The sequence below is a fragment of the Compostimonas suwonensis genome (assembly GCF_002797855.1).
Lineage (GTDB): Bacteria > Actinomycetota > Actinomycetes > Actinomycetales > Microbacteriaceae > Compostimonas > Compostimonas suwonensis.
In genome coordinates, this window is sequence record NZ_PGFB01000001.1 from 1 (window position 1) to 56,727 (window position 56,727).

Annotated in this window: 52 protein-coding genes and 1 tRNA gene (1 of these 53 only partly in view); 18 read left to right on the forward strand and 35 right to left on the reverse strand. The window is 69.6% G+C overall.

All coding sequences use genetic code 11. From position 1 onward, the window contains the following. Positions 1–390: 390 nt before the first annotated feature. The 15 genes from CLV54_RS00010 to CLV54_RS00085 form a co-directional block, all read right to left on the reverse strand. A tRNA-Tyr gene (locus CLV54_RS00010) sits at positions 391–472 on the reverse strand. A gap of 56 nt (positions 473–528) precedes the next feature. Next, positions 529–813, reverse strand: coding sequence for an LPXTG cell wall anchor domain-containing protein (locus CLV54_RS00015; RefSeq protein WP_157802729.1), 285 nt, complete (start codon positions 811–813; stop codon positions 529–531). 115 nt (positions 814–928) lie between these two features. Continuing rightward, a complete protein-coding gene (locus CLV54_RS00020) occupies positions 929–1,879 on the reverse strand; it encodes a phosphate ABC transporter ATP-binding protein (protein ID WP_100342930.1) in 951 nt (316 codons plus the stop codon). Between the two features lie 64 nt (positions 1,880–1,943). Then, on the reverse strand, positions 1,944–2,927 hold the full coding sequence (locus CLV54_RS00025; RefSeq protein ID WP_245861171.1) for a sortase: 984 nt from the start codon (positions 2,925–2,927) through the stop codon (positions 1,944–1,946). 5 nt (positions 2,928–2,932) lie between these two features. Next, on the reverse strand, positions 2,933–3,736 hold the full coding sequence (locus tag CLV54_RS17305; RefSeq protein ID WP_157802730.1) for a hypothetical protein: 804 nt from the start codon (positions 3,734–3,736) through the stop codon (positions 2,933–2,935). Further along, on the reverse strand, positions 3,733–4,845 hold the full coding sequence (locus tag CLV54_RS00040) for a COG1361 family protein (protein WP_157802731.1): 1,113 nt from the start codon (positions 4,843–4,845) through the stop codon (positions 3,733–3,735). Before CLV54_RS00040 ends, CLV54_RS17305 begins: the two co-directional genes overlap by 4 nt. A 143-nt stretch (positions 4,846–4,988) precedes the next feature. Further along, positions 4,989–6,032, reverse strand: a complete 1,044-nt coding sequence (locus tag CLV54_RS00045; protein ID WP_100342935.1) for a hypothetical protein — start codon at positions 6,030–6,032, stop codon at positions 4,989–4,991. Between the two features lie 39 nt (positions 6,033–6,071). After that, positions 6,072–7,163: a hypothetical protein gene (locus CLV54_RS00050; protein WP_157802732.1), complete on the reverse strand. Its 1,092-nt coding sequence runs from the start codon at positions 7,161–7,163 to the stop codon at positions 6,072–6,074. Between the two features lie 112 nt (positions 7,164–7,275). Then, complete coding sequence (locus tag CLV54_RS00055) at positions 7,276–9,804, reverse strand: type 2 periplasmic-binding domain-containing protein (protein ID WP_157802733.1); 2,529 nt, start codon at positions 9,802–9,804, stop codon at positions 7,276–7,278. A 119-nt stretch (positions 9,805–9,923) separates the two neighbouring features. Continuing rightward, positions 9,924–11,561, reverse strand: coding sequence for a phosphate ABC transporter substrate-binding protein PstS (gene pstS / locus CLV54_RS00060; RefSeq protein ID WP_100342938.1), 1,638 nt, complete (start codon positions 11,559–11,561; stop codon positions 9,924–9,926). Continuing rightward, positions 11,558–13,099 (reverse strand): phosphate ABC transporter permease PstA, encoded by a 1,542-nt coding sequence (gene pstA, locus CLV54_RS00065; protein ID WP_245861175.1) that lies wholly within the window; start codon positions 13,097–13,099, stop codon positions 11,558–11,560. The genes pstS and pstA overlap by 4 nt, the downstream gene beginning before the upstream one ends. Continuing rightward, positions 13,099–14,169 carry a phosphate ABC transporter permease subunit PstC gene (pstC, locus tag CLV54_RS00070; RefSeq protein ID WP_245861176.1) on the reverse strand — a complete coding sequence of 357 codons (1,071 nt, stop codon included), beginning with the start codon at positions 14,167–14,169 and terminating at the stop codon, positions 13,099–13,101. The genes pstA and pstC overlap by 1 nt, the downstream gene beginning before the upstream one ends. A gap of 219 nt (positions 14,170–14,388) precedes the next feature. After that, the gene (locus CLV54_RS00075; protein ID WP_157802734.1) at positions 14,389–16,206 is read right to left on the reverse strand and encodes a protein kinase domain-containing protein; all 1,818 of its coding nucleotides are present in this window, start codon (positions 16,204–16,206) and stop codon (positions 14,389–14,391) included. Beyond that, entirely contained in the window at positions 16,203–16,754 is a 552-nt protein-coding gene (locus CLV54_RS00080; RefSeq protein WP_157802735.1) for a hypothetical protein, read from the reverse strand. The genes CLV54_RS00075 and CLV54_RS00080 overlap by 4 nt, the downstream gene beginning before the upstream one ends. 201 nt (positions 16,755–16,955) lie before the next feature. Continuing rightward, positions 16,956–17,684: a lytic transglycosylase domain-containing protein gene (locus tag CLV54_RS00085; RefSeq protein WP_157802736.1), complete on the reverse strand. Its 729-nt coding sequence runs from the start codon at positions 17,682–17,684 to the stop codon at positions 16,956–16,958. Between the two features lie 64 nt (positions 17,685–17,748). On the opposite strand from CLV54_RS00085, the gene CLV54_RS00090 reads away from it, so the two are divergent. The 5 genes from CLV54_RS00090 to CLV54_RS00110 all read left to right on the forward strand — a co-directional run bounded on the left by CLV54_RS00090 (position 17,749) and on the right by CLV54_RS00110 (position 24,216). Beyond that, on the forward strand, positions 17,749–18,237 hold the full coding sequence (locus tag CLV54_RS00090; protein WP_100342941.1) for a YajQ family cyclic di-GMP-binding protein: 489 nt from the start codon (positions 17,749–17,751) through the stop codon (positions 18,235–18,237). A gap of 263 nt (positions 18,238–18,500) precedes the next feature. After that, positions 18,501–20,393: a hybrid sensor histidine kinase/response regulator transcription factor gene (locus CLV54_RS00095; RefSeq protein WP_100342942.1), complete on the forward strand. Its 1,893-nt coding sequence runs from the start codon at positions 18,501–18,503 to the stop codon at positions 20,391–20,393. A gap of 517 nt (positions 20,394–20,910) precedes the next feature. Then, on the forward strand, positions 20,911–21,624 hold the full coding sequence (locus CLV54_RS00100; RefSeq protein WP_100342943.1) for a haloacid dehalogenase type II: 714 nt from the start codon (positions 20,911–20,913) through the stop codon (positions 21,622–21,624). Positions 21,625–21,786: 162 nt separating this feature from the next. Further along, entirely contained in the window at positions 21,787–23,109 is a 1,323-nt protein-coding gene (locus tag CLV54_RS00105) for an MFS transporter (protein WP_211294396.1), read from the forward strand. A gap of 144 nt (positions 23,110–23,253) precedes the next feature. Continuing rightward, positions 23,254–24,216 carry a sugar phosphate isomerase/epimerase family protein gene (locus CLV54_RS00110; RefSeq protein ID WP_100343586.1) on the forward strand — a complete coding sequence of 321 codons (963 nt, stop codon included), beginning with the start codon at positions 23,254–23,256 and terminating at the stop codon, positions 24,214–24,216. A gap of 36 nt (positions 24,217–24,252) precedes the next feature. Here CLV54_RS00110 and CLV54_RS00115 read toward each other — a convergent pair whose 3' ends face one another. The 3 genes from CLV54_RS00115 to CLV54_RS00125 form a co-directional block, all read right to left on the reverse strand. Next, a complete protein-coding gene (locus CLV54_RS00115; protein WP_157802737.1) occupies positions 24,253–25,299 on the reverse strand; it encodes a lactonase family protein in 1,047 nt (348 codons plus the stop codon). A gap of 87 nt (positions 25,300–25,386) precedes the next feature. Further along, positions 25,387–26,181, reverse strand: coding sequence for a FadR/GntR family transcriptional regulator (locus CLV54_RS00120; protein WP_100342946.1), 795 nt, complete (start codon positions 26,179–26,181; stop codon positions 25,387–25,389). Positions 26,182–26,210: 29 nt separating this feature from the next. Then, positions 26,211–26,660: a VOC family protein gene (locus CLV54_RS00125; RefSeq protein WP_100342947.1), complete on the reverse strand. Its 450-nt coding sequence runs from the start codon at positions 26,658–26,660 to the stop codon at positions 26,211–26,213. Between the two features lie 149 nt (positions 26,661–26,809). Between CLV54_RS00125 and CLV54_RS00130 the strand changes: the two genes are divergently transcribed. The 6 genes from CLV54_RS00130 to dhaK all read left to right on the forward strand — a co-directional run bounded on the left by CLV54_RS00130 (position 26,810) and on the right by dhaK (position 32,393). After that, positions 26,810–27,907, forward strand: coding sequence for an isocitrate/isopropylmalate dehydrogenase family protein (locus CLV54_RS00130; RefSeq protein ID WP_100342948.1), 1,098 nt, complete (start codon positions 26,810–26,812; stop codon positions 27,905–27,907). A gap of 27 nt (positions 27,908–27,934) precedes the next feature. After that, positions 27,935–28,744, forward strand: a complete 810-nt coding sequence (locus CLV54_RS00135) for an SDR family NAD(P)-dependent oxidoreductase (protein ID WP_100342949.1) — start codon at positions 27,935–27,937, stop codon at positions 28,742–28,744. 187 nt (positions 28,745–28,931) lie between these two features. Beyond that, complete coding sequence (locus CLV54_RS00140) at positions 28,932–29,792, forward strand: class II fructose-bisphosphate aldolase (RefSeq protein ID WP_100342950.1); 861 nt, start codon at positions 28,932–28,934, stop codon at positions 29,790–29,792. A gap of 2 nt (positions 29,793–29,794) precedes the next feature. Then, positions 29,795–30,649 (forward strand): HAD-IA family hydrolase, encoded by an 855-nt coding sequence (locus CLV54_RS00145; RefSeq protein WP_100342951.1) that lies wholly within the window; start codon positions 29,795–29,797, stop codon positions 30,647–30,649. Further along, the gene (dhaL, locus tag CLV54_RS00150; protein ID WP_100342952.1) at positions 30,646–31,278 is read left to right on the forward strand and encodes a dihydroxyacetone kinase subunit DhaL; all 633 of its coding nucleotides are present in this window, start codon (positions 30,646–30,648) and stop codon (positions 31,276–31,278) included. Before CLV54_RS00145 ends, dhaL begins: the two co-directional genes overlap by 4 nt. 119 nt (positions 31,279–31,397) lie before the next feature. Continuing rightward, on the forward strand, positions 31,398–32,393 hold the full coding sequence (gene dhaK, locus CLV54_RS00155) for a dihydroxyacetone kinase subunit DhaK (RefSeq protein WP_100342953.1): 996 nt from the start codon (positions 31,398–31,400) through the stop codon (positions 32,391–32,393). 161 nt (positions 32,394–32,554) lie between these two features. On the opposite strand, the gene CLV54_RS00160 is transcribed toward dhaK, so the two are convergent. The 4 genes from CLV54_RS00160 to CLV54_RS00180 all read right to left on the reverse strand — a co-directional run bounded on the left by CLV54_RS00160 (position 32,555) and on the right by CLV54_RS00180 (position 37,076). Next, the gene (locus CLV54_RS00160) at positions 32,555–33,553 is read right to left on the reverse strand and encodes an alpha/beta hydrolase (RefSeq protein ID WP_100342954.1); all 999 of its coding nucleotides are present in this window, start codon (positions 33,551–33,553) and stop codon (positions 32,555–32,557) included. Positions 33,554–33,846: 293 nt separating this feature from the next. Next, a complete protein-coding gene (locus tag CLV54_RS00170) occupies positions 33,847–35,211 on the reverse strand; it encodes an FAD-dependent oxidoreductase (RefSeq protein WP_100342956.1) in 1,365 nt (454 codons plus the stop codon). A 51-nt stretch (positions 35,212–35,262) separates the two neighbouring features. Continuing rightward, entirely contained in the window at positions 35,263–36,339 is a 1,077-nt protein-coding gene (locus CLV54_RS00175; protein WP_100342957.1) for a polyprenyl synthetase family protein, read from the reverse strand. A gap of 23 nt (positions 36,340–36,362) precedes the next feature. Next, positions 36,363–37,076 carry a demethylmenaquinone methyltransferase gene (locus CLV54_RS00180; RefSeq protein WP_157802738.1) on the reverse strand — a complete coding sequence of 238 codons (714 nt, stop codon included), beginning with the start codon at positions 37,074–37,076 and terminating at the stop codon, positions 36,363–36,365. Positions 37,077–37,295: 219 nt separating this feature from the next. Between CLV54_RS00180 and CLV54_RS00185 the strand changes: the two genes are divergently transcribed. Further along, positions 37,296–38,585, forward strand: coding sequence for an isochorismate synthase (locus CLV54_RS00185; protein ID WP_245861178.1), 1,290 nt, complete (start codon positions 37,296–37,298; stop codon positions 38,583–38,585). 78 nt (positions 38,586–38,663) lie between these two features. Here CLV54_RS00185 and CLV54_RS00190 read toward each other — a convergent pair whose 3' ends face one another. From CLV54_RS00190 to CLV54_RS00200, 3 genes are read right to left on the reverse strand one after another with little or no spacing between them, the layout of a single operon-like run. Continuing rightward, positions 38,664–39,077 (reverse strand): hypothetical protein, encoded by a 414-nt coding sequence (locus tag CLV54_RS00190; protein WP_100342959.1) that lies wholly within the window; start codon positions 39,075–39,077, stop codon positions 38,664–38,666. A gap of 33 nt (positions 39,078–39,110) precedes the next feature. Beyond that, positions 39,111–40,883 carry a 2-succinyl-5-enolpyruvyl-6-hydroxy-3-cyclohexene-1-carboxylic-acid synthase gene (gene menD, locus CLV54_RS00195; protein WP_100342960.1) on the reverse strand — a complete coding sequence of 591 codons (1,773 nt, stop codon included), beginning with the start codon at positions 40,881–40,883 and terminating at the stop codon, positions 39,111–39,113. Continuing rightward, on the reverse strand, positions 40,876–41,250 hold the full coding sequence (locus CLV54_RS00200) for a PLD nuclease N-terminal domain-containing protein (protein WP_100342961.1): 375 nt from the start codon (positions 41,248–41,250) through the stop codon (positions 40,876–40,878). The genes menD and CLV54_RS00200 overlap by 8 nt, the downstream gene beginning before the upstream one ends. 77 nt (positions 41,251–41,327) lie before the next feature. On the opposite strand from CLV54_RS00200, the gene CLV54_RS00205 reads away from it, so the two are divergent. Continuing rightward, positions 41,328–41,621, forward strand: coding sequence for a DUF4229 domain-containing protein (locus tag CLV54_RS00205; RefSeq protein ID WP_100342962.1), 294 nt, complete (start codon positions 41,328–41,330; stop codon positions 41,619–41,621). A gap of 58 nt (positions 41,622–41,679) precedes the next feature. Here CLV54_RS00205 and CLV54_RS00210 read toward each other — a convergent pair whose 3' ends face one another. From CLV54_RS00210 to CLV54_RS00230, 5 genes are read right to left on the reverse strand one after another with little or no spacing between them, the layout of a single operon-like run. Then, positions 41,680–42,669, reverse strand: a complete 990-nt coding sequence (locus CLV54_RS00210) for a 1,4-dihydroxy-2-naphthoate polyprenyltransferase (protein WP_425430252.1) — start codon at positions 42,667–42,669, stop codon at positions 41,680–41,682. 10 nt (positions 42,670–42,679) lie between these two features. Further along, a complete protein-coding gene (locus CLV54_RS00215) occupies positions 42,680–43,876 on the reverse strand; it encodes an AMP-binding protein (protein ID WP_170061928.1) in 1,197 nt (398 codons plus the stop codon). A gap of 37 nt (positions 43,877–43,913) precedes the next feature. Further along, positions 43,914–44,828: a 1,4-dihydroxy-2-naphthoyl-CoA synthase gene (locus tag CLV54_RS00220; RefSeq protein ID WP_100342964.1), complete on the reverse strand. Its 915-nt coding sequence runs from the start codon at positions 44,826–44,828 to the stop codon at positions 43,914–43,916. 38 nt (positions 44,829–44,866) lie between these two features. Continuing rightward, complete coding sequence (locus CLV54_RS00225) at positions 44,867–45,520, reverse strand: DUF4232 domain-containing protein (RefSeq protein ID WP_100342965.1); 654 nt, start codon at positions 45,518–45,520, stop codon at positions 44,867–44,869. Positions 45,521–45,529: 9 nt separating this feature from the next. Then, on the reverse strand, positions 45,530–46,732 hold the full coding sequence (locus CLV54_RS00230; protein WP_100342966.1) for an ROK family transcriptional regulator: 1,203 nt from the start codon (positions 46,730–46,732) through the stop codon (positions 45,530–45,532). A gap of 176 nt (positions 46,733–46,908) precedes the next feature. Between CLV54_RS00230 and CLV54_RS00235 the strand changes: the two genes are divergently transcribed. The 3 genes from CLV54_RS00235 to CLV54_RS00245 all read left to right on the forward strand — a co-directional run bounded on the left by CLV54_RS00235 (position 46,909) and on the right by CLV54_RS00245 (position 49,502). Next, a complete protein-coding gene (locus tag CLV54_RS00235; RefSeq protein WP_100342967.1) occupies positions 46,909–47,409 on the forward strand; it encodes a hypothetical protein in 501 nt (166 codons plus the stop codon). Positions 47,410–47,494: 85 nt separating this feature from the next. Next, entirely contained in the window at positions 47,495–48,469 is a 975-nt protein-coding gene (locus CLV54_RS00240; protein ID WP_100342968.1) for an o-succinylbenzoate synthase, read from the forward strand. Between the two features lie 208 nt (positions 48,470–48,677). Next, positions 48,678–49,502 carry an alpha/beta fold hydrolase gene (locus tag CLV54_RS00245; RefSeq protein ID WP_100343589.1) on the forward strand — a complete coding sequence of 275 codons (825 nt, stop codon included), beginning with the start codon at positions 48,678–48,680 and terminating at the stop codon, positions 49,500–49,502. Positions 49,503–49,591: 89 nt separating this feature from the next. Here CLV54_RS00245 and ccsB read toward each other — a convergent pair whose 3' ends face one another. The 5 genes from ccsB to CLV54_RS00270 all read right to left on the reverse strand — a co-directional run bounded on the left by ccsB (position 49,592) and on the right by CLV54_RS00270 (position 54,310). Continuing rightward, positions 49,592–50,599: a c-type cytochrome biogenesis protein CcsB gene (gene ccsB, locus CLV54_RS00250; protein ID WP_100343590.1), complete on the reverse strand. Its 1,008-nt coding sequence runs from the start codon at positions 50,597–50,599 to the stop codon at positions 49,592–49,594. Between the two features lie 64 nt (positions 50,600–50,663). Continuing rightward, a complete protein-coding gene (gene resB, locus CLV54_RS00255) occupies positions 50,664–52,331 on the reverse strand; it encodes a cytochrome c biogenesis protein ResB (RefSeq protein WP_100342969.1) in 1,668 nt (555 codons plus the stop codon). Further along, a complete protein-coding gene (locus CLV54_RS00260) occupies positions 52,315–53,070 on the reverse strand; it encodes a cytochrome c biogenesis CcdA family protein (protein WP_100342970.1) in 756 nt (251 codons plus the stop codon). Before CLV54_RS00260 ends, resB begins: the two co-directional genes overlap by 17 nt. Next, positions 53,067–53,678 carry a TlpA family protein disulfide reductase gene (locus CLV54_RS00265; RefSeq protein ID WP_100342971.1) on the reverse strand — a complete coding sequence of 204 codons (612 nt, stop codon included), beginning with the start codon at positions 53,676–53,678 and terminating at the stop codon, positions 53,067–53,069. Before CLV54_RS00265 ends, CLV54_RS00260 begins: the two co-directional genes overlap by 4 nt. Continuing rightward, positions 53,675–54,310, reverse strand: coding sequence for a histidine phosphatase family protein (locus CLV54_RS00270; protein WP_100342972.1), 636 nt, complete (start codon positions 54,308–54,310; stop codon positions 53,675–53,677). Before CLV54_RS00270 ends, CLV54_RS00265 begins: the two co-directional genes overlap by 4 nt. 65 nt (positions 54,311–54,375) lie before the next feature. Between CLV54_RS00270 and aspS the strand changes: the two genes are divergently transcribed. Together aspS and CLV54_RS00280 are read left to right on the forward strand one after the other, a co-directional pair. After that, the gene (aspS, locus tag CLV54_RS00275; RefSeq protein WP_100342973.1) at positions 54,376–55,704 is read left to right on the forward strand and encodes an aspartate--tRNA(Asn) ligase; all 1,329 of its coding nucleotides are present in this window, start codon (positions 54,376–54,378) and stop codon (positions 55,702–55,704) included. A gap of 130 nt (positions 55,705–55,834) precedes the next feature. Beyond that, a protein-coding gene (locus tag CLV54_RS00280) for a formylglycine-generating enzyme family protein (protein WP_100342974.1) crosses the window boundary here: on the forward strand, positions 55,835–56,727 show its 5' portion. 136 nt of this gene lie beyond the right edge of the window; 893 of the gene's 1,029 nt are visible here — the first part of the coding sequence; the start codon lies at positions 55,835–55,837; its stop codon lies off the right edge, out of view.

The following is a 56,727-nucleotide window of genomic DNA, read 5'->3' on the forward strand; positions in this document are numbered from 1 at the left end:
CGCCCCTGGACCTCGAACGACGACCGGAGAGCAGGGTTGACGGCCTGGCTCGATCACTACAACCTAGACAGACACCACCTCGGCATCAGAGGCAAAACCCCCATCGACCGAATCAACAACGGTCGAGGTCAGTACATCTAGGCTCGGCGCGGCGCGGGCCCGTCGGTTCGCGATCGCGCAGCTTCAGGCGACACTCCGATGCGGCAGTGGGGACATGCCGCGCACGCTCAGAATCTGCGCCCTCGCGCATCTCGCTCTGAACAACCGGACGACCTGAGCAACAGGACGACCTGAGCAACAGGACGACGAGCAAGAGCCCGGCCGATGGCCGGGCTCTTCGTGTTATGTCTCGCTACTCACCCGAGACACGTGTCTCGACTCATCACAACGTGGCGAGTGAGGGATTCGAACCCCCGAATGCGATGCAGTCTGATTTACAGTCAGATCCCTTTGGCCGCTTGGGTAACTCGCCATGCTGCTCCGACCACCTGCTGTGAGCTGATCGGAGGCGCTCAACAAGGATACTCATCAGAGGCCGTCTGGTGAAATTGGGCCCTCTCCGCCTCCGTCGCCGCTCTTCGGGGGTCGCGAGGCGCGGCGCATCCGCATGACCTGCCCCACGATCACGACGATGATCCCGAGGAAGACGAGCACTCCGGCGGCGATGAGCCAGGGGGTCGCGTCAGCGCCCGTCTGCGCCAACTGGACGGCCGAACCGGGGGTCAGCGACCCTGCGAACGCCGGCGCACTCCCCGCGCCCACGAGAGCGAACCCGGCCACCGCCGCCGCACCGATCCCGAGCATCCGTCTCATGGCACCCTCCCCGCTTTCCTGCCGGCAGTCTACATCGCGAAACGACCCAGACTCGGGGTGCGGCGTCGTCCGCACCCCGAGTCTGGGTCGTTTCGAAAAGGTGGGAAAGCAGGGATCAGCCGAAGCGGCCGTTGACGTAGTCGAAGGTGCGCGAGTCGATGGGGCTCGAGAACATCGCCTCGGTGTCGCCGTGCTCGACGATCGCACCCGGGGTGCCCTGCGAGGCGAGGAAGAACGCGCACTGCGTGGAGACACGCTGCGCCTGCTGCATGTTGTGCGTGACGATGACGATCGTGACCTCGTGAACGAGCTCGAGCATCGTCTCCTCGATGACGCGTGTCGAGGTCGGGTCGAGGGCAGAGCAGGGCTCGTCCATGAGCAGCACACGGGGCTGCACGGCGAGGGATCGGGCGATGCAGAGTCGCTGCTGCTGACCGCCCGAGAGGCCGCCGCCGGGAGCGCGCAGGCGGTCCTTGACCTCTTTCCAGAGACCGGCCTTGATGAGGCTCGTCTCGACGAGGTAGTCGCGGCGGTCGCGGTCGGCCTTGGTGCCGGTGAGCTTGAGCCCCGCGATGACGTTGTCGTAGATCGACATCGCCGGGAAGGGGTTCGGCTTCTGGAAGACCATGCCGATGCTCTTGCGTGCGTCGGTGAGCTTGCGGCTCGCGTCGTAGATGTCGTCGCCGTCGAGCAGCACCTCGCCGGCGAGGCTCGCCGAGGGGATGAGCTCGTGCATCCGGTTGAGGATGCGCAGGAAGGTCGACTTGCCGCAGCCCGAGGGCCCGATGAGCGAGGTGATGACGCCGGCGGGCATCGTGAGCGACACCCGGTCGAGCACCTGGTGGTCGCCGAACCAGGCCGTGACGTTGCGGGCGTCGAGCGCGGCGAGCGGCGCCGGAGGCGCGTAGGGCTGGGGCTCGCTCTCACGGTAGCTGTGGCCCGGCCCCTGAGCACCGGGGGCAGGGGGGCCGCCCTTCGGAGGCTTGGGGGCCTTCGGCGGCTTCGGCGGACGGGGCGCCTTCGGGAGGACCTCGGTGAGGGAGGCGTCGCTCGGTGTCTCGGACATACGCGCTCCTTTCTTAAGACGAATCGGGGGTGACGGGTCGGAGAGGGGTCGGAGCCTGAACGGATCAGAGGAGGTTGGGCAGCAGCCGCGTGACCTGGTCGGCGACCCACAGTCCGCTGAGCACGAAGACCGGCACGAAGACGATCCAGATCTTGCGAGCGCCGAAACGCCGGTACGACCACACGGCGGCGACCTCGGCGGCGATGAGCAGCTGGAGCGCGAAGGCGAGCGCCCACACGGTGCTCGTGTCGGTCGCCATCGCCAGGTTGCTCGGAGGCAGCGCCACGAAGGTCGTCTGGCGGCGCCCGGCGGGCTCCGCCGGGGTCACGAGCCGGGCGTCCACGTACTCGACGCCGGTCGGGATGTAAGCCGGGCCGCGCGCCGTCTGCAGCATGAGCCTGCCCTCGCCCGCCTTGGGGCTCGGCAGGGTGGGATCGCCCGCGTATCGCAGGCCGACGACCTCGTAGACGTGCTCGCCCTGGCCGGTCGTGACCTGGAAGGTCTCACCGGGCGCGAGTTCGGCGAGCCTCGAGAAGGGTCCGCCGTAGGCTGCCGCGCGCCCCATGATGACGCTCATGCCGGCCTGACCGGGCAGCACCGTGTCGCGCCGGTGACCCGGGCCTGCGGTGAGCGTGCCCGACGAGGTCCCCTCGACGACGATCTCGCGCAGTCCGATCGAGGGGATGTCGATGAGCGCGACCGGCGCACCGTCGGCGACGAGGGTGTCGTGCACCGTGCCCTCGCTGACCGGTGCCGTGGCGTCGGCGAGCTCGATGCGGAAGGTGTTGAAGAGGTTCTGCTGGGCGACGGCGTGCTGCAGGTGGCTGAGCACGAGCAGGTTGACGCTGAAGCCGAGCAGCAGGATCGCGATCATCGCCACGAAGCCGCGCACGAGGATCATCGTGGGGCTGAGCGGCGCCGGCGGCAGCATCGAGCTCGGCAGCCGCCTGGGCGGACGCGGAGGCCGCGGCGGCTTCGGGGTGCGCGGCGGCCGCCCCGGCGGGCTCGCCGGGGGCAGTTCGGTGACGCTTTCGCGCCGCTCGTCCATCAGGGTCACTCGGCGGCCTGCGGCACAGGGGCGCCCTGCGGCGAGAGGATGCGCACGATGACGACCGCCGCTGCCGCGATCAGCACGATGATCACCAGGAACCACGGGAAGATGGGCACGAAGGCGTTACGGGTGACCGGCTCGAGGGTCACCCCGCCGACGCTTCCTGGCGGGGTGAAGGTCGCGTTCGCGTTGACGAAGATCCACTGCCCGATGTGCGGCAGCTCCGTCTGCACGGTACGGGTCTCTCCGGGCGCGATGTCGGCGACCGCGAGCGCGTCGTGGTCGGCCAGCTCGTTGCCGAAGACCCCGTTGGCCCAGAAGTGGGCGGAGCCGGTGATCGTCTCGTTCGTGACGTTGCGCACCGTGAACTCGAGGGTGAGGGTGCCGTCGAAGGGGTTGAACGAGGGGTGATACGTGCTCTTCAGCCCGCTCAGGAAGAGAGCGCCGCCGATGCTGACCTCGTCACCGGTCGCTGCGGGGCCCCCCGAGCCGGAGCCGCCGGAGCCCGCACCCCCGGAGCCGCTTCCCCCGCCATTGCCGCCGCCGTTGCCGCCTCCGCCGTTGTTCGAGCCCCCCGGAGCGGGCGGCCCCGACGGGTTGGGCGTGTTCGTGGGCGGTTTCGTCGTGGACGTCGGTGTGGGAGTCGGTGCGGGCGAGGCCACGGGGGTGGGGGTCGTGACCGTCACCTCGAGGCCGAGCCCGTCGTCGTCGGCCGCGAAGGCGGACGCCGCCGAGCCGAATGCGAGGAAGCTGCTGATGAGAACGGCCGACGCCCAGACGGCGCCGCGCTTGGTTCGCTGATTCATGGTGCGCCCACTCCCTGTCCGACGGTCTCGCCCTGAGGGGCCTGGGCTGCGGCCTCGGCCTGCGCCTTGCGCAATGCCTCGGCCTCGGCGTACTCGAGCCACGCCCGGGCGTTCTTCTCATCGCGCTTGTTGCGGATGCGGATGCCGAAGAAGACGATCGCTGCGATCACGAGCAGTCCGAGCAGCAGCCACGGCATGGCGAGGATGATCGTGTCGCGGCTGACCTCGCGGAGCGGACCGGGATTCAACGCGTCCTCGTCGACCGTCGGGGCGAGCTTCACGTAGGGATTGAGGTACCCGACCTGCGGAACGCCGGGAACCCTGACCGTCATGGTCTGGCTGTTACCCGGGAGGAGCTCGCTCAGCTCGCCGCGCTGGGGCTCGCCCGCCGGGATGCCGAAGAGAGCGCTCGCGCCGACGAGCGTCGTGGCGCCGAGGGCGACGTTGCCGTTGTTGACGACCGTGAACGTGACATCCGTCGAACCGGTGAAGGGGTTGACCTCGCCGTTGTAGACGGCCGAGACGTTGCTGATCGTGAGGTTGGGCTGCAGGTCGCCGGGCACTCGCACGTAGAGGCGGGTCGCCACCCGCTTGTCGACGAGGATCTCGCCGTTCGGGGTGAGCAGGGAGATGACGATTCCGGCCCCGTGGTCGCCGGGCCCGGCATCCGCGGGCACGTCGACGCTGAACGGCACGAGGGAGGACTGCCCGGGTTCGAGAGGCACGCTCACCTGCTTGGCGCCGTCGGCGAAGGTGACCCAGCTGCCGGCCTGGGTCGGAGGGACATCGGTGTTGAGCAGGCCGTAGCCGCCGTCATCCGTGTTGAAGGCATCGGTCGCGAAGACCGTGAAGGTCTGGGTGGTGGTTCCCGTGTTGTGCACGGTGTAGAAGTCGTCGAGGTGCTGACCGGGCGCCGCCTGGTAGCTGAACCGCGTGCGGCCGTCGGCTGCGCCGGACTCCTGAGCGGGTGCGCCGGAGAGACCGTCGTTGTCCGCGAAAGCCGGAGAGATCGTCAGGCCGCTGAGAGCGAGAGCGCCGACGGCGGCCGCGAAGAGGAGCCGCGTGGGGTATCTGAGGCTGAAGGAGTTGGGCACAGTATATTCGTCCAAAATAAGGTGTCCTACGTCGGGCTCGGGGCTGAACGAGACGTGAACGGGATGCATGGATTTGGCGGTGTCATGCCGAAGAGGGGGAGGCCGCGAGCACCTGCGACCTCCCCCTCTCCTGTCATGCGGTATTACATCGAGCGGTATTACTCAGAGACGAGCGTGAGCGTCATCTTCGAGGTGTAGACACCGGCCGGCTTGTCCGCCGGAGCGACGAAGGTCAGCTCGGCACCGATGTGGGTCACACCGACACCCGTGGTCGCCGGAGCGGTCGCGAGGAGGATGCTGGCGTCAGCGCTGCCCGCGATCTGCTCGGCGCCGAGAACGACGCCGTCAGAGGTCGAGTCGTCGCCGAGAACCGGCTTGACACCGAGCTGCTTCTTCTCGATCGTCGCGTTGGCGGTCGCGTTCGTGAAGTCGTCGACCGTGCTCGTGAGGGTCCAGCCCTCGCGGGTCAGCACACGACCATCGTTGACGGTGACCTCGGGGAGGTCACCCGTCGAGGTCGACAGGTTGTCGATGAGCGTCGGCGAGCCGATGGTCGCCTTGGCGTCCGCCGGGACCTCGAGGCTCAGAACACCGTTCTCAGCCGCGACGGTCGTGGCCTCGAGGTCGATGTCGCCCGTGAGGGTCGGGTCGACCGGCGGGACGACGACATCGGCCGGAACGACCGTGTAGTCGCCACCCGGCGCGATGGTGACGTTCGCGAAGAACACGCCGGACGTGGCGAAGTTCACGTTGTTGTCCTTCATGCACGCGAAGCCGACGCTGTACTCGCCACCGGCGGCCTTGACGGCCGCGGCGTTGCCCAGGTTGTTCTTGTAGAGCGAGATCGGGAAGCCGAGCACGGTCTTGGTGCCGGGGGCGAAGAAGATGTCAGCCCAGGCCGACCACGAGGCGCGGGTGCGCTCCTGGCCACGCGGCGCGATGAAGGACTGAACCGTCTGAGCGTCGTCGGAGCAGACGAACGGAACCATCGGGTCGGTCGGGCTCGACGAGCCGAAGACCTCGGTGGTCCAGGTGTAGGCCTGGTCCGCTTCGAACGGGGTTCCGTCGGCGGAGTTGTACGGGAACACGGGCGTGTCGGAGCCGTTGGCCTCGGCCGCGAACGCCGGAGCGGTCGTGACCGTCGCGAGGCCCGCGAGCGCGAGACCGACGATAGCCAGTCGCGCCACATTTTTCTTGAGCATTGTTCTGATCCTTTGTCGTCTGTGGGATCGACTCTCCGACTAGGAGAGCTTCGCCCGGATCGGGGTGGTGGAGGACGGGGCGAGGAAGCCGAACTTGGTCTTCACTGCGCCGGCGGTCGTGCCGAACGAACCGAAGTTCGTGAGGCTCGTGGCGTTGGCGCGGTTGACGAGCGCCTCGAGGTTCGCGTCGTACTTCGGGCTCGTGCTGTCGATGCGAGCGTTCTCGACGACGACGTAGGTGTCACGGCCCCAGGTGGTGTTGTTGTAGAAGGCCGAGTTCGGGACGAGAGCCGAGCCGGTGCCCGTGAAGGGAGCGGTCGCGCCCTGGGTGCTGCCGAGGAACGTTCCGGTGCCGGTGCGGTTCTGAGCGGCGTTGTTCTTCTGCGCGACCCAGCTCGCCACCGAGAACGGGGCGATCTTGCCGGCGGCGTTCAGAACGGTTCCGTCGTTCTCCTGCACGTTCTGCACGACGCAGGAGCCGAGGGTCGGGTTGCCGATCGCGCCGAGGAAGAACTTCGCGGTTCCCGAGCCGACCTGCGGGAGGAGCGGGGTGACGGCGACGCCGTTGATGGTCGTGAGCGTGCACTCGTAGACCTGGCGGAGCTGAGCACCGGTGAGCTGGCCGAGCGTCGCCTCGGTGCCGTTGTAGGCGTAGGAGACCGCGTCGCGACCGAAGGGGATGTAGACGAGAGGACCGGCGGCGTCCTGGGCCGCGCCGGGGCCGCTCGACGAGCGGGCGATGTCGATCTGACCGGTGATGACAGCCGCCGGCGTCGTGTTGTTCGCGGCGGTGAACGGCTGGCCGTCGATCGAGCGGCTGAGGGCGGCGACGCCCTCACCCGAGCCGGCCGGACGACCGAAGTGGACTCCACCCGGCTTGGTCTGGATGGCGGCGGAGCCGAAGGCGTCGAACGAGCCGATGGCCGAGCCGTTGCCCGCGAGGGTGCGGACCGAGAAGCCGGAGATGTTCGAGCCGTTGGCGAGAGCGTTTCCTGCGTCCTGCAGGGTGTCCGAGCCGACGAGCACGTAGCTGTCGGACACCGGGTCAGCGTGGGCGGGGGTTGCAATGGCGAGACCAGCGACGGTCAGACCGACTGCCGCGCAAGCGGCGGCTGCCTTCTTGAGGTTCACTGCGTTTCCTTTCGGATGTGGATTACTACGCGACCGCGGGTGCGGTCGCGTCGACTTGGCCTGGTGCTCGCCGCGTCTGCGACAGCCCCCGAACACGCCAAGAACATGGGCATCAGAGGCGCTTCCCTCTGGTGCGGGTCATAAAGGGCACGGCGAGGGCCGCGCCGAGACCGGCGAGCGCCCCGATGGGCACCGCCGAGCCGATCGGACCCACGTCGGGATCCTTCGGGGTCGGGCCGCCGAGCACGAGACCCGCGCTCTCACCCGTCGCCGCCGGGTTCTGCGGCCCCGAGCCCGACGCGGGCGCGTTCGGCACCACCGCGCCGCCGCCGCTCGACGCATTGTTCGCCGCAGGCCTGCTCGCCGGGGGGACGCTGCCGCCCGACGGCTGCGGAGCCGGAACCTTCGGGCCCGTCTGGATCGCATCCGCCGCCGCGAGGGCCTGCGTCTCCCAGCCCTTCGGGATCGGGGCGTATCCCATCGGAAGCTGGCCGAAGTCCGTGCCGGGCTGCTGCCCCGCCGTCGCCGCATACCGGATGAACGCCGCGTAGTCGGCTCGCGCCTCGCTGTCCTTCGACCGCGGATTGGCGACGGCGTAGACCGGCATCGTCAACGGGTAAGCGGTCGGCGCGGCATCCGCGTTGGCACTGCTCGAATCGAACTCGTAGACCTGATCCTGCCCGGCGGCCGGGGTCATCGCGGCAGCGGCGGCGAGGAAGGACTCCGGAGTGGGAGCGACGAACTGGCCGGCGCCGTTGAGGAGCGAAGCGGAGACGACCTGATATCGCGCCGCCGATGCCGTGTCGCTCAGGGCGAGCACGCGCTGGTAGCCCGAGACGGCTCGGGGCGCCTTCGGGTACTTGGGAGGAGAGGCCTGGATGTCCCACGGCCCGAGGAGCTGGCCGTCGCCGCGCAGAGCGAGGTAGGCGCTCTGGTCGAGGTCGTTCGTATAAGGCCGCCAGGCGACGATGTTCAGCGGCAGCGATCCGTCGGCCTGCGCGGGCTGCTCGGTCGGATCGGCCTTGGGGAAGTCCTCGCGCGGCGCCTCGAACCCGACCTCGGCCGGGTTGACCTCTGCGTTGGTCGAGTTCCACGGGTTGACGACCATGCCCCAGGGGTCCGGGCGCCCGGCGAGGAAGTCGACGGCGTCCTTGTCGGACATGATGTAGCGCCACACCTGCCACGCCGTGTCGGATCGCCCCTGCGGGATCAGGAGGTCGGCGAGCGACGGGCTGATGAGGCTCTCGTACTGCCACTCCGGATCGTTGATCGCGAGGAAGTCGGGATCCATCGTCAGGTTGCGGGGATTGCTCGCCGGCTGCCCCCGCAGACCGAGATGCGTCTTGTCGGCGAGAGTCGGCAGCGAGTCGAGATACGAGTAGCTCAGGAGTTTCGCCAGCAGCCGGGGCGTGAGGTTGATCGAGGTGAACGCCGTGCCCGTCTTCGACGCGATGTCCTCCGGCAGCTCCCCGCTCGCGACCGGCTGCCGGTCGATCGAGAAGCCTATCGACACGCCGGTGAGCGCCACGGGGGCGTAGACGAGCGAGTCCTCCAGCCCCTCGGAGTACGGCCGGGAGGCGAGGGCGAGCGGTGCCTCGTCCGAGGTGAGCGCGGTGCGGAGCGAGTCGGAGTCGGCGGTCGTGCTCAGCGTGTAGGCCGCGCCGCCCTGCGAGGTGCAGAGGCGGGGCTGCCACGAGCGGATGGCGAGCGCCGCGAGTTCGCTTCCGCTCACCTGGCGCTCGGCCGCGCCGATGTTGCACGCGATCGAGAGCGGCTTGAAGTCGAGCTTGACGGCGAGGTGGTGCTTCCAGGACTCCCAGAACAGCCCCGACTTGGTGATGCCCGTGACACCGGGGTCGTTCTCGGCACGCGGCACGATGACGAGCCAGCACGACCGCGGCGCGGTCGTGCCGTCGGGCTGCGTGATGGACTCGCCGCAGCCGAGGCCCGGTGTCTGCACCGCGGTCTGGATCTCGAACTTCGCGGTGCCCGAGCCGTCGGCGCCCGAGCCGCTCCACGGGATCTCGTTCGTGGTGCTGTCGGTGAAGAACTCGTTCGTGTTGACGTTGACGGTCTCGTCTTTTTTGCCGTTGACGACGGAAGCGATCGTCTTGCCGGTCGCCGAGCGGAAGGGGATCGAGGTGTAGGTCGGATTGGCCAGGCTTCCGCCGATCGACGTGTACTCGAGGTCCTCCTCGGCGACGTCCTCCGTCTCGACGGTGTTGTCGCGCGTCGCCCCGGGCGTGTGGAAGCCGCCGTACTGGCACGTCGTGCGGTCGGGCTGAGTGGGGTCATCGGGGTCGTCGCCCCAGCACTGCATGATCTGCAGGAAGTTGGTTCCGCCCGTCGATCCGGGAACCGAGGACTGCTTGCCGCCCTTCCAGCTCACGAGCACACCCTGCGAGGTGAGGTCCTTGGTCTGGGAGACCGTGACGGCGAGCTGCGGGAACGGCGCGTTCACGAAGTCGGGATCCTGATCCTGGGCCGTGACCCTGACCGCGGACGAGCTCGCGTCCTCCGCCTGGACAGGCGTCAGCCCCGCGAGGGCGACGAGACCTGCGGTGGTCGAACCGACGATCAGACCGACCACGAGGGAGTTCAGGACTCCACGGCGGCGGCGCGTCGACAAGCTGGAATGCACGGGTTTCTCCAAGAGGAACGTGGCCGACCGGAGGACGACCGTGGTCAAGCTATTGAGCACGCGTGTCATCGTGATGAACGCGGAGGGAACGAGACCTCGCCGGGAGCTTTCCTAGCCGACTATTGGCTCGGAGGACTCGCGCGCTTCAAGCGCCGCGAGACGAGAGGCGGTACGGCGACGGCCACGACGAGCAGGATGCCGGCGAGCAGCATGATCGTCTGCTGCAGACCCCATCCGGTGTCGGGGAGGGCAAGAGGTGTCGCAGCGGCGACACCGCGCACACCGCTGCCGCCGCCGCTGACGAGGGCGCCGTTCTCGTCGTAGACCGGGGCGTCGCCCGCAGCACCACCGCCATCCGCCGCGGCATCCCCGCCACCCGCGCCGCTGTCGCCGCCCGGAGCGTTCGCCGAGTCGCCACCGCCGCCCGAGCCGCTCACGTCGGTGTCTTCGAGCGCGCCCGCGGTTCCCGTCGTGCACTGGTTGGGGCCGACCTTGTCGCACTCGGCCGGCATGGGCGCCGTCACGGCGAGCTGGTTGTTCTCCGGGGACTCGCCCGGCTTGAAGGTCGGGTTGTTGCAGGTGTTGATGTCGACGTCGGCGACGTTCGATCCGGGGATCCTCTTGATCTGCTCGAAGCCCGCCAGTACGAGGTTCATCGGCAGGGGCGAGTAGCCGAGCGCGTCGGCCTGCTGCTGGCCCTCGCAGAGGAAGTACTTCGCGAAGGCCCCGAGGGTCTTGCCCTTCTCGGCCGTGAAGATGCCGGCCACCTCGGTGGGCACGATCATGTAGGAGTAGCTCGAGAGCGGATAGGTGCGGCTGTCGGGGTTGTTGTAGACGCCGTCGAGGATCTGGGTGAGGTAGTCGGGGGATGCCGGATCGGTGTTGATCCGGGCCTGGAGCAGGGCGACGGCGACCGACGGCGCCGTGGGCTCGATGTAGTAGCCGCTGTTGTTGAGCACCTTGGCCACCGGGAAGCCCGACTTGATCGCGTAGGAGTACTCGACGTACGTGATCGCGCCCTCGCCGTAACCCTGGCTCACGTAGCCGGCGACGCCGAGCGAGCCGCTCTGCGCCTTCGCCGCTCCGAAGACCGGGTACTGCGAGGTGAGCCCGCAGGGGGCTGCGCGGCCGACCGAGACGCAGAAGTTGTTCCACAGATCGGGGTACTGCTTCGACATCCACAGGCTGAACTGGGCGCTCGATCCCGAGCCGTCCGAGCGCACCACGGGGGTGATCGCCTTGTCGGGCATCGCGAGCCCGGGGTTGTCGGCCTGGATCTGGGGATCGTTCCAGTTCGTGATGACGCCCGTGAAGATCTTCGTGACCGTCTCACCGCCGAGGCGGAGGTTGGTGACCTTCTTGCCGCCGATCGTCAGGTGGTACATAAACGCCGTGCCACCCGCGACGATCGGCATGTAGGCGTACCCGGTCGTCGGGGCCTCGGGGGCGGAGTTGTCCTCGGGGCGGAGCTGGAACGGGATCTCGCTCACGCCGAAGTCGACGGTGCCCTGGATGAAGTCACGACGGCCGGCCGAGGAGCCCGTTCCGTTGTAGTTGACCGTCATCTGGTAGTTGGCCGTGACGTTCTTGCGCCACTGGTCGAGGGCGTTCTGCGACCAGGTCGAGCCGCTGCCGGTGATCGGGGCATAGGTCTCTGCCTGCGCGGGTGTGGCGCCGGCCACCACGAGGGCGGCGCTGATCGACACGACGCCGAGGATGCCGGCGAGGCGACGGGCGAGGCGGAAGCGGGAGGTCACAGGTGCTCCTTACGGGTGGGAACCACGGTGACGACGGTCTGGGTCTCCGGGGCGGGCGGTGCGGTGCGCATGGTCATGCGTCGAAGATCGTTGAGCGACGCCTCCGCGGCCCGGCGACGTTGCCCGTCGCTCAGCTGGCCGGGCGAACGCCCGCCGAACGCCCGTGCGATCACGAAGAGCACGAGCACGAGGATGATGAGCACGGCCGCCGCGCCGAAACCGCGCGCGACCATGTTGGGCTCGGGCGACTTGACGAAGTCGAAGACCTGCAGCGGCAGCGAGATCATCGGGCCCGAGAACGGGTTGAAGTTCATGACGGCGGTCACGCCCGAGGTCAGCAGCACGGGCGAGGTCTCGCCGACGCCGCGGGCGGTGCCGAGGATGACGGCGTTGACGAGTCCCGAGCGGGCCGTCGGCAGCACCACGTGCCACACGGTGCGCCAGCGGGGGGCGCCGAGCGCGTAGGACGCCTCACGGAGGCTTCCGGAGACCAGGCGGAGCACGACATCCGAGGCCCTGATGATGATGGGCAGCATCATGACCGAGATGGCGAGGGCCGCGGCGAAGCCCGAGCGCTGGTGGGTGAAGAGCATGATGACGCAGGCGTAGACGAAGAGGCCCGCGACGATCGAGGGCAGCGCCGTCATGGCGTCCGAGATCGTGCGCACGAAGCGCGAGAAGCGGCCGGGGAACTCGTTGAGGAACACGGCGGTCGTGATGCCGAGCGGAACCGTGATGATCAGCGCGATGCCGATCTGGATGAGGGTTCCGACGATCGCGTGCAGGATCCCGCCCATGCTGAGCGGGTCGAGCGGGCCGGCGAGCTCCATCGTCTGGGTGACGAAGTTGACATTGAACAGCGCCGCCGCACCGCGCACGAGCGTGTAGACGAGCACGAAGATGAGCGCGCTCAGCAGGATGGCTCCGGCTCCGTAGAGCAGCGCCGTCATCACGCGGTCTTTGACCGTCTCCGCGTCGCCGCGGAACGACACCATAAGCGCGTAGATGCCGATGAAGGCCAAGAAGGCCACGACGAACCAGCCCACCGCGCCGCTGAGCGGGGCGAACCAGCCGAAGAGCAGTCCGGCGATCGCCGCGGCCGCGATGAGGGAGCCGAGCACGTTGAAGCGGTCTTCGCCCGTCGCCGTGCGCAGCATCCGCCGGGGGCCGATGTCGCCGGCGGGGTTCGGCCGCATGGTCGCGCCGGGCGTGCGCGCGGGCCCCCGCGGCGCCGGACGCGACGGCTCGTCGGCCTTCGCAGTGCGGGAGGCGGCGAGGAGCGAGAGCTCCTCGTCGGTGAGCACGTCGGCCGTGACGGTGATGTCGTCGGGCGCCGTCGTCTCGTTCGGCATCGTTGTGGGGGGTGCGGTGGCCTCGCCGACGGGCTCGAGCACCTCGGTGATGTCGGTCGACGCGGCTGCGGAGGCCGCGGGCGTCGGGGGTGTCACCCCGGGCACGGTCGTCTCTGGCGCGGTCGTCTCGGGCAGGGTCTTCTCCGGCACGGCGGTCTCGGTCACACTCGTCTCCGTCGTCGACATCAGTCGCTCTCCGCACCGGAACGCGAGCGCGCCACGATCGAGGAGGCCGTGAAGTTCACGATGAGGGTCATCACGAAGAGCACGAGGCCAGCCGCCATGAGCGCCGAGAGGCCGAACTCGCTCGCCTCGCCGTAGCGCAGGGCGATGAGGGCCGAGACCGAGTTCGTGCCGGTCTGCAGGATGTGCCAGTTGATCGTGAAGATCGGGGAGATGATCATGTAGACAGCGATCGTCTCGCCGAGCGCACGGCCCAGGCCCAGCATCGTGCCGCCGATGATCCCACCCCGGCCGAACGGCAGGACGACGGCGCGGATCATGCCCCAGCGGCTCGAACCCAGCGCGTAGGCGCCCTCGCGCTCGCCGGGCGGGGCCTGCGAGAACGACTCCCGCATGACCGAGGTCTGGATCGGCACGACCATGAGCGCGACGACGATACCGGCGATGAACGCCGAGGAGGTGAACGCGCTCGCGTCGGTCACTCCGGCCTGCGAGGCCCCGTCGACCGCGAAGATCGGGATCCAGCCGAAGTGCGCGGGCTCCGAGATCCAGCGGGCGACCGGGATGATCGCCTCCTGCAGGAAGAACAGCCCCCACAGGCCGAAGACGACACTCGGCACGGCGGCCATGAGGTCGACGAGGCTCGTCAGGAACGCCCGCATCTTCGGCGGCACGATCTCGGAGATGAGCAGGGCGGTGCCGAGCGCGAGCGGCACCGAGAACGCCATCGCGACGAGGGCGATCGTGACGGTGCCGAAGAGCACGGCGGCGATGCCGAAGGTGTCCGTCTCGGGCGACCAGGCCTGCTCGGTCAGGAAGCCGAAGCCCGCGACGCTCAACGCGTCGCCGGCGCGGATCGACAGGAACAGGCCGACCGCGAGCATGATGGCGACGGTCGTGCCACCCGCGGCGTACGCGAAACCGCGGAAGGCGGCGTCCGGGCCCGACCAGCGGGTGATGATCGAACGACGCTCAGGCGCGAGCTTCTGCGGCTTCTCCGCCTCCGGCTCGGGCAGTCGCTCGTTGGCGACGAGCACGTCTTCGATCGTCTGGAACTCGGTCTCCTCAGCCACGGGTCACCTCGATCGTGCTGTCGGCGATGCGCGCCCGCTCGATGTGCGGCGTGGTCGACATGGGGCTCCCGGGATGATGAAGGCGAAGCCGGCCGCGGACACGAGCCAAGGCGGGCCAAGAGAACACCCTCGGATCATGAGATGAACGGGGCGAATCGTTCCGCTTAAGGCGAGATGGACGTGACGTGATCACCAGGCGGATCGTCGAAGTGTTCATCATCATCGGCCATCTCCGGTCGGCGGCGGGCTCGTCGTCGAGCCGGGGGTCTGGGACGGCGTGGAGCTGGGCGTCGGGGACGGCGTGGCACTCGGCGTCGACGTCGGCACCACCGGATGCACGGCCCCGACGAGCATGATCGTCGAGCCGAGAGCAGCCCGCACGCCCTCGGCGGGCTCGCTTGCGACGACACTGCCCTCCGGCGACGACGGCTCCAGGCGCGAGACGACGCTCACGACGAACCCCGCGGACTCCAGGAGCGCCGTCGCGTCGGCGAGCGCCAGACCCGCGGTCGCGGGAACCCTGTTCGAGCCCGAGGCGACGACGAGATCCACGGCCGTGCCCGGTGCGAGACGCTCGCCCGCTGCGGCGGAGGAGCGCAGGACGGTGCCGGCGGCCAGCTCGGAGTCGTCGCTCGTGACCGCGCCGACCGTGAGCCCCGCCGCCTCGAGCGCGCTGCGGGCCGAGGCCAGGGGCAGCCCGCCCAGAGCGGGCACGATCGGCCTCTCATCGACGACCATGGGCTCGGATGTCGCGGTCGGTGTCGGTGTCGTCGTCGGGGTCGCCGTGGGAATCGAGGTGGGCAGCGCCCGGGGCCCTCCGGGGTTTCCATACGCGGCGGCGAACCCCCACACCACGACGATGAGGGCGGCCACGAGCGAGGCCGCGGCCCATCCCGAGCGACGCGACGGCTGCTGACCGGCGGCGACGGTGACCGCCGAGGTGCGCGTCGGTACCGATGAGAGACCGGGATGCCGCGCCACGACCGTGCGCTCGGACGCGGCCGGCAGCACCTTCGTCGCGCCGTCGTCCGGATCGCCGAACCCCTCCGTGTCATCGTGGCCCGCGCCGTCCAGGCCGCCGAGCACCACCGTGCGCGCCGCAGTGCTCGGCGGAGCAGCAGCCTGCAATGCGTCGAGCATGGTCCGGGCATCCGGATAGCGGCCCTGCGGATCCTTCGCGAGCCCGCGCACGACGAAGCGGTCGAAGCCGCGGCCCACGCCCGGTCGCAGGGAGGAGGGCACGGGCGGCGGCGCCTGCACGTGGGCGCGCATGACCTCGCGCTGCGTGTCGCGCTGGTAGGGCGGCCTGCCGGTCACGGCGTAGTAGGCGAGCGCCGCCACCTGGTAGAGGTCGCCGCGCTCGTCGACCGTGAGGCCCCGCGCCTGCTCGGGCGACATGTAGTTGACGTTGCCGACGACTCCGGGGGCCTTCGCGCCCGCGCCGTCGGCGGCATCGGCAGCGGCAGCACCCGCGGTCGCGACGGCCTCGCTGCGGAGCACGTCGTGGCCGAGGGCCTGACGGCCGGCGGCATCCGCGAGACCGAAGTCGAGCACCCGCACCCGGCCGGCCTCGAGCTCCGAGCCGGCCGCCGGAACCATGACGTTCGACGGCGAGATGTCGCGGTGGATGACGCCCGCGGCGTGCGCGGCCTGAAGCCCGAGCAGAACCCCCTCGATGACGGCGACAGCCTGCGCCACGGTGAGCGGGCCGTCCGTCTCGACGCGCTCGGCGAGGGTCACGCCCTCGGCCAGCTCGACAGCGATCCAGGCGCTCGGCACACCGGCCGCGTCGTGGGTGCCGACGCCGAGCACGGCGACCACGTTCGGGTGCCGCATGGCCTCGGCCGCGCGCGCCTCGCGGAAGAAGGCCTCGCGCGCCGCCTCGTAGGCCGAGAAGTGGGGGTGCAGGATCTTGAGGGCGAGCGGACGCCCCGTGCTCACCTCGACGGCCGAGAAGACCGATGCCGTGCCGCCCGAGCCGAGCAGCTCGCCGAGCCGGTAGCGCCCCGAGATCAGGCCGTCATCCGGCACGGTCACCACACGGAGGCGTGTGCGGACTCGTCGACGCGCACCATCTTGCGGCCGCGCGATGTGGAGCGCGGCGACTCGTCGAGAACCGCCTGCCCGAGCGCGAGCACCGCGCCCGACGCGGTGTGCGCGGCGTCGGCCGCCGAGCCGAAGGTGCGCACGCAGGTGACCACGGGGGTTCCCTCGAACTCGAGGTACCAGAACCAGGTGCCCAGGTAACGGTGGCTGTCGACGCGGATGATGAGCTCGCCGGCGTTCTCCTGCAGCTCGCGAACGTGGGCGGACGCCCCGGCGAAGGTCAGGTAGGCTCGGGCGCTACGCCCGAGCTCACGGTTGTTGGAGGCGAGGAGCTGCCAGATCCCGCAGGGCCGCGACGGCTCGCGACGGGCGGTCGTCGAGGCGCCCCGTCCGGGGCCGCGGCTCGAGACGCCGGGTCGCGGCTGCGGCTCCTCGTCGACGCCGCCGAGCATCTTCATGTTGACGCGCTTCCAGACCGCGAATTGCGGGTCGTCGGTAGACGCGAACGAGGAGAACGACACCCTCGGGCTCAAACGCATGATCACTCCGACATCCGTCTTCGGGACAGCCTCGGGGGAAAGGAAACCATGGCGTTTTCGAAGCCTCTTGCCACGGTTTTCTCAGTTCACTGTCCCCCGCAGGGAAGATTCGGTTCGCCAGATGACGACCACACGACCCCCGGGTGAACGAGGGCTGGACGAAAGATGATCAAAACGCGGGCAACCACCCCAGTTTGGGGGTCAGTCGTTCGAGCCGTATCCGCTCGCCGCCTCCGCCACCCTGTCGAGGTACAGCTGGGAGGAGTTGTACGAGGCGATCCCGAGCGTCCAGCCGGCCTCGGTGCCCAGGTCGTCGCTCGCCCGGCACAGGTAGTTCGCGGCCGCGAGCGCGGCGTCGTCGATGTTGTCGACGTCGGCCACGCCGTCGCCGCTCGCGTCGATCTGCCAGTTCGCCCAGCTCTCCGGGATGAACTGGAACGGCCCGACGGCGCGGTCGAACTCGGCGTCGCCGTCGAAGGCCCCGGCGTCGCTGTCGGGGATGTGCTCGACGTCGTCGCCGTCGAGCGCCTCGCCGTAGATGGTGGGGCTGACCGTTCCGTCGGCGGCGATCGACGACCCCTGTGCGGAGCCGTGACGGGACTCGACGTAGCCCATGCCCGCAAGGGTGTTCCAGCCGAGCCGGCAGTCGGGCCGTTCGGCGTCCTTCGCGATCGCGGCGCCCGCGTAAGCGGCCAGGGCCCGCTCGGGGATGCCCGTGCGCTCGGCCGTCCGTGCGACCCACGCGGGGTCGACGAGCGCCGAGACCCCGGGGCCGGCGGGGGCGCCCGCGCTCGGCGGCAGCGGGGCCGGCGGGGCCCAGGCGGGAGGCGGCACGGGGCTCGTGCAGCCGGCGAGCAGCAGCGCGCCCAGCAGGGCCGGCAGAGCGGCCGTCGCGGCATGCGCGCGGCGCGGGCGTCGACGGTTGTTCACCCTGCCATCAGATCACGGATGTATAAACGGCGGCCACGCGGCATCCCTCGCTACCATTGACGGCATGGCAGATTCAACGTTCGATATCGTCAGCAAGGTCGACAAGATGGAGGCCGACAACGCCCTCAACCAGGCCCACAAAGAGGTCGAGCAGCGCTACGACTTCAAGAACGTGGGCGCCTCGATCGCCTGGAGCGGCGAGAAGGTGCTCATGAAGGCCAACACCGAGGAGCGCGTCAAGGCGATCCTCGAGGTCTTCGAGTCGAAGCTCATCAAGCGGGGCATCTCGCTGCGCAGCCTGGATGCCGGCGAGCCCTACGCCTCGGGCAAGGAGTTCCGTCTCGAGGCGAGCCTCAAGCAGGGCATCTCGCAGGAGGACGCGAAGAAGGTCAGCAAGATCATCCGCGACGAGGGGCCGAAGAGCGTCAAGGCGCAGATCCAGGGCGACGAGCTGCGCGTGCAGTCGAAGAGCCGCGACGACCTGCAGGCGACGATGGCGCTGCTCAAGGCCGCCGACCTCGACGTCGACCTGCAGTTCGTCAACTTCCGCTGAGGCCGGCCGTGCGCGGCTGAACCACCTCGGCGCACCTCACAACGACGCAACTCAAAACGACGGAGATTCTCCTCTTTTTGCCCCGTTTCGGCGCGAAACGGGCTTTCTCGTGCACAAAGTCCGTCGTTTTGAGTCGGCTCCGAGTCGGTTGTGAGCCGGAGGGGGGCGAGGACGAGGCGTTGCGCCCCGGCACGCTGGACCCCGGGCGGGCAGTGCGCGACACTGGACGTGACGCGCGATGGAGCGCGCCGGAAGGGATCACTATGACCCTCATGGGCCCGCAGCGAACGTTCGACGCGTCTGACGACGCACCCTCGTCGACACTCCTGGGCGACCAGCTCGCGAGCCTCGCCGCCCTCGCCAACGACCTGGCCGGCGAGTTCCGGCTCGAACCGCTGCTCGATCGCATCCTGCGCAACGCCGTCGAGCTGCTCGACTGCGAGAGCGGCTCGATCTGCACGATCGACGAGGCGGCGCGCAGCTACCGCAAAGAGGTCGACATCGCCGTCGGCTGCCACTCCGGCGAGGTCTTCCCCCTCGAGGAGGGCGTGACGGGCGCGGTCGTGCGCGCGAACGGCCCCGTGACCTTCGAGCGCTACTCGCTCGTGCCGGGCGGGCACATCGCCCCGGGCGACCCCCGCTACGAGGTTCCCGTGATCGGGGTGCCGATCCGGCTCAACGCGACGCTCATCGGCGCCTGCGTGGTCTTCGGGACCTCCTCGACCCGCGTCTTCGACCGCACCGACGTCGAGCTGCTCGGCCTCTTCGCCACCCACGCCGCCGTGGCGATCGCCAACTCCCGACTGCACACCGCGACGACCGAGAGGATGCGTGCCGCCGCGGTCACCGCCGAGCGCGAGCGCACCATGCGCGACGTGCACGACACCGTGGGCCGGGGCCTCGCCTCCGTGCTCCTGCACCTCGACGGCGCGATCGGAGACCTCGATGACGGCACCGGGCGCACAGCCCCGGCCGGGGACGACGAGGATGCCGGCCGCCCGCCTCTGAGGCAGGAGCTCGCGCTCGCGCGGCAGGCGGCATCCGAGGCCCTCGACGAGACCAAGCGCACCGTGCTCGGCCTCGGCCCCTCGGTGCTCGACCGCTGCACGCTCGAAGACGCCCTGCGGCAGGAGCTGGCCCGGGCCGCGCGCATGAGCACCCTGCACACGCAGTTCCTGAGCGTCGGCACCCGTCACGACATCGCGCCGGATGTCTCGCAGCAGCTGTTCCGCATCGTGCAGGAGAGCCTCGCCAACGTCGTCGCCCACGCCCAGGCCGCCACCGTGCGCCTCGGCCTCGTCTACGGCAGCGAGGGCGTCGCCGCGATCGTCGAGGACGACGGCTGCGGCTTCGACCACGACCACATCCGGCGGAGCTCGACGGAGCCGAGTGTCGTCAGGAACCTCGGTCTCAGCGGGCTGCTCGCCCGCGCGCACCAGGTCGGCGGGCGGGTGCAGATCGACTCGACGCCGGGCTGGGGCACCCGCGTGCGGGCCGACCTGCCCTACACCGCCGCCACGACCGACGACGAGCCGCTGCGGCACTGGCGGGTCGTCATCGTGCACGACCAGCCGGCGATGCGCGCGGGCCTCGTGCGCCTGCTCGCCCAGGCCGAGCCCGGCATCCGGGTCGTCGGCGAGCTCGCCGACGCCACACGGGTCGTCGACGCGATCACCCTCCTGCGGCCGGATGTCGTGCTCGCCGACATCGCGCTTCAGGGGGCATCCGGCGCCGAACTCGTGCGCACGCTGCGCTCGGCCGACCCCGATGCCGCCGTCGTGCTGCTCGTCGGCTCACCGGACGACGACATCCGCGAGGCGGCAGCGGCCGGTGCCCGCGGCTTCGTCGAGCGCACCGTCGACGCGGTGTCGCTCGGCCGTGCGATCGTCTCCGCCGCCACCGGCGACGCGCTCGTCGCGAGCGACGTGCTGCGCACGCTCGGCGGCTGGCCGAAGCCGGAGTCCGACGTCGACGACAGCGGCCTGACCCCGCGCGAACGCGAGGTGCGCGCCCTCGTCGAACGCGGTCTGCCCGACAAGCGCATCGCCGTCGAGCTCGCGATCTCGGTCAAGACGGTCGAGAAGCACGTGGGCACGATCCTGCGCAAGACCGGCGCGCACAACCGCACGATGCTCGCCGCGCTCGCCGTGCGCTGAACGACGTCGAAGCCGCCGCACACCGGACCGGCACGCGCACACAGGCGCGATCGTCCGGGCTCAGACGTCGAGCACGCCGAGCGGTCCGAGCTGCCGACGCTCCCCACGGCGCCGACGACGGTTGAGCGGCGTGCTCACCCGACGACGGCCGACGCCGCCGCCTGACCAGGGTGGATACGACGCTCCACGGCGGCGCCCGTTCCGGAGTCAACGGGACTCGTCGTCGCAAAATTGATCAACCGGTTGACAAGTTGATACCAAGCGAACATACTCGTCACAAGTCGCTGCTCCTGGCGCGGCTCCGACAGCACATTCGAATGGAGTCACCGTGGACGCCACAGCTCTCCGTCTGTTCGCATTTCCGGTTCATGCCATGCCGACTCGTCGACCGAGCCCGCAGGGCCACCCCGCCCGATGAGCCGCCGACGCTGCTCACGGAGTGGAACAGCGTGCAGCACGCACGCCGCCGCTCTGCATCGCGATTGATACCCGCACTCACGAAAGGCACTAGACAACGATGTCCCTCCCCGCAGTCAAGGCGCTGACCTTCGACGTGTTCGGTACCGTCGTGGATTGGCGCACCAGCATCGCGCGTGAGCTGCGTGCCGCGCTCGAGCCCGCAGGGCACGAGTTCGACTGGCTTCAACTCGCCGACGAATGGCGTGGCGGCTACCAGCCCGCGCTGGAACAGGTGCGGAGCGGCGCACGTCCGTGGGTCACCCTCGACGTGCTCCACCACGAGAACCTGGTCGAGCTGCTGGCGAAACACGACATCGCAGAGCTGAGCGAGAGCGAGATCGAGGAGCTGTCACATGCGTGGTGGCGGCTCGATCCGTGGCCGGATGCCGTAGAAGGACTGAGCAGGCTCAAACAGCGGTTCATCATCGCCACGCTCTCCAACGGCAACATCGCGCTGATGGTCAATCTGGCGAAACACGGCGCACTTCCCTGGGACGCGATCCTCGGTGCGGAGATCTCGCATTCGTACAAGGAGCAGCCGATCACCTATCTCGGCAGCGCAGAAGCCCTCGGGCTCCGGCCCGACGAATGCGCGATGGTGGCGGCGCACAACGACGATCTCGTCGCCGCCGGCGCCCTCGGGTTCCGAACGATGTACGTCAACCGGCCCGCGGAGCACGGCCCGGGCCAGACCACCGACATCCGTGCGCTGCACGACTTCGACATCGCTGCGACGAGCCTCACGGATCTCGCCCGCCAGCTGGAGTGCTGAGAAACCGACGACGTCCGTCATCGATGACGAGACGACTCCGTGACCCCCATTGTGAAAGGAGCTGTGGTGACCACCACACCAGTGAATATCGAAACGATGAACGGTGCCATTCGACACCTGCTGTCGAAAACCAGCGGTGCGGGCAACCGCGTCGGATGGCTCATGCTTGCATCCATTCTGGTCGAGGCATGGGACCTCTACTCGATCGGATTCGTGCTCGTCTTCATCAAGGACCAGTTCAATCCCGATCCGTTCGTGCTCGGTCTCGCCGCTGCAGCGACGCAGCTCGGCGCGCTCATCGGAGCCTTGATCGGCGGCTGGCTCGTCGACAAGCTCGGTCGACGCGTGATGTTCCTCGGCACGATGATCCTGTTCATCGTGCTCGCCCTCGCGCAGTCGATGGCGTGGAGCATCGAAGCGCTCATCGTCATCCGCTTCTTCCTCGGTCTTCCGCTCGGCAGTGAGCCGGCGATCGGGTTCAGCTACATCATGGACGCCATGTCGAAGTCGAAGCGCGAGCTGATGGGCACCAGATGGCAGTTTATGTTCGGCCTCGGCAACGCCCTCGCCGCGGCCGTGGTGACGCTGCTGATCCTGACCATCCCCAGTCCCGAAGCCGTCTGGCGCATCGCCCTCGGCATCGGCGCGATTCCCGCAGCCATCATCCTGCTCCTGCGGTTCAATCTGCCGGAGACGGCCATCTGGCTGATCCGGCAGGGGAGATTCCGCGAGGCGAAGGTCGCATCGCAGAAACTGTACGGCGACTCGCTCGACATGCTGCCCGACGAGGATGTCGTGGTGCCGAAACCGGCGCCAGCGGCTTTCCTCGCCGACCTGCGCACCGACCCCGTGAGAATGCGCGCCAGTGTGCACTCGTGGCTTGCGAACTTCCTCTCCACGGCACAGTTCCAGAGCTTCGGGTTCTACCTTCCGCTCCTGTTCGCCGCGCTCGGCGTCTCCAGCCTCACCGGCAACAACCTGATCCTCGTGGTGCTGTACTCGATCGCCGCCCTGTCCGGCTGGCTCGCGCCCTCGGTGGCCAAGAGGATCGGTCACCGCGGCGTTTCGATCCTCGGCTTCTCGATCGTGTTGGTGTCGCTGCTGTTCGCCGCGCTCGCGCTCCAGCAGAACTGGATCTATGTCGTTCCGTTCGCGGCGGCGGTGATGATCTACGGCGAGTACCTGTCGATCTCCAACGTCATGACGATCGCGACGATCGTGGCCAAGCCCGAGTACCGCGGAACGGCGGGCGGGTTCTCCTACGCGTTCGCCAAGCTCGCCGCGTTCCTCGCGATCTTCCTCTTCCCGTCGATCACCGCGGCCCTCGGGCAGTCGGGGGCGACCCTGCTCGTGTCGTCGTTCGCGCTCATCGGCCTCCTTTCGGCGATCTTCATCCTCCCCGAGGTCTTCGGCTACGACAGCGAGGCCATCCAGCAGAGGCAGGACGCGGCCGCCGCCAAGAAGGCGACGAGGACAGCAGGCTAGTCGACATCCACTCCGGCATCGTGTCGTGGCGCACTTCTCCGACGTACAGCCGGAACGCGCCACGGCACGATGCCCGTCTCAGATCAATCGTTTCGGACCGACGACGACGGCGGCCCACGTTTTATTTTAATGGAGCAGTACACGATGGCAGCACCAGAACCCACGGATCTCCCGATCACCGCCAGCATGAACGGCGCTCCTCGGGTCACGCGCGACGGACGCCCGATGCAGGAGGCGACCCCGCAGGAGTGGTCGGCTGTGTTCGAGGAGATCTCGGCCGAGGGCTTCGAGCACGTCGAGCTCTCCGACGGCTGGATCACACCCGCCGAGCTGACGCCGGAACGGCGCGCAGAGCTCCGCGCGGTCATCGCGGACGCCGGCCTCGCCCTGCCGTCTCTGCACATTCAGCGAGTCAGCGTGATCGAGCCCGGCCGCGGCGAACGCAACCTCGCTTATGGCCACGCCTCGATCGATGTGGCCGCCGAGTTCGGGGCTAGGACATACAACACCGGGCTGCACCGGCCCCTTCTGCCGGCGCAGCAGCAAGCACTGTGGTTCTGGACGGCCCAGGGCCCCGTCGACCCCGTCGACGACCGAGACGCCTGGGATCTCGCCGTCAGGAGAATTCGAGAGCTTGGCGAGCATGCCGGATCGGTCGGCATGGACCTCTCGCTCGAGCTCTACGAGGACACTTACCTGGGAACGGCGGACTCCGCCGTTCGTTTTGTGCAGGATGTCGGCCTCGACAACGTCGGCCTGAACCCGGATGTCGGCAATCTCATCCGACTGCATCGACCCGTGGAGGACTGGCGGGAGCTCTATGCCACGACCTTGCCGTATGCCAACTACTGGCACGCCAAGAACTACCAGCGCGACGAGGCCGACGACGGCACCTGGTTCAGCGCGATCCCGGCGACCGCGCGCGATGGAATCATCGACTACCGCGAGGTCATCGCCCTGGCGATCAGCCTCGGCTATCGTGGCGCGATCGTGTGCGAGCACTACGGCGGGGATGTGCTCTCCGTGAGCGCGGAGAACGCGAGCTACTTCCGGAGGATGATCCACTCGGCCATCACCCGGCTGCCCGACGACGTCGACCGGGCCTGACGGCCGGCAGCGTCCAGCCGGAAGCGCTCGAGCGGCCTACCAGTAGCGGATCATGGTGGGAGTCGCCACATCGAGGCTTCGCCCCGTCCACTCGAGTCCGCCGTCGCCGTCGATCGAGAAGCTCACGACCTGGTCCGAGTTCTGGTTGGCGACGAGCAGGAAGTCGGCCTCCGGGGTGATCCGGAAATGACGCGGCCACGCCCCGTGCACGTCCACACTGGCGCGCGGAGCAAGCTCTCCGGCGTCGGAGACGATCTCGAAGCTCGAGATCGATTCATCCCGCCGGTTGGCGATGTAGACCAGGTCGAGCTCGGGGTGAAGCGCGATCTCCGACGGCAGCGAGTCGCCACGACCCAGGCCGGGGGATGCGATGATCTGGCGCAGCTCGAGCCGGCGCGCGGCCTCGTCGATGAAGACGACCGATATGCCGGCACGGTTCTGATTGCTGACGAAGATCAGCTTTCGCTCGCCGTCGAAAGCGAGATGACGAGGCCCCGTCCCTTCCGGCAGAGCCAGCGAATCCACCAGTCGGAGCGGGGTCTCCGCCGCGCGATCGATGGCATAGAGCAGCAGTGCGTCGCGTCCGCAGTCGGCGGCGACGACGAGATCGCCGACCGAGAGCGACGAGTGCGGACGCGGCCGTGCTGCGCGACGATCGACCCCGGCCGGCCATTGCGGCGGGTCGATGACCTGGAGCACGTGTTCCGGCATGCCGTCTGCGAGCGAGATCACGCAGAACCGACGCCCCTGATAGTGCGCGGTGATCGCGATGCCGTGGGAGAGGTCCACGTGCACATGACAGGGCGCGTCGACGCCCGTCTCGACCCGGGATGCCTCGCCGAGCACACCATCGGAAGCGACCCGGTAGCCGACGAGCTCGCCGCCGTGTTCGACCTCTGAGGTGGTCCACAGGATGCCGGCGTTCCGATCGGAGAGGATGTACGCGGGATCGTCGTCGTGACGGGCGTCGAGAAGGGTCAGCGATCCGTCGGCCCGGTCGAGCTCGGCCAGGACGATGCCCGCGCCGTGCCCGTCAGGGGCGGCCGCCCACGGCGACGGCAGCGAATACGAACCGATGTGCATTCGCAGAGCCCGCTCGGCCATCGCCATCCCCCTACCAAATTGGTCAACCTGTTGGTAGCTTAGTGGAAGGCGTGAGCCAAGCCGAGGTCAGGAGCGGGAGTCCTCCTCCAGAGACTCCTTGAGCCTGCTGCTCGCTATGGTCATGTGCGCGCGCATCGTCTCCATGGCCGTCTCGGAATCGTGGTTCGAGATCGCCTCGAAGATGGCTGCGTGCTCGGCGAGGCTCTTGTGGGTCACCGTGCTGTCCTGGCTCGTACGCTGAACCCAGACACGAAGAAGCTCGCGAACGCTGTGCAGGATGTCGATGAGCACACTGTTGCGAGCCGTGCGAGCGACCTCGAGGTGGAAGGCGACATCCGCCTCCACGAACGCGGCCATGTCGTCGGCGGCGGCCTCCATCTGCTCGAGTCGCTGGCCGATCGCCGCGAGATCGTCATCGGTCGCGCGCTGGGCGGCGAGGCTCGCCGACAGGATCTCGAGGTGCTGGCGGATCTCGACGAGGTCGTGGGTACGAGGCTGGCCGAGCATCAGGCCCCAGTTGATGATCCTGGGGAGCAGGTCGGAACTGCTGCCTCGAAGATAGGTGCCCGAGCCCGGACGGATGTCGACGATCCCGAGCAGGTCGAGTGCCGCGAGCGCCTCCCTGACGGCCGAGCGCCCCACCTCGAGACTGGCGGCGAGTTGGCGCTCGGAGGGCAGACGGGTTCCCGGGGCGATCCTGCCGGTGGTGAGCTGATCGAGCAGACGTCGCGCGACGACGCTCACCACGGATTCGCGGGCGACGGAGCCGATGCTCTCTGCGAGCGCGCTCAACTCGTCCCGCGCCGCCACCCCGTCGGTCGACAGAGGGGGCGTCGCAGCGGTCGATGGTTCCAGGGCCATGGAGCGATCCTACGGGGCGCTGGAGCGGATCACCACGAGGGACGCGTTTCGGTCACCTCGATGCGCACCCCCTCCGGGGCGCCGGTGAGGAAGCAGGCGTCACGACGACGGCCCGCGCGGAAGATGGTCGACACCTCGTCGCCCGGGCGCATCTGCACGACGTCCGTGAGATCGTCGGTGGCGAGGCAGAAGTGATGGATGCCCTCTCCGTGCTCGGCGAGCCAGTCCCGGATCTCGATGCCGTCTCTGACGGGCTCGACGAGTTGTATAAACGCGTTTCCCGCGTCGAAATACACCAGCCTCGTGCCGGGATCCTCCGCCTGCTCGTCGCCGACCAGGGCGAAGCCGAGCACATCGCGGTAATAGGGGATCCACTTGTCGGCGTCCCAGACCGCGATACCGACGTGATCGAGACGCGTGAAGACGGCGCCGGTGGGCGCTTCCTTGTGACCGCTATCGGTCGGGAGGTTGGATGCCATCGGTCCCTGCTTTCTGCAAATCACCGCGATACCGAGACGCGGGAGGTGTCGCGTGCTAGCCTATCAACCAGTTGACCGGTTTGGAGCCTGGGTGACCGTGCGCTGTCGCCGCGCCTCCGTGCCAATGATGATCGCGAAGGAGCTCCACCATGTCTCGATTTCAGATCGCCGTGATCGGCGGCGACGGCATCGGCCCAGAGATAACGGACCAGGCGATGCGCGTCGCCGTGGCGGCGGCAGCGACAGTCGGTCACGAGCTGGAGCTCGTCGATCTCGATGCGAGCGCTCTGCGCTGGCTGCGAACCGGCGTCGCACTGCCGGACGAGCAGCTCGAGGCGGCGCGGGCCGCGGACGCCGTCTATCTCGGGGCGATCGGGCTGCCCGAAGCGCGGCACCCCGACGGGCGCGAAGTCAACGGCGACGTGATCCTGGGGCTGAGAACCGGGCTCGATCTCTACGCAGGGATTCGCCCGGCGAAGACCTATCCGGGCGTGCCGAGAGTGCTCACGAGCACGGCGGACATCGACTACGTCGTCGTCCGAGAGAACGTCGAAGGCATGTTCGCCTCCCGCAAGGGCGGGGCGAGGGTCGGCGACGCCGTCGTGACCGACACGCTCATCGTGACCCGCGCGGGCACGGAGCGCGTGGTCCGTCACGCCTTCGAGCTCGCGCGCGCTCGTCACGCACGCCGACCGGAGCGCCCGGCGATCGTCACGGTGGTCGACAAGTCGAATGCTTTTGCGAGCTACGCCTTCTTCCGGCAGATCTTCGACGACGTGGCCGCCGAGTTCCCGGATGTGAAGCGCGGTTACGCATACATCGACGCCATGACCACGTTCCAGGTGCAGCATCCTGAACGCTTCGACGTCGTCGTGACGGAGAACCTGTTCGGTGACATCATCTCAGACCTCGCGGGCGCGACGGTGGGCGGACTCGGACTGGCGGCCAGCGCGGATGTCGGCGACGATCACGGGATGTTCCAGTCGGCGCATGGTTCCGCGCCCGACATCGCCGGACGCGGGATCGCGAACCCCACAGCGGCCATCCTCTCCGCGGCGCTCATGCTGAACTGGCTCGGCACGAGCCGCGACGACGAGGCCGCGACCATCGCAGGAGAGCGCATCGACACCGCGGTGGCGAAGGTGCTGCAGAGCGGAGACACGCTCACACCGGATCTCGGCGGCAGCGCCACCTCCGCACAGTTCGGCGATGCCGTCGTTCGCGCCGTCGAAGACGACTCGCACTAGACATCCCGGTCGGCCGAAAGGAACCTCATGCTCATCGATCTGAACAAGAAGGTCGTCATCGTCACGGGAGCGGCAGGCGGGATCGGTGCGAACATCGCCGCGACCCTCGCCGACGAAGGCGCGACGACGATCGCCCTCGACCTCACCGAGGCCGCACTCAGCGAGACCGGTGCACGCATCGCAGACGCTCAGGGGGGCGGGGCGATCTACGCCGGCGATGTCCGTGACGCATCGCGGGTCAACGAGATCGTCGCCGACGTGCTCGCCAGATTCGGCCGCATCGACGTGCTCGTGAACAATGCGGGTGTCGCCGGCAACGGACTCGTCGAGGAGCTGGACGACGAGAGCTGGGACCGGGTCTTCGATGTGAACATGAAAGGCGTGTTCCACACCTGCCAGGCCGTCATCCCCGCCATGAAGGCACAGCGCTCCGGCCGGATCATCAACTCCTCGTCGTTCGCAGCCATCGTGCCGCTCGTCGGAGGCGCCCTGTACGCCGCGTCCAAGTCTGCGGTGACGCAGTTCACCCGCGCTCTGGCCGGCGAGCTCGGTCCGTGGAACGTCACCGTGAACGCCTACGCGCCCGGTATGATCCCCACGGCGCTCGGGCGCTTCGGCGAGATGTCGGCAGAACGACAAGAGCGCTACCTCGATTCGTTGACCCTGCGGCGCTGGGGCGAACCGAGCGAGATCTCCGAACTCGTCTGCTTCCTCGCGAGCGATCTCGCCCAGTACATCACCGGCACGCTCATCGACGTCAGCGGGGGGAAACTGGCGACTCAGCAGCCTCGTATGGCGTACGAGCAGGCGGCGGCGAGCGGCGACTACACCTTCTGATCGGGACCCGGTCCGCGAAAGCCCGGACCCGCGGATCGACCGCCTCGAGGGTGAGTGCGACCTAGGGCCCCACTTCCGCGCAGTACCCCGTGCTCGGTGAAAACCCCACCGGGCATGGGGGGAAGCACCAATACTGCGCGCCGCCGAGCCGACGTAGATTCGGGGCATCCGGTCAAGGAGGATCCCCGTGCCTGTCGTCTCCCTCAAGAGCATCGTCGATGAGGCGTTCGAGCACCGCTACGGCGTGCCCGCCATCAACATCGTCAACGACCTCACCCTCGCGAGCGTGCTCGCGGGCGCCGTCGAGGCGAACTCGCCCGTCATCGTGCAGACCTCGGTGAAGACCGTGAAGTCGATCGGCTCCGACGTGCTCTTCGCCATGTGGTCGGCCATGACCGAGGGCATCCCGGTGCCGGTCACCCTGCACCTCGACCACTGCCCCGATCGCGCGGTGCTCTCCGAGTGCCTCGAGAGGGGCTGGAACTCGGTGCTCTTCGACGCCTCGACGCTTCCCGTGGAGGAGAACCTGCGGCAGACGATCGAGGTCGTCGCCGAGGCCCGCCGCTACGGCGCCCACGTCGAGGGCGAGATCGAGTCGATCACGGGCGTGGAGGACGGCGTGGGCTCCGACACCGAGGCGGCACGGCAGAGCCTCGCGGTCTCCCTCGACTTCATCGAGCGCACGGGGGTCGACGTCTTCGCCCCGGCCATCGGCAACGCGCACGGCGTCTACAAGCGCGAGCCCGTGCTCGACTTCCAGCGGGTGAGCGACCTCGTCGAGGCGCACCCCATCCCCATCGCCCTGCACGGCGGAAGCGGCATGACGGATGCGCAGTTCACCGACCTGATCGCCCGCGGCTGCGCGAAGGTCAACATCTCCACCGCGCTCAAGATCCGCTACCTGCAGGGGATGCTCGAGGCCACGAGAGAGGCGGAGGCCGCTGACAAGTGGGATCCGCCGACCGTCTTCACGAAGGTGGAGAAGCAGATCCGCGACCTCACCGTCGGGCTCGCGACCACCTTCGGAAGCGCCGGAAAGGCGGCCTGAGCGTGCCCGCGCTCATCTTCGACTGCGACGGCGTGCTCGCCGACACCGAGCGTTACGGGCACCTGCCCGCCTTCAACCAGGTCTTCGAGGAGTTCGGGCTCCCCGTGCGGTGGAGCGAGGACGACTATGCGGTCAAAGTGCTCATCTCGGGCGGCAAGGAGCGGCTCGCGAGCCTGCTGACCCCCGAGTTCGTCGCCGAGGCCGGCCTGCCCGTCGACGAGGCCGGCCAGCGGGAGGCCGTCGCCGCCTGGCACAAGCGCAAGACGCAGATCTACACCGAGCTCGTCGCGACCGGCGCACTGCCCGCGCGCCCCGGCATCCGACGCATCGTCGAGGAGGCCGCTGCGGCGGGCTTCGACCTGGCGGTCGCCTCGACCTCCGCGGAACCATCGGTGCGCGCCGTGCTCGAGCACGCGGTGGGCCCCGAGCTCGCCGCCCGCTTCCACGTCTTCGCGGGCGACATCGTGCCCGCGAAGAAGCCGTCCCCCGACATCTACCTGCTCGCGCTGCGCGAGATCGGTGTGCCCGCCTCGGAGGCGATCGTCGTGGAGGACAGCGCGAACGGGCTGCGGGCCGCCGTGGCCGCCGGCATCCGCACGATCGTGACCGTGAGCAGCTACACCGAGAACGAGGACTTCACGGGCGCGCAGCTCGTCGTCTCCTCCCTCGGCGAGCCGGCGACGGCCCCGGGCGGCCCAGTCCCCGCAGCAGTGCTCGCTGCGGCCTCCGGGATCGTCCCGGACGGTTTCGTGGATGTCGGCGTGCTGCGGGCCGTCCTCGCGGCGCCCCCGCCCCCGGCATCCGGCCCGACCACGACCGCGTCCGCGGCGCCCGCACCAGACCAGGAGGATGTATGACCGCTCTCGAGACCACCGAGTTCGTCGTCCGCACGATCGCGCAGACGGCCGTCGACCGCGAGAAGGAGTTCGGCGACCTCGACGCCGTCGTCGGCGACGGCGACTTCGGCTACTCCCTCGCCCGCGGCTTCGAGATCGTGCTCGCCGAGTGGGACACCTTCGACCGCACCGACGCCGGCACCTTCCTCACGAAGATCGCCCTCACCATCACGAGCCGCATCGGGGGCACCTCGGGGCCCCTGTGGGGCACGGCCTTCCTGCGCGCGGGCGCCTCGCTCAAAGGCAAGGACACCGTCACGGGCGACGACGTCGTGGCCGCCCTCCGCGCCGCAGCGGAAGGCATCAAGGCGAGAGGGCAGTCGGATGTCGGGGACAAGACCCTGCTCGACGCGCTCGTGCCCGCGACCGACGAGCTCGAGGCCGCCCTCGCCGCAGGCGACGACCCCGCCGGCGCCCTCGACCGCACGGCGACGGTCGCCCGTGCGGCGGCCGACGCGACGACGACCATGCAAGCCCGCCGAGGCCGCGCGAGCTACACGGGAGAGCGCAGCATCGGCTCCCCCGACGCGGGCGCCGTGGCCGTGGCCGTGCTCGCCGAGCAGCTCGCGCTCGCCTGGCCGGAGCGCTAGCCGCGGCATCCGCCCGCGCCGACCCGAACGAACGCCCCATCCCGAACAGACAAGCCCACACCCGGAACAGACAGCCCGATACGAAGCAGACACATCACAAGCAGACGGAGAGTACGACCATGAAGAAGTTCATCAACGATCCCAAGCAGTTCGTTCCCGAGATGCTCAAGGGGATCGCCCTCGCGAACCCGGACACCCTGCGCTACGTTTCCGAGTACAACCTCATCCACCGCGCCGACGCACCGCGCGCCGACAAGGTGACGATCATCCAGGGCTCCGGCTCTGGCCACGAGCCCGCCCACGTGATGACGGTCGGCCCCGGGATGCTCGACGGCGCGTGCCCGGGTGACGTGTTCGCCGCCCCGCCCCTCGACTACGTCTACGAGACGACGAAGCTGCTCGCCTCGCCGAAGGGCGTGCTGCTGCTCGTGAACAACTACACGGGCGACCGCATGGCTTTCGACATGGCGCAGGAGATGGCCGTCGCCGACGGCATCACCGTCAAGACCCTGTTCATCGACGACGACGTCTCGGTACAGGACTCGACCTACACGATCGGCCGCCGCGGCGTCGCGGGCAACTTCTTCGTGATGAAGGCCGTGGGCGCGGCCGCGGAGGCGGGCGCCGACCTCGACGAGGTCATCCGCATCGGCGAGAAGGTCAACTCGGTCACCCGCACGATGGGTATCGCGCTCACGGCCTGCACTCCCCCGGCGAAGGGCTCCCCGCTCTTCGAGCTGGGCGACGACGAGATCGAGATCGGCGTGGGCATCCACGGCGAGCCGGGCCGCCGACGCGCGAAGTGGATGCCGGCCGACGAGATCGTCGACGAGCTGCTCGGCGCCATCCTGCCCGACCTGCCGTACCAGGAGGGCGACCGCGTCGCCCTGATGATCAACGGTCTGGGCGGCACGCCCATCAGCGAGCTCTACCTGCTCTACGGCATCGCGCACGAGCGCCTCGCCGACCGCGGCATCACGGTCGGGCGCAGCTACGTGGGCGAGTACTGCACCTCGCTCGACATGGCGGGCGCCTCGCTCACCCTCGTCAAGCTCGACGACGAGATCGAGTCGCTGCTCGCCGCGCCCGCCGAGGTGGCCGTGCGGGTCTTCTGACGCCGCATCCCGCCCCACCCTTCCACCGACCCATCCCGAATGCAGGAGTTCACGCGGTCAGGGCCGCCTTCGGCCCGAGCCTCTCGGCGTGTCGCGCCCGAGCTCCTGCATTCGGGGTGCCGGGATCGCCCGCCGCTGAGGGCGGGTGCGATCGACACCGCTCAGAGGTACCCGCGCAGCCACCGCGTCATCTGCGCGTAGGCCTCCTCGCGCACGGGCTCGATCGAGAGCATGATGTCGTGCAGAGCGCCGTCGAGGCGCACGACGCTCACCGTGGGCCCGAGTCGCACCGTGCGCTCGGCGATGTCGTCGACGTTGAGCACGATGTCGGCCGACATCATCGCGGGCGTCCAGCGCGGCAGCAGCACCGAGCGGGCCGAGAGCATCGTGAGCACGGGGGCGTCGATGCCCAGGCCGTCGGCGACCCGCGCATGACCGGCGAGGATGGCGCTCAGCCAGGCCGGATGCGTCGGAAACCCCTGCACCGGCCGCCACTGGCCGTTGTACTCCCAGCTGCCGTCGAACTCCTTCGACACCGACCGGGTGTAGAAGCCGAGGTCGACGGTCGGCAGCGGGGCGAGCGGCGCCACCCTCGCCTGCAGCCCGATGAGCGGCGCGAGCGCCTGCCTGCCCACCTGCCGCGCCTGGAACTCGAGCCACGGGCTGTTGAGGACCAGACCGGCGACGGCCCCCGGATGACGCGCTGCCCAGAGGCTCAGCGTGAGTCCGCCCGTCGAGTGGCCCATGAGCACCAGGGGTCTGGCCGAGCCCGCGCGCCGGCCCATGGCGGCGAGCGCGGCATCCAGGTCTTCGTCGTAGACGGCGAGGTCGGTCACGTAGCCGGGGGTCTGGTTGGCACGCAGGCTGCGGCCGTACTTGCGCAGGTCGAGGGCGAAGAACCGCGCGCCCATCCGATGCCAGAAGGCGGCGAGGTGGCTCTGGAAGAAGTAGTCGGACCAGCCGTGCACGTAGAGCACGTCAGCGCCGGCGGCGGGGCCGGTCACGATGCCGAGACCGCGTGCGAGCCCGCCGGAGAAGCGGCGCGGCACGTAGCGCACGAGCGTCGCGACGACCTCGCCCTCGTCGTCCGGTGCGAGCGGCAGCGTGAGCTGCTCGAAGCCGGGGCCGAGCACGTCGGGTCTCCACACCGGGTCGCTCATTCCCCAACCCTAGCGATCGCCCGCGGGAATGGGCCGAGGCCAGGCGGATCGAGCCGGGGTACCGCCCCCCCCCCCCCCCCCCCCCCCCCACGAGCGGGTCGGCGGTCAGCACACTCCCACTCCCACTCCCACTCCCACTCGCACTCCCACTCCCACTCAAAACGACGGAGATCCGCCCGAAAACCGGCCTGAAACGGGAGAAACGGGCCTCAGCGGGCGAAATCTCCGTCGTTTTGAGTAAGCAAGGCCGTTACACAGGCCGGAAGCAGGCGAACCGCGGAGGCCGGAGCGCGTCAGTCGGCGTCGGTGCGGGAGATGCGCACCATCTCGTCGCGGGGCACGACCTTGATGCGCACTCGGCCCTCGGGCTCGCCGAGGGCGAGCTCGTGCTGGTCGAGACGGTGCCAGCCGTCGAGGTCGGTGTACTCGACGCCACGCGACTGCAGCAGCTCGACGACGCTCTCCTCCGACGGCGAGGAGGGCGACCACCAGTTCGCCTGGTCGTTGATGATATGGCGGACCGTCTCCATCGCATCCGACTTCGTGTGGCCGATGAGGCCCACGGGTCCGCGTTTGATCCAGCCGGTCGCGTAGACCCCGAACATCTGCTCGTTGTCGTCGCCGTGCAGCACCTGACCCTCATGGTTCGGGATGACGCCGTGCCGCACGTCGAAGGGCACACCGGGCAGCTCCGAGCCGAAGTACCCGACCGCGCGGTAGATCGCCTGGATCGGGATCTCGCGGATCTCGCCCGTGCCCACGACGCCGCCCTCGGCATCCGGCGCGGTGCGCTCGTAGCGGAGGGCGCTCACCCGGCCGTTCCCGTCGCCCACGATCTCGAGCGGCTTGGCGTAGAAGTGCAGGTGCAGGCGGCGGCTCGCGGAGCCGATCTCGCGGGTGCGCCACTGCTGCAGCACCCGGTCGATGACCATGACCTGCTTGTTGCTCGCGATCGCCGCCCTCGCCGCCTCGTCGTAGTCGAAGTCCTCGTCGTAGAGCACCATGTCGACGTCGTTCAGCTCGCCGAGCTCGCGCAGCTCGAGCGGGGTGAACTTGACCTGGGCGGGCCCGCGGCGGCCGAAGACGTGCACGTCGGTCACGGGCGAGGCTTTGAGGCCCTCGTAGACGTTCGCGGGGATCTCGGTGGGCAGCAGGTCGTCGGCATGCTTGGCGAGCATCCGCGACACGTCGAGGGCCACGTTGCCGTTGCCGATGACAGCGACCGACTGCGCCTCGAGCGGCCAGGTGCGCGGAACGTCGGGGTGGCCGTCGAACCAGCTCACGAACTCGGCGGCGCCGTAGGAGCCGTCGAGCCCCACGCCCGGGATGTCGAGATCGGCGTCGCGCACCGCCCCCGTCGCGAAGATGACGGCGTGGTAGTGGCGTTTGAGGTCGTCGAGGGTGATGTCGCTGCCGAAGCTCACGTTGCCGAAGATGCGGATGTCGCCGCGGTCGAGCACCTCGCGCAGGGCCGTGACGATGCCCTTGATGCGCGGGTGGTCGGGTGCGACGCCGTAGCGCACGAGCCCGTACGGAGCCGGGAGCTGCTCGAAGAGGTCGATCGAGACGTCGAAGCTCCTCTCCGACTTGAGCAGGATGTCGGCGGCATAGATGCCGGCGGGGCCTGCACCGACGATGGCCAGCCTGAGCTTGGTCATACGGGGTTCCTTTCAGGGAGCCCGCCGGGTGGGCGGGCACGCGTTCTGTCGCTAGCTGGAGCGCTCGACGATCGTGTCGGCGAAACGCGAGAGCGCCTTCTTGACCGAGCCGTCCGGGATCGGCTCGAGGGCCGCGACGGCGTCGCGCGCCCAGCGGTGGGCCTCGTCGAAGGTCTCGCGGGTGACCTCGTGGTCGCGCAGCTCGGCGATCGCCTCGTCGAGGTCGAGCGGGTCGGCGTCGTCGTCGCGATCGACGGAGACGTGGCTCTCGATCCGGGCGAGGAGGGCCGCGGAGGAGGCGTCCGTGAGCGCCCGCTGCCGGAGCTTGAGCAGCGGCAGGGTGACGACGCCGGCGCGGATGTCGGTTCCCGACGTCTTGCCGGTCTCCTCGGTTCGCGCGGAGAGGTCGAGCACGTCGTCGATGAGCTGGAAGGCGATGCCGACGCGTTCGCCGAAGTCGACGACCGCCTGCTCGAACTCCGCGGGAGCATGGGAGAAGACGATTCCGGCCTGCCCGGCTGTCGCGATGAGCGAGCCGGTCTTGTCGGCGAGCACCGCGAGATAGTGGGCGATCGCGTCGTCGCCCGGCTGCGGGCCGACGGTCTCGTGCAGCTGGCCGAGCACCAGGCGCTCGAAGGTGTTCGCCTGCAGGCGGATGGCGCGCTCGCCGAGCGCCGCCATGATCTGGCTCGCCCGGGCGAAGAGCAGGTCACCCGTGAGGATCGCGACCGAGTTGCCCCACACCGTCTGGGCGCTGGGCACCCCACGGCGGCGCTCCGCCTCGTCCATCACGTCGTCGTGGTAGAGCGAGCCGAGGTGGGTGATCTCGATGGCAGCGGCGGCCTGCACGACCTCGGGCAGGCCGCCCTCGCCGAGCTGGGCGGTGAGCAGGGTCAGCATGGGGCGCACGCGTTTGCCGCCGGCATCCAGCAGATAGCGGCCCGTGACGTCGGCGATGCTGTCGGCGAACCGCACCTCCTGCAGCAGGGTCGACTCGACGCGGGCCAGGCCGTCGTCGACGGCGCGGGCCATGCCGCGGTCTTCGGCAGACGAGAAGACGCGCTCGCTCAGCCCCAACTGCGACGTCAGCGACGAGCCACGACGGACCACGGGAACGCTCGGTTTCACTCTCTCAGCCTAACGATCGATGATCAGCCGACCGGGAGGCCGGGTTTGACGCCACGGTGCAGGGCCACGATGCCCGCCGTGAGGTTGCGGTACGCCACGCTCGTGAAGCCCGCGTCGCGGATCCACGAGCTGAGCGTCGGCTGGTCGGGCCAGGCCTCGATGGACTCGGCCAGGTAGCCGTAGGCGGCGTCGTTGGAGCTCGCGAAGCGCACGAGGGCCGGCATGACGACACGGAGGTAGGCGCCGTACGCGCTGCGGATGAGGGGCACCGGAGGTGTGGAGAACTCGCAGACGACGAGGCGCCCGCCAGGCCTCGTGACGCGGAAGAACTCGGAGAGCGCCTGCTGCGGGTCGGCGACGTTGCGCAGCCCGAAGGAGATCGTGACGGCGTCGAACTCGTCGTCGCCGAACGGCAGGGCCATGGCGTCGGCCTGCACGAACTCGACGTTCGGAACGTGCGCCTGGCGCGTGCGGCCGACGGCGATCATGCCCGGCGAGAAGTCGGCGGCCACGACGGCGGCGCCGCTGCGTGCGAAGGCCGCGCTCGAGGTGCCCGTGCCGGCCGCGACATCCAGGACCCGCTCGCCCGGCTGCGGGTCGACGGCCCGTGTGGTCGCCACACGCCAGAGGATGTCGTTGCCCGCGGAGAGCACCGTGTTGGTGCGGTCGTAGTGGGTCGACACCTCGTCGAACATGGCCGCGACTTCGTCGGGGCGTTTGCTGAGGTCGGCCTTCACCGTACTAGTTTACGGGCGCGCGGCCACCCCACCCCTTCCATACCCAAAACGACGGAGATTCCATGCAGAACAGCAGTTTTGGAGCCCAAAGCCCCCTCCTGAGCGAAAAGTTCCGTCGTTTTGAGTCGGATGCGGGGACGCGGGGCGGAGGGGAGGCGGGAAGGGCCGGGCGTCCGCCGGGCACAGAGCGCACCCAGCGGACGGGCGTATTGTGAAGAGGTGAGCACAACCGCTGCGCCCGTTCGGGCGTTGACCGTCGAGACCACTCCGGTCGACGACATCCGCCACCTCATCCCGCTCCTCGATTCGAGCGAGCCGCTCCTGTGGATGCGCAAAGGCGAAGGGCTCGCCGGCATCGGCGAGTCGATCCGGCTCGAGTTCTCCGGGCCCGACCGCATGGCCCAGGCCGCAGAGGCCTGGCGCCTCCTGGCCTCCGCCGCCACCGTCACCGACCCGATCGGCCGGCCCGGCACGGGGCTCGTCGCTTTCGGAACCTTCACCTTCTCGGCGCACAGCGGCCTCACGAGCGTGCTCATCGTTCCCCGCACGATCGTCGGGCGGCGAGGCGGCATCAGCTGGATCACCCGCGTGCAGGCGAACGACGGGCTCGATTCATCCGCTCTCGCCGGGGCGTCGGTGACGGCGAGCGCCGTCGCGGGCAGGATGCCGCAGGCCACCCCCTTCGGCTCCGAATACCGCATCTCGCTGCTGCCCGGCGCCATGGGCAAGGCCGACTACAGCACGGCCGTCGCGACCGCCGTGGAGCGCATCGGCAGGGGCGAGCTCGAGAAGGTCGTGCTCGCCCGCGACCTCGTCGGCCACCTGCCCCTCGAGTCCGACCGCCGCAGACCCCTCGTCGAGCTGGCCCTCGGCTACCCCGACTGCTGGACCTACGCCGTCGACGGCTTTATGGGCTCGAGCCCCGAGACACTCGTGCGCGTCGACCACGGCACCGTGAGCGCGCGCGTGCTCGCCGGCACGATCTCGCGCGGCGGCGACGCCGAGGCCGACCACGACTCGGCGGTCGCGCTCGCCACGAGCTCGAAAGACCGCGACGAGCACCAGTTCGCCGTGCAGAGCGTGCTCGCGGCGCTCAGCCCGCACAGCTCACGGCTCGTGACGAGCGAGATGCCGTTCACGCTCAAACTGCCCAACCTGTGGCACCTGGCGACGGATGTCGAGGGCACACTGAGCGACGGATCGACGTCGCTCGACCTCATCGCCGCCCTGCACCCGACGGCCGCGGTCGCCGGAACCCCCACGGCCTCGGCCCTCGCCCTCATCGACGAGCTCGAGCCCTTCGATCGCGGACGCTACGCCGGGCCGGTCGGCTGGGTCGGCGCAGACGGCGACGGCGAGTGGGCGGTCGCCCTGCGCTGCGCCCAGGTGTCGCCCGCCGGCGACATCACCGCCTATGCGGGTGCCGGCATCGTCGCAGACTCCGACCCCGAGCGCGAGCTCGCCGAGACGCGTATGAAGTTCCGCCCCGTCGTCGAGGCCTTCGGCTGAGCCGATTCCTCCTCGCAAAGATGATCAGAGGGCCCGTTCGGTCTAACCGGACGGGCCCTCTGACGGTCCTGGTGAGGATCAGGCTGCGGGAGAATGGCGAATCGTGTGCCGTGAGTTGAAGGCCCAGGCCAGACCGACGGCTAGACCGAGTATGCAGACGACCAGTGCGACGGAAGCCCAGACCGGCGAACCGGTCATCATCGAGGCGGTGCTTCCCGCTAGCCCGATCACGAGCGCTGACCCATAAACAGCCCCCGATGCCACCTGCCCGATCGGGGCGAGGATCCCGTTGCCTCTCGGCTGGATCGCTCGGGGAATCGTGGCGAACGCCGCCGCGAGCGCGACGAACGCGGCAGTCGGTGACACGATCGGCACTCCGGCCGATTCCAGTACCGAGGCGACAAGGACCGCCGCCACAAGAGCCACCCCGGCGAGGACCCCCGCCCTGCTCGATGGGAAGAACGGCCGCGGCTGCTTCGGGATAGTCGACATGATCCCCTCCTCGCCTCTGTGAGAAGCGCGGGGTCAGCGGGGCAGCGGGATCTCGAGGATCGACGGACCCGTGAGCGGCGTCGTGAGCGCCTGGTCGAGCTCGGTGCGGGTCGTGGCGCGGGTGTGCGACCAGCCGTACGCCGTGGCGAGGGCCGCGACATCCACCGACTGGGGCGTGTAGAGCACACGGTCGAAACGGTCCGCCGCCGCCGAGGCCGCAACCTCGAGGGTGTCGAAGATCGTGCCGCCGCCGTCGTTGCCGACGATGAGCTGGATGCGCGGCCGTGTCTCGGCACTCGGCAGCAGCAGCGAGCCGACGTCGTGCAGCAGCGCGAGGTCGCCGAGCAGCACCCGGGTCGCGCCGGTCGAGGCGGGGGCCGCGCCGTTCACGACCTCCTGGCTCGCGAGCGCGATGCCGAGCGCCGTGGCGACGGTTCCGTCGATGCCCGCGAGACCGCGATTGGCGTGCACGACGACGCGTTTGCCGGCAGCCACGCGGTCGAGCTCGCGCACGAGCCTCGACGCGCCCAGGACGAGCCGGTCGTGCGGCCAGGTGACCCGCCACACCGCCTCGACGAGCATGCGCCGGGTGATCGGCTGCCGCATGATCGCGAGCTCCTCGCGGGCGAAGTCGCGACGGTCGGAGATCTTCGCCGAGCGGGATGCCGCGACATCCGGTGCGTCGAGGCTCTCACCGGCATCGACCACACGCCGGCTCGCCGTCACCCAGGATCCCAGCCAGGCGCGCTGCTCGGCCGAGAGGCTGTGCGGATCGTCGGCGAGCGGCTGACCCTCCTCGTCGACGGCGAGCACCGAGCGGGCGACCGTGTGCACCCGATGGCCCGGGTTGTACCACTCCTCGCCCGTCGGCGACACGACGATCGTCTCGACCCCGGGCGTCTGCACGAGCGCGGGCACCTCGCGGCTGAGCGTCGGATGCCCGAACACGATCGCGCGCTGCACCCGGCCGCCGAAGTCGGCGTCGGCGAGCAGCTCGCGGTAGGCGACGACGGTGTTGGGCCCGAAGCGGGAGCCGCTCGACACCTCGGCGAGAAGCGGCCAGCCGCCGGCGAGCGCGAACTCCTGCGCCTGCGGGCCGGCCGCGTGACCGGCGATCACGACGGTGCGCGGGCCGCGACGCACGGGGAAGGTCTCGTGCGGGGGCAGCTGCGGGCGGGGAGCCACCTCTGCGGGAGCGTCGAGGGCGACCGAGCTGCGGGCCGCCGAGAGCGGCTCGCGGAAGGCGAGGTTCAGTTGCACGGGGCCCGGATCGGCCGAGAGGGTGCCGCACGCGGCATCCATCGCCCGGTCGACGAGCCGGTCGGCGCGCGTGTCGTCAGCGCCCGTCTCGCCGGCGTGTTCCGTGCCGCCACCCGGTGCCTCGACGTCGACCGAGAGGCGCACGGCCGGCCCGAAGATGCCGGGCTGCACGGTCGTCTGGTTCGAGCGGATGCCGCGCAGCTCGGCGGGCCGGTCGGCCGTCAGCAGGATGAGCGGAACCCGCGAATGGCTCGCCTCGAGCACCGCGGGGTGCAGGTTGGCGACCGCCGTGCCGCTCGTCGTGATCATCAGGGCGGGCATGCCGCTCTCGACCGCGAGCCCCAGGGCGAGGAAGGCCGCAGAGCGCTCGTCGATGCGCACGTGCAGGCTGATCGCGCCCACGGCCTCGAGCTCGGCGCACGCGAGCGCGAGCGCCTGCGAGCGTGAGCCCGGGCTCAGCACGACATGGCGCACCCCGCGGCCCACGAAGGCGAGCAGGAGCCGCGCGGCGAACTCGGTTGCAGGGCTGGTCTGCGGCTCAGGCATCCCGTCGTCCGGGCGGGTCGGCCTCGCCCGGGCGGCCGTCGGGCGGCGTCTGCCCGTCGTCGAGCTCCGAGAGCTCCTGTTCGAGCTTGCGGATGCGCTCGTCTTGGTCGGGGTCTTTGATGAGGCCCTTGAGGAAGTCGGGGTCGTCGTCGGGCGCAATCGACCGCGCACGCAGCTGGGACTTGCGGCCACGACCGACGAAGAACCAGAGGATACCGCCGATGACCGGCAGAAGAAGGATGATGAGAATCCACACGCCACGGGGAAGCCCACGCACGCGCGCACGGTCGAGCATCACACAATCTACGACTGCGTAGATGATGAAGGCGGCGGCCACGAGGACCAGCCCGAACAATGCTCGTGCCATGCACCAATGGTAGTCCGCGAGTCTGGGAGAAACGGCCATCCAGCGCAGCTCCAGTCGCACGATCGTAGACTTGTGCCGTGAAGTCCATTCCGGCCTGGCTCGTCTACACGCTCCTGCGAGTGCTGGCGTTCGCCGCGCCGCTCGCGATCCTTCTGGTCTTCGGGGTCATCCCCTGGATCGCCACGGTCATCGCGGCGATCGTCGGCCTCTGCGTCTCGTACATCTTCTTGCGCAAACCGCTCAACGCGGCATCCCTGCAGCTCTACGAGGCGAGACACCGCGAGCACCACAGCGCGAGCGACGACGACGACGCAGACGAGGATGCAGAAGTCGACCGCGTCGCGAGCTCCGACCCCGAGGCAAGGGCCTGAGCCGCACCGTCGTTCTGGGCGGCCTCGCTCGCCGAGACGGCGAACTCTGCCGTGAGCCTCAGATCGCGGAGTAGGGCACCACGAGCCCGAAGGCGAGCAGCACACTGTAGGCGAGCGCCGTGAAGCTCGCGAGCTTGAGAGCGAGGATGAGCTCCTTGGGCGTCTTGGCCGTGATCGCGATGACGCACGCGGGGAGCGACAGCAGCAGGGCGAAGAAGACCGCGTAGACGGGCGGGTAGAAGAGCGCCAGGAACGCGGCGATCACGTAGGGCAGCAGCATGAGGATGCAGAAGACGACCCGCGACGCCGTGCGCCCGATGAGCACCGCGAGGGTCCTCTTGCCGGCGGCCCGGTCGGTGTCGATGTCGCGCAGGTTGTTGACCATCAGGATGGCGCAGGCGAGAAGACCACCCGCGACGCCGCCGAGCCAGCCCTCGAGGTTGACCGTCCCGGCCTGCACGAAGGTCGTTCCCGCCGTCGCGACGATGCCGAAGAAGACGAAGACGAAGAGCTCGCCGAAGCCGTAGTACCCGTATGGCCGTTTGCCGCCCGTGTAGAACCAGGCGGCCGCGATCGCGACGGCGCCCACCACGAGCAGCCAGTAGTAGCCGCTGATCAGCACGATCGCCAGGCCCGCCACGGCGGCGAGGGCGAAGAAGGCGATGGCGACGCTCAGCACGGTGCGCGGCCGGGCGGCACCCGAACCGGTCAGTCGCGCCGGCCCGACCCGGTGGTCGTCGGTGCCGCGCACGCCGTCCGAGTAGTCGTTGGAGTAGTTGACGCCGATCTGCAGCGCGAGGGCGACGACGAGGCAGAGGATCGCGAGCGCGAGGTCGAAGCCGTCGAGCAGGTAGGCGGCGCTCGAGCCGACGACGACGGGGCCGACCGCGAGGGTCAGGGTGCGCACGCGCGCCCCCGAGATCCAGTCGGCCGCGCTCGCCGGCTTCACGGCCTTCGCGGGCGTCTTCCCGGGCGCACCACGCCGCCGCAGCTCCTTCGCGGGGTCGAGTCGCTGGGCTTTCGGTCTACCGGGGGTTCGTGCTGCCACGGGTGCGATTCTAAGCCCGGATGCCGGGGCCGGACTCCTCGGCGGCTATGCGCGTGATCGCAATCCGGTCGGGTTTTCCCGAGGCGAGCACGGGCAGCCGCTCCACGATCACGATGCTCCGGGGTGCGGCGGCGCGGCCCAGGGCCCCGGCGACGACGGCACGGAGCTCCGCTATGCCGGGGAGCCCCCGCACGCTCCCCTCCGCGACGACGACGGGCGCCTGGCCCCATTCGGGGTCGTCCGCGGCCACGACCACCGCGTCGCCGAGGCCGTCGAGCGAGCGCACTCGGCGCTCGACCGCGTCGAGCGACACCTTCTCCCCTCCCGAGACGATCACGTTGTCGGCGCGGCCGAGCACGGTGAGCGTCTCACCGTCGAGAACGCCGAGGTCGCCCGTGCGATACCAGCGTTCGCCGTGGTCGTCGCGGAAGGCGGCATCCGTTCGCTCGGGGTCGGCGAGGTAGCCCTCGGCCAGCACCGAGCCTCCGAGCTCGACGAGCCCGTCGACGAGACGCACCCGGGTGTTGCCGATCGGCCGGCCGTCGTAGACGCAGCCGCCGCAGGTCTCACTCGAGCCGTAGGTGAGGCGGATGCCGAAGCCGAGCCCCCGCGCCCGTGCGACGAGCTCGGGGCGCACGGCCTGCCCGCCCACGAGTATGCCGTCGAAGCGGCGCATCGCGGCGAGCACCTCCGCGTCGCCTTCGGCCGCGTCGACGAGTCGGGCGAGCTGCACGGGCACGAGGGAGGTGAAGCGGCGCTCCTCGCTCAGGGCGCGCGCGCTGCGGGCGAACTCGGCCGGGTCGAAGTGGCCGGCGGGGTGCAGCACGGGCTCGGTCTGCGCGGCGATCGAGCGCACGAGAACCTGCGCGCCGGCGACGTAGTGGGCGGGCAGGGCGAGGAGCCACTGACCGCCGCCGCCGAGGGCCGAGGTCGAGGCGGCGGCGCTCGCGAGCAGCGCGTCGGTGCTGAGCATCACGCGTTTGGGCACGCCCGTCGAGCCCGAGGTCTCGATGACGAGGGCGACGGTGCGGGGCACGGGGCCGAGCGACGTCCCCGTGTCGACCTCCTCGGAGGCGTCGCCACCGGGCGAGGCCTGGGCGCCGGCCGCGCGAGGGAGCACGGCCGCCCCCTCGCCGCTCAGGGCGTCCCGCAGCGCGCCGAGCACACGTGCCGGCTCCTCGGCCCCGACCACGCGCAGCTCTCTCATACAGCGCTCACCCGCCCGCGAGCCGGCATCGTCATGCTCAGTAGTGCCAGGGGTAGGGCGACCAGTCGGGATCGCGCTTCTCGAGGAAGGAGTCCCGCCCCTCGACGGCCTCGTCGGTGCCGTAGGCGAGGCGCGTGGCCTCGCCCGCGAACACCTGCTGTCCCACGAGCCCGTCGTCGACGGCGTTGAATGCGAATTTGAGCATACGAATCGCTGTGGGCGACTTCGTGAGGATCGTGCGCGCCCAGTCGAGGGCGGTCGGCTCGAGCAGGGCGTGCGGGACGACGGCGTTCACCGCACCCATCTCGTACGCCCGCCGAGCGCTGTACTCCCGGGCCAGGAAGAACACCTCGCGGGCGTTCTTCTGGCCGATCTGCCGGGCGAAGTACGCGCTGCCGTAGCCGGCGTCGAAGGATCCGACATCCGCATCGGTCTGCTTGAAGCGGCCGTGCTCCTCGCTCGCGATCGTGAGGTCGCAGACGACGTGGAGCGAGTGGCCGCCGCCGGCCGCCCAGCCGGGCACGACAGCGATGACGACCTTCGGCATAAAGCGGATGAGGCGCTGCACCTCGAGGATGTGCAGGCGACCGGTGCGCGCGGCGTCGGCCGGGGCATCCGGGCCGCCCTGATCCTCGTACCGGTAACCGTCACGACCGCGGATGCGCTGGTCGCCCCCGCTGCAGAAGGCCCAGCCTCCGTCTGTGGGGCTCGGCCCGTTGCCCGTGAGCAGAACGACCCCGATGCGCGGGTTCTGCCGGGCGTCGTCGAGAGCCGCGTAGAGCTCGTCGACGGTGTGCGGGCGGAAGGCGTTGCGCACCTCGGGCCGGTTGAATGCCACGCGGGCTATACGACCGGAGAGATCGTGGTGATAGGTCACATCGCTGAGTTCGCCGAACCCCGGTGCGACCCGCCACTCGGAGGGATCGAAGATGTCTGAGACGTCGGAGACCATACCGCCAGCCTACGCGGCCTCGCCCGGCCCGCGCGGGGTCAGGGGGTGGCCGGCTGCGGGGTCAGCGAGCCTGCCGAGAAGATCGTGACGTCGGAGTCGCAGCCCTCGATGGCGTTGGGGGTGCCGACCTCGGCGGGCGTGCCGTCGGAGTGCGGCGGGTTCACGAGCAGGTTCGACACGGGCACGATCGGGCAGTCGTGGGCCCCGGCCTCGGTGAGGTGCAGCAGGCTGTAGGCGCTTCCCCCGACGGGCAGCATGACCGTTCCGGAGTCCTGCACGAAGTCGGGGTCGGCCGGGTTGCCCGCCGGCTGGCCGGTCTCGGCGTTGACCATCACGACGGTCGGGTTGCCCTCGAGCGTGCAGGGCTGCGAGCCGTTGTTCGTGAATACGAGGTTCCAGTAGAACTGGCCGGCGCCGCTGTCGTCGGGCCGGCTCTCGAGCGAGTAGCCGAGCTCGTCGTCGTGGCAGGCGCCTTCGCCGTCGGGGATGTCGGGGCTCGCAGCCGTCGAGGTCGGCGTCGCGGTCGACGTCGGCGTCGCGGTCGACGTCGCCGTCGCCGTCGCACTGGAGCTGTCGCTCGGCGTGGGGCTCGGCGCGGCACCGGAGGCGCAGGCGCTCAGCAGTGCGAGCGCGACCGCGGCGACAGACAGGGGCAGGATGACGCGGCGCACGGCTCGCGGAGTCTCGACCATGCGGTCAGCTTAGGGCTCGGCGAGCACCATCGCGTCGATACTCACCGGCGACAGCACGTGTTCGATCGCGAGCATGCTCGCGCCGATGAGACCGGCGTTGCCCGCCGCGCGGGACTGCACGATCATCAGGTGCTCCGTCGCGAGCGGCATCGACCTCGAGTAGACGACCTCGCGCACTCCGGCGATGAGATGCTCCCCCGCCTGGGCCATCGAGCCGCCGATCGCGATCACCTGGGGGTTGATGAGGCTCACGCAGGTGGCGAGCACCTCCCCGATGTCGCGGCCGGCCTGGCGCACGGCCTGGATCGCCGCGATGTCGCCGCGCTTGACGAGCGCCACGACATCCCGCCCGGTCTGCACCTCCACGCCGCTCGCGCGCAGCTCCCGTGCCACGGCGGGGCCGCTCGCGATCGCCTCGAGGCAGCCCTGGTTGCCGCAGTGGCAGGCGATGCCGGCGCCGCGCTGCACGAAGACGTGACCGAGGTCACCCGCGATCCCCTGGGCGCCGCGCTGCAGGCTTCCCCCCGAGATGACCCCCGAGCCGATCCCGGTCGCGACCTTGACGAAGATGAAGTGCTCGACGCCGGGCCACGAGTGCGCGGCCTCGCCGAGGGCCATGAGGTTCACGTCGTTGTCGACGAGCACGGGGACCTGCAGGTGCTGCTGCACCCAGCCGGGAACGTCGAAGCCGTCCCAGCCGGGCATGATCGGCGGGTTCGTGGGCCGCCCCGTGCTGTGCGCGACCGGCCCCGGCAGGCCGATGCCGATGGCGGCGAGATCGCGGATGTCGCGGCCGGCCGAGCTCAACAGCTCGCGCCCCGACTCCACGAGCCAGCCGAGCACGGCCTCGGGCCCCGCGGCGATGTCGAGCGGATCCTGGTGCTCGGCGAGGATCGCGCCGTTGAGGTCGCTGACGCCCACGGTCGCGTGCGTCGCGCCCAGGTCGGCGGCGAGGACGACGCGGGCGGAGGGGTTGAACGCGAACTGGGAGGAGGGCCGCCCCCCGGTCGAGATCGCGTCGCCGACGGGGGCGACGAGGCCGAGCGAGATGAGGCCGTCGACCCGCGAGGCGATCGTCGAGCGCGCCAAGCCCGTCGCCGTCGCGAGCTCGGCGCGTGTACGCGGCTGGCCGTCTCGAAGGAGCTGGAACAGCCCGCTCACACCGGAGACCCCGGTGCCGACGGCGGCCGACGCTCGGGTCGTATCCACCATGCGGCTTAGTAAAGCACATGCTTTCGTGGATCGGCGAACAGAAGTATCTCGATTGATGCATCACTTTTGACGAAGCACTTACAAAAGTCGTCGCATCCGTGTCACAATATCTCGCGACGACGAGGTCACCGCAGTCCGCACTCGTCGCACATCCGCACACGTCACGGAGGAACGGCATGAGGCAACTGCTCGACGTCAGCGCGTGGGTCTGGCGCGCGCCGACCGCACCCACCGAACTGAACGAACTGGATCAGCACGCGGCGTCCATGGGCTTCCGCAGTCATCGCATCGGCGATGACAGCACGGGCACCGCCTACATCGTGCGCATCATCTCGGCCGAGTCGGCCACCCCCGTCTACGCCCACACCCCCACCGTCGCCCACTCGGTCATCACCGAGTCGGTCGTCTCGAGCGGCGTCGCACCTCTGCGAGACAACCTCGCCACCGCCGTCACCCGTTTTCTCTCGGCGCGCGACTCCGCCTCGGGGCACAGCAACGACATCCTCATCGACTCGGCCCAGGTGGTCGTGCGCCGCGCCAGCGCGCGGGAGGCCCTGCAGGCGGCCTTCCGGCACGTGACCACCCAGCGGGCGGCGATGCTCGACGAGCCCCTGCCCATCACGAGCGACGTCGAGTGGGTGGAGGAGTCCCCCCGGCTAGAGCTCGTCGCCAGCTGACCCTCTATCCCGCGAGTAGACGCGAATCGGGGGTGTTCGCATCCAAACACCCCCGATTCGCGTCTACTCGCGACAGACTGGGGAGGTGAAGCCGAAACTCGATGAGCTGGTGGCCACCGCACGGGTGGTCTCGCTCCCTCTGTCCACCCGGTTTCGCGGGATCGACACCCGCGAGGCGCTCCTCCTGGAGGGGCCGCTCGGCGCGACCGAGTTCTCGCCCTTCCTCGAGTACGGCGACGAGGAGGCGGCCTCCTGGCTCGCCGCGGCCATCGACTTCGGCTGGCGCGAGACTCCCCCGCTGCTGCGCGACACGATCCCCGTCAACGCCACGGTGCCCGCCGTCGCTCCGAGCGCCGTCGCCGCGGTCCTGGCCCGTTTCCCCGGATGCCGCACCGCCAAGGTCAAGGTCGCCGAGCCCGGTCAGAGCCTCGCCGACGACATCGCCCGCGTGCAGGAGGTGCGCCGGATCCTGGGGCCGGAGGGCCGCATCCGCCTCGACGCGAACGGGCTGTGGAACGTCGACGAGGCCGAGCACGCCATCCACGCCCTCGCCGACTGTGATCTCGAGTACGTCGAGCAGCCGTGCGCGACCGTCGAGGAGCTCGCCGAGATCCGCACGCGCACGAAGTACATGGGCATCCCGATCGCCGCCGACGAGAGCGTGCGCAAGGCCGCGGACCCGCTCGCCGTCGCCCGGGCGGGGGCGGCCGACATCCTCGTCGTCAAGGCGCAGCCGCTCGGCGGCATCCACGCGGCCCTCGCCATCGTGCGCGAGGCGGGCCTGCCGGTCGTCGTCTCGAGCGCTATCGACACCTCGGTGGGCATCGCCATGGGAGCCCACCTCGCCGCGGCCGTTCCGAGCCTCGACTTCGACTGCGGCCTCGGCACCATCTCCCTGCTGGCGGCGGATGTCGCGACACAGCCTCTCGCCCCGGTCGACGGCCGCATCCCCGTGCGCCGCCCCGAGCTCGACCCGGGGGCGCTGCGCCGTCACGCGGCATCCCCCGAGCGCACCGCCTGGTGGCTCGAGCGGCTCTCGCGCGTCTACGACCTGCTCTGAACCCTGGCCGCCCCGTGAGCACGGGTGCGACCGATCCGCTCCCCGTCGCTCGCACGATGTTCACCTGCCGGAGCGAAAAACTCCGATCGCCCCTCTCGACGCGGGGCTATTCTGAGACCGAGCGCTCCGGGCGATGGCTGCTCATGCCGGCTGCCGATCCGAGGCACACGGTATGAGAGATCAGCACGAGTGGAACGGAGTGAAAGACATGAGCACGATCACCACCACCGATGGCACCGAGATCTACTACAAAGACTGGGGGTCGGGGCAGCCCATCGTGTTCAGTCACGGCTGGCCGCTCTCAGCAGACGACTGGGACGGGCAGATGCTGTTCTTCCTGAGCCAGGGCTATCGCGTCATCGCTCACGATCGGCGCGGACACGGGCGTTCGGCCCAGACCTCGGACGGCCACGACATGGACCACTACGCCGCCGACCTGGCCGCGCTCACGGAGCACCTCGACCTGCACGACGCCATCCACGTCGGTCATTCGACGGGAGGCGGGGAGGTCGCCCACTACATCGGACAGTACGGCGAGGATCGGGTCGCACGCGCGGTTCTCATCAGCGCGGTGCCCCCGATCATGGTCCAGACCGAGAACAACCCGGGCGGTCTGCCGAAGAGCGTCTTCGACGACCTCCAGGCACAGCTCGCCGCCAACCGATCGAATTTCTACCGGGCGCTGCCGTCCGGGCCCTTCTACGGCTACAACCGCCCCGGGGTGGAGGCCTCCGAGGCGATCATCCAGAACTGGTGGCGGCAGGGCATGATGGGCGGGGCCAAAGCCCACTACGACGGAATCGTCGCCTTCTCGCAGACCGACTTCACCGACGACCTGAAGAAGATCTCCGTGCCCGTGCTCGTTATGCACGGCGAAGACGACCAGATCGTGCCGTATGCCGACGCGGGCCCGCTGTCAGCGAAGCTCGTGCAGAACGGCACGCTCATCAGCTACCCCGACTTTCCCCACGGGATGCCGACCACCCAGGCCGACACGATCAACGCCGACCTCCTGGAGTGGCTGCGATCCTGACGGATCGACGCCCACGAGGCGTCACGCGTTCAACTGCGCTCCGAGGTCATCGTGAGGCCCGGGGCTCGGAGCCCCGTGCGACTCGGGGCTCAGAGCCCCGAGTAGGCGTGCAGGCCCTTGAAGAAGACGTTGACGATCGTGAAGTTGAACATCACGGCCGAGAAGCCGATGATCGCGAGCCAGGCCGAGCGCGAGCCGCGCCATCCGCGGGTCGCCCGCGCGTGGATGTAGCCGGCGTAGATCGTCCAGATGATGAAGGTCCAGACCTCTTTCGTGTCCCAGCCCCAGTAGCGGCCCCAGGCGCTCTCGGCCCAGATCGCGCCGGCGATGAGGGTGAAGGTCCAGAAGATGAAGCCGATGATGATGACGCGGTAGGCGAGGTTCTCGAGCGTCTGCGAGCTGGGCAGGGTCGCGAGGAAGCGCAGGCGCGTGGCCTTCGCCTCGGCCACGAGGGACTCCCGGCGGTTCTGCAGCAGCTGCGCCACCGAGAGCGCGAAGCCGAGCCCCAGGAAGGCGGTGCCGAGGCTCGCGACGAAGACGTGGATGACGAGCCAGTACGACTGCAGCGCAGGCGGCAGGGGCGCGACGGCGACGTAGAAGTTTGTGGCGGCGAGGCCGAGCAGCAGCAGCACGAGCCCGGTCACGAAGGTTCCGAGGAAGCGCACGTCGATGCGCGTGATGACCACGAGGAACACGGCCACGATGAGCAGCGTGCCCATCATCGCGAACTCGTACATGTTCGCCCACGGCACCCGCCCGGCGGCGATGCCGCGCGACACGACGGCCGCGAGCTGCAGCAGCCAGGCCACGACGGTCAGGGCGACGCCCACCCGCAGGCTGGGCGAGCGGCCGTAGGGCCGGCTCGCGTCGTTGGCGATGCGCGCCGAGATGCGCGAGACCGTGCGCGCCGTGCCGGAGACCCCGGCCGAGCCCGAAGCGGATGCCGCGGCATCCGCCCTCGCCGACGCCGTCGCCAGCGCACCCACCCGCACCGGCTCGACCGTCGTCTGCTCGGCGAGAGCCGGCGCCGACACGGCCGAGGAGCGCCGGGCGAGGTCGATCGCGAAGGCGATGAAGGCGAGCGCGTACACGGCCATGGCCGTGTACAGGCTCAGGACGGAGATCTCGTCGAGGGTCACAGTGTCATCCTACGTCGGCAGTTTATGGCTTGGCTGCATCTGTTCGCGTCTCCGCCCGCAGCCCGAGCTGGGCTTCGTGGCGGTCGGCGATCGCCGTCACGGCGTCGGCGAGCGCCGGATCCTCGCCGCGCGCGAGCCCCGCGTACTCGAGCCTCAGCTCGCCGTCGTCGCCCTCGATCGCCTTCACCCAGACGCGCCGGCGCGGCACGAAGAGCGAGGTGAGGAGCCCGAGCAGGATGAGCACGGCGAAGAGCAGCACCCAACCCTGGGTGGGGTCGTGGTGGATGTCGAGGGACGCGAAACGGGCCACGCTGTGCGAGAAGTCGCCTTCCGCGGCATCCGGGGACGCGTTCTCGAAGGTCACGCTGCCGAGGCCCTTCGGCAGCTCGGCCGTCTGGCCCGGCATGAGCGTGATGCCGTTGCCGGCCGTGCGACCCGCGATCTCGGTCATGTCGTCGGTGCTGAGCGTGTAGACCGAGGTCGGCTTGCCGTCGTCGATGCCGAGATCGCCCTCGTAGACGGTGAGGCTGAGCGTCGGGTACTCGAGGTCGGGATAGGAGGAGAAGAACGGCTCCTCCTGGGCTCCCTGCGTCGGGTAGAAGAGGCCGATCATGCCGAGCTGCTCGGCGAGCCCGTCGGGAACCTTGACGACGCCGATCGAGGTGAGGTTGGCGTCCTGCGGCAGGAAGGGGATCGAGTCGGTGAAGACGACCGTGCCCGCGGGGTCGCGCACCGTGATGGTCGGCGCGTAGCCGTTGCCGAGCAGGTAGACGTCGGTGCCCGCGAAACGCAGCGGCTCGTTGACCTTGATCACGCCGGGCTGCGGCTCGCCGTCGGGGGTGAGCGTCGTCACGTCGGCGCGGAAGTCGGTCGGCTGCCCGAAGGCGTCCTGGTTCTGCTGCTCGTAGGTCACGTGGAAGCTGTCGAGCGTGAGCGAGTAGGGCGCGAGCTCGTCTTCGTTGAAGAAGCGACCGGGGTTGAAGGAGTCGAAGTCGCCGATCGTGTTGACGAAGCTCTGGCCTTCGACGAGCACCCGCTGCCCGCTGAAGCCGAAGCCGCCGCCCACGCCCACGGTGAGCAGGATTCCGACGAGCGCGCTGTGGAAGACGAGGTTGCCCGTCTCGCGCAGGTAGCCGCGCTCGGCCGACACCGACATCTCGGGCCCGTTGTGGAAGGTCGCCACCCGGTAGCCGGAGCGCTTGAGGATGCCGCGGGCCTCCTCGATCGCATCCGCCGCCGTGACGTCGTCGACGATCCGCTCGGTGTAGCCCTCGAGCCGCGTGAGCCGCACGGGCGTGCGCGGCGGCTTCGCCCGCAGAGCCTGGAAGTGGTGCTTGGTGCGCGGGATGACGCAGCCGATGAGCGAGACGAAGAGCAGCAGGTAGATGGCCGAGAACCAGACCGAGCCGTAGACGTCGAAGGCCTGGAACTTGTCGAGCACGGGCGCGAGGTCGGGGTTGTCGGCGAAGTACTGCGTGACGCCGTTGGGGTCGGAGCTGCGCTGCGGCACGAGGGACCCCGGAACGGCAGCGATCGCGAGCAGCAGCAGCAGGAAGAGCGCCGTGCGCATGCTCGTGAGCTGCCGCCAGAACCAGCGCAGCCAGCCGACGACGCCGAGCTTCGGCTGGTTGACGTCGTCGCCGGAGCGAGCCGGATCCGGTGAGTCGATGTGGTCAGATGGCCGGGACAAAGCCTTGGATCACCGCCTGCAGTTCGTACATCCAGATCGTCCAGACACCCGAGACCATCAGCACGCCGATGAGCACCAGGACCGCACCGCCGATGATGTTGATCGTGCGGATGTGACGCTTGAGGAAGGCGACGGAGCCGGCCACCCAGTCGAGGCCGAGAGCCACCAGAAGGAACGGCACGCCGAGGCCGATGCAGTAGAAGAGGCCGAGCAGGGCGCCGCGCGCCGGCGAGCCCGAGCCGTAGCTGAGCGCCTGGATGGCCACGAGCGTCGGCCCGAGGCACGGAGTCCAGCCGAGGCCGAACACGATGCCGAGCAGGGGCGCCCCCGCGAGCCCCGTGGCGGGAGCCCAGCCCGGCTTGATGGTGCGCTGCAGGAAGGTGAACTGGCCGATGAACACGAGGCCCATGAGGATGACGACGATGCCGAGGATGCGCGTCACGAGATCCTGCCACTGCACGAGCCAGGTTCCGAGCGCCCCGAACGCCGCCCCGTAGGCGACGAAGACGAGCGAGAAGCCGAGCACGAAGAGCGAGATGCCGAGCAGCAGGCGCGAGCGCTCGCGTCGACGGGTCGAGCGGTCGTTCGCGCCCGACGCGATGCCGCCCACATAGGCCAGGTAGCCCGGCACGAGCGGCAGCACGCACGGCGAGGCGAAGGAGACGAGCCCCGCGAGCAGGGCGATCGGGATCGCGACGAGAAGCTGGCCGCTCACGACGATCTCGCCGAAGGGGTTCACCGCTTCCCCTCGGCGATCGTGTCGCGAATGAGCGTGTCGAGGATCGACGGATCGGTCACCTGGCCGAGGATGCGCGCGGCCACCCGGCCCTCCGCATCGAGCACGATCGTCGTCGGCACGGCGTTCGCCGGCACGTTGCTGCTGAAGGCGAGCTTCACCGAGCCCTTCTCGACATCCATGATCGAGGGGTAGGTGACGCCGTAGGTCTTGTTGAAGGATGTCGCGTTCGCCGGCTGGTCGCGTACGTTCACGCCGAGGAAGCTCGCCCCCGCGCCGTCGTACTTCTCGTTGAGCTCCTGCAGATCGGGCGCCTCGAGACGGCACGGGGCGCAGCCCGCGTACCAGAAGTTGAGCACGAGCACCTCGCCCGCGAAGTCGGCCGACGACACCTCGTCGCCGTTCTCCGTCGTGCCGGAGAAGGCCACGGGATCGCCGCGGCTCTCCAGATCGAACTCGGTCACGGTGCCGTCGGCGGCGATGTAGCCCTTGTTGCTGCCCTCGCGGTACTGCTCGGCGAGCGGGTCGCTGGTGCAGCCGGTGAGCGCGATGAGGGCGGCGGCCGCCAGAACGGCGACCCCGGCCCTGCGCACCCGTGCGGCCGCGCTCACACCGCGCCGACGTCCTTGGCGCCGGCCGAGAGAGCCTGTGCGGGGGTCGCGTAACCGACCTCGACGAAACGGTCGCCCCTGCGCTCGAGCGTCGTGATGCTCGACAGCTCGCAGCGGCGCTTGCGGGGGTCGTGGTACAGATGCTCGCCGGCGAGCCCCCGCTGCACCATGACGATGGGCAGCTGGTGGCTCACGAGGACGACGTCGCCGGAGTCGGCGGTGGCCCAGGCATCCTGGATCGCGGTCATCATGCGCTCGAAGACCTGCGTGTAGGGCTCGCCCCAGCTCGGCACACGCGGGTTGCGCAGCGCCCACCAGTTCTTCGGCAGGGCGAGGGCCTTCTTCATGTTGGTGCCCTCGAACCAGTTCGTGGGCTCGATGATGCGGTCTTCGGTGACGATCGGCAGCCCGAGCGCCTCCGAGATCGGCTGGGCCGACTCCTGGGCGCGCTGCAGCGGAGAGGCGTAGAGAGAGGAGACGGGGCGCTCGCGGGCGACGAGATCGGCCGCGGCGGCGGCGGCCATCAGCCGGCCGCGCTCGGAGAGGCCGTAGCCGGGGATTCGCCCGTACAGCACGTCGTGAGGATTGAGGACCTCGCCGTGCCGAACGAGATGGATCTGACTGGCTACCACGGCATCCAGTCTACGGAGGCTCCGCCCGCGAAATCGCCGAGAGCGTCACGACATAGAATGACCCGGTGAGTGAACGCATCGTAATCAAGAACCTGGCCGCGCACGCCGACGGGCCCGTGACGGTCTCCGGGTGGGTCGAGACGGTACGCGACCAGAAGAAGGTGCAGTTCGTCGTGCTGCGCGACGAGTCGGGCGCCGTGCAGCTCGTCAACCCGCGCAACAGCGACGCCGAGGGTGTCGTGATCGCCGACGAGCCCGCCATCACGATCTCCTCGCTCGCGCAGGGAACCTTCGTCACGGCGACGGGCGAGCTCAAGCACGACGAGCGCGTCAAGCTCGGCGGCATCGAGATCAAGCTCAGCTCGCTCGAGGTCGTCACCGAGGCCATCGCCGAGACGCCCATCGCCTCAGACAGCTCGATCGACAAGCGCCTCGACTGGCGCTTCCTCGACCTGCGCCGCCCCGAGCAGAACCTCGTCTTCCGGCTGCAGACCACCTTCGAGCACGCGCTGCGCAGCTACTGGGTCGAGCACGACTTCATCGAGCTGCACACCCCCAAGCTCATGGCGAGCGCGAGCGAGTCGAAGGCCGAGCTCTTCGAGGTCGACTACTTCGAGGGCAAGGCGTATCTCTCGCAGAGCCCCCAGTTCTTCAAGCAGATGGCCCAGCCGGCCGGCTTCGGCAAGGTCTTCGAGGTGGGGCCCGCGTTCCGCGCCGACCCCTCCTTCACCTCGCGCCACGCCACCGAGTTCACGAGCATCGATTCCGAGATCAGCTGGATCGACAGCCACGAAGACGTCATGCGCCTGCACGAGGAGCTGCTCGTCGCGGGCTTCGCGGCCGTCAAGGAGAAGCACGGCGCCGAGATCGAGGCGCTCTTCGGCATCGAGGTGACCGTGCCCTCCACGCCGTTCCCGCGCATCCCGCTCGCCGAGGCGAAGCGCATCGTGGCCGAGCGCGGCTACGAGGTGCCCCGCCACGACGACGACATGGATCCGGAGGGCGAGCGCCAGATCGCCGCCTACGTGCGCGAGACCTTCGGCCACGAGTTCGTCTTCCTCACCGACTACGCCTCGAGCATCCGGCCGTTCTACCACATGAGGCACGCGGATGACGCTGCGCTCACGAACAGCTACGACCTCATCTTCAACGGGGTGGAGATCTCCACCGGAGCCCAGCGCGAGCACCGCGTCGAGATCCTCGAGGCCCAGGCGCGCGACAAGGGGCTCGACCCCGAGGAGCTCGACTTCTACCTCGACTTCTTCCGCTACGGCGTTCCCCCGCACGGCGGCTTCGGCATGGGTCTCGCCCGCGTGATCATGCTCATGCTCGGGCTCTCCTCCATCCGCGAGGTCACCTACCTCTTCCGCGGCCCCAACCGCCTCCTCCCCTAGCTCGCGCCCCTCCCCGCCCCTCTGATTCGCGGCGCACGGTGTTCGTCGCGGCGCACCTTCGACAGTGCGCCGCGACGAGGAAAGTGCGCCACGGCTGCCGCCGCGCCGCCGAGGGTGGCAGGATGGCTGCATGACGGCGGCGATGGTGCGGGTCGAGGGCGGCAGCTTCACGATGGGGGCCGAGGGGTTCTACGCCGAGGAGGGGCCCGTGCACCGCGCGACGGTGGGGGCCTTCGAGATCGACGAGCGGCCCGTGACGGTGCGCGACTTCGCCGCGTTCGTCGCGGAGACCGGTTACGTCACCGGGGCCGAGCGGCCGCTCGACCCTGCGAGCTATCCGGGCGTCGCCGTCGAGGATCTCGTGCCGGGAGCCCTCGCCTTCACTCCCACGAGCGGGCCGGTCGACCTGAACGACTGGCGGCAGTGGTGGTCGTGGCGGCCCGGGGCCACCTGGCGTATGCCCTACGGCCCCGACATACCCGTGCACGGCCGCGACGAGCATCCCGTGACCCAGGTGTCGTTCGAGGATGCCTCGGCCTACGCCGTCTGGGCCGGCAAACGCCTGCCGACCGAGCTGGAGTGGGAGTTCGCGGCGCACGGCGGCGGCGACGCCACGATCTACGCCTGGGGCGACGAGCCCCGCCGGGACGACAGGCTCATGGCCAACACCTGGCAGGGCCGCTTCCCCTACCTGAACACGGGCGCGGACGGCTGGATCGGCACCTCGCCGGTCGGCAGCTTCCCCGCCAACGGCTACGGGCTCGTCGACATGATCGGCAACGTCTGGGAGTGGACGAGCGACTACTACACCCCTCGGCACGACCCCGCGCTGCATCGAGCGGATGCCGCGCAGCACGACCACGCCGACCACGACCACTCCCACGACCACGCCGACCACGCCGCCCACGACCACCACGGCGCCTCCGCCGACCACGGGGCCTCGTGCGCCTGCGGCCCCGGCGCGACCGGTCGCGACGCGCGGCTCGCGGCGGCGAGCGCGGAGCCCGGATCGACGATCCCGCG

What these genes read in the sequence shown, in the direction of transcription:
- CLV54_RS00220 (WP_100342964.1), bottom strand. Translation starts at nt 44,828, where the DNA reads ATGGTCTCCGACGTCTCAGACATCTTCGATCCCTCCGAGTGGCGGGTC.
- dhaK (WP_100342953.1), top strand. Translation starts at nt 31,398, where the DNA reads ATGAAGAAGTTCATCAACGATCCCAAGCAGTTCGTTCCCGAGATGCTC.
- CLV54_RS00015 (WP_157802729.1), bottom strand. Translation starts at nt 813, where the DNA reads ATGAGACGGATGCTCGGGATCGGTGCGGCGGCGGTGGCCGGGTTCGCT.
- CLV54_RS00100 (WP_100342943.1), top strand. Translation starts at nt 20,911, where the DNA reads ATGTCCCTCCCCGCAGTCAAGGCGCTGACCTTCGACGTGTTCGGTACC.
- CLV54_RS00095 (WP_100342942.1), top strand. Translation starts at nt 18,501, where the DNA reads ATGACCCTCATGGGCCCGCAGCGAACGTTCGACGCGTCTGACGACGCA.
- CLV54_RS00080 (WP_157802735.1), bottom strand. Translation starts at nt 16,754, where the DNA reads ATGCGTTTGAGCCCGAGGGTGTCGTTCTCCTCGTTCGCGTCTACCGAC.
- CLV54_RS00105 (WP_211294396.1), top strand. Translation starts at nt 21,787, where the DNA reads ATGCTTGCATCCATTCTGGTCGAGGCATGGGACCTCTACTCGATCGGA.
- CLV54_RS00025 (WP_245861171.1), bottom strand. Translation starts at nt 2,927, where the DNA reads ATGGACGAGCGGCGCGAAAGCGTCACCGAACTGCCCCCGGCGAGCCCG.
- dhaL (WP_100342952.1), top strand. Translation starts at nt 30,646, where the DNA reads ATGACCGCTCTCGAGACCACCGAGTTCGTCGTCCGCACGATCGCGCAG.
- CLV54_RS00235 (WP_100342967.1), top strand. Translation starts at nt 46,909, where the DNA reads ATGAGGCAACTGCTCGACGTCAGCGCGTGGGTCTGGCGCGCGCCGACC.
- CLV54_RS00045 (WP_100342935.1), bottom strand. Translation starts at nt 6,032, where the DNA reads ATGCTCAAGAAAAATGTGGCGCGACTGGCTATCGTCGGTCTCGCGCTC.
- CLV54_RS00215 (WP_170061928.1), bottom strand. Translation starts at nt 43,876, where the DNA reads ATGAGAGAGCTGCGCGTGGTCGGGGCCGAGGAGCCGGCACGTGTGCTC.
- CLV54_RS00190 (WP_100342959.1), bottom strand. Translation starts at nt 39,077, where the DNA reads ATGTCGACTATCCCGAAGCAGCCGCGGCCGTTCTTCCCATCGAGCAGG.
- CLV54_RS00125 (WP_100342947.1), bottom strand. Translation starts at nt 26,660, where the DNA reads ATGGCATCCAACCTCCCGACCGATAGCGGTCACAAGGAAGCGCCCACC.
- menD (WP_100342960.1), bottom strand. Translation starts at nt 40,883, where the DNA reads ATGCCTGAGCCGCAGACCAGCCCTGCAACCGAGTTCGCCGCGCGGCTC.
- CLV54_RS00200 (WP_100342961.1), bottom strand. Translation starts at nt 41,250, where the DNA reads ATGGCACGAGCATTGTTCGGGCTGGTCCTCGTGGCCGCCGCCTTCATC.
- CLV54_RS00110 (WP_100343586.1), top strand. Translation starts at nt 23,254, where the DNA reads ATGGCAGCACCAGAACCCACGGATCTCCCGATCACCGCCAGCATGAAC.
- CLV54_RS00115 (WP_157802737.1), bottom strand. Translation starts at nt 25,299, where the DNA reads ATGCACATCGGTTCGTATTCGCTGCCGTCGCCGTGGGCGGCCGCCCCT.
- CLV54_RS00020 (WP_100342930.1), bottom strand. Translation starts at nt 1,879, where the DNA reads ATGTCCGAGACACCGAGCGACGCCTCCCTCACCGAGGTCCTCCCGAAG.
- CLV54_RS00230 (WP_100342966.1), bottom strand. Translation starts at nt 46,732, where the DNA reads ATGGTGGATACGACCCGAGCGTCGGCCGCCGTCGGCACCGGGGTCTCC.
- CLV54_RS00120 (WP_100342946.1), bottom strand. Translation starts at nt 26,181, where the DNA reads ATGGCCCTGGAACCATCGACCGCTGCGACGCCCCCTCTGTCGACCGAC.
- CLV54_RS00170 (WP_100342956.1), bottom strand. Translation starts at nt 35,211, where the DNA reads ATGACCAAGCTCAGGCTGGCCATCGTCGGTGCAGGCCCCGCCGGCATC.
- CLV54_RS00130 (WP_100342948.1), top strand. Translation starts at nt 26,810, where the DNA reads ATGTCTCGATTTCAGATCGCCGTGATCGGCGGCGACGGCATCGGCCCA.
- pstA (WP_245861175.1), bottom strand. Translation starts at nt 13,099, where the DNA reads ATGTCGACGACGGAGACGAGTGTGACCGAGACCGCCGTGCCGGAGAAG.
- CLV54_RS00135 (WP_100342949.1), top strand. Translation starts at nt 27,935, where the DNA reads ATGCTCATCGATCTGAACAAGAAGGTCGTCATCGTCACGGGAGCGGCA.
- CLV54_RS00160 (WP_100342954.1), bottom strand. Translation starts at nt 33,553, where the DNA reads ATGAGCGACCCGGTGTGGAGACCCGACGTGCTCGGCCCCGGCTTCGAG.
- CLV54_RS00245 (WP_100343589.1), top strand. Translation starts at nt 48,678, where the DNA reads ATGAGCACGATCACCACCACCGATGGCACCGAGATCTACTACAAAGAC.
- CLV54_RS17305 (WP_157802730.1), bottom strand. Translation starts at nt 3,736, where the DNA reads ATGAATCAGCGAACCAAGCGCGGCGCCGTCTGGGCGTCGGCCGTTCTC.
- CLV54_RS00090 (WP_100342941.1), top strand. Translation starts at nt 17,749, where the DNA reads ATGGCAGATTCAACGTTCGATATCGTCAGCAAGGTCGACAAGATGGAG.
- ccsB (WP_100343590.1), bottom strand. Translation starts at nt 50,599, where the DNA reads ATGGCCGTGTACGCGCTCGCCTTCATCGCCTTCGCGATCGACCTCGCC.
- CLV54_RS00225 (WP_100342965.1), bottom strand. Translation starts at nt 45,520, where the DNA reads ATGGTCGAGACTCCGCGAGCCGTGCGCCGCGTCATCCTGCCCCTGTCT.